The 57,671-nt window shown below is 48.5% G+C and carries 44 protein-coding genes and 2 riboswitches (2 of these 46 only partly in view); of the genes, 9 read left to right on the forward strand and 35 right to left on the reverse strand.

All coding sequences use genetic code 11. The annotated features are described in order from the left end of the window. A protein-coding gene (locus BHE18_RS17545) for a histidine kinase N-terminal domain-containing protein (RefSeq protein ID WP_071619809.1) crosses the window boundary here: on the reverse strand, positions 1-931 show its 5' portion. The gene continues 200 nt to the left of window position 1, outside the view; 931 of the gene's 1,131 nt are visible here — the first part of the coding sequence; the start codon lies at positions 929-931; the stop codon falls past the left edge of the window. A gap of 383 nt (positions 932-1,314) precedes the next feature. On the opposite strand from BHE18_RS17545, the gene BHE18_RS17550 reads away from it, so the two are divergent. After that, the gene (locus tag BHE18_RS17550; protein WP_071619810.1) at positions 1,315-2,979 is read left to right on the forward strand and encodes a M4 family metallopeptidase; all 1,665 of its coding nucleotides are present in this window, start codon (positions 1,315-1,317) and stop codon (positions 2,977-2,979) included. Between the two features lie 653 nt (positions 2,980-3,632). On the opposite strand, the gene BHE18_RS17555 is transcribed toward BHE18_RS17550, so the two are convergent. Further along, positions 3,633-4,184 carry a competence protein ComK gene (locus tag BHE18_RS17555; RefSeq protein WP_071619811.1) on the reverse strand — a complete coding sequence of 184 codons (552 nt, stop codon included), beginning with the start codon at positions 4,182-4,184 and terminating at the stop codon, positions 3,633-3,635. 320 nt (positions 4,185-4,504) lie between these two features. Between BHE18_RS17555 and BHE18_RS17560 the strand changes: the two genes are divergently transcribed. Then, on the forward strand, positions 4,505-4,987 hold the full coding sequence (locus BHE18_RS17560; RefSeq protein ID WP_071619812.1) for a sigma-70 family RNA polymerase sigma factor: 483 nt from the start codon (positions 4,505-4,507) through the stop codon (positions 4,985-4,987). Between the two features lie 68 nt (positions 4,988-5,055). After that, a riboswitch (cyclic di-GMP riboswitch) is annotated at positions 5,056-5,141 on the reverse strand. Between the two features lie 342 nt (positions 5,142-5,483). On the opposite strand, the gene BHE18_RS17565 is transcribed toward BHE18_RS17560, so the two are convergent. The 3 genes from BHE18_RS17565 to BHE18_RS17575 form a co-directional block, all read right to left on the reverse strand. Next, a complete protein-coding gene (locus tag BHE18_RS17565; RefSeq protein ID WP_171910739.1) occupies positions 5,484-5,924 on the reverse strand; it encodes a VanZ family protein in 441 nt (146 codons plus the stop codon). 152 nt (positions 5,925-6,076) lie between these two features. Beyond that, a complete protein-coding gene (locus BHE18_RS23330) occupies positions 6,077-6,235 on the reverse strand; it encodes a hypothetical protein (protein ID WP_171910740.1) in 159 nt (52 codons plus the stop codon). A gap of 39 nt (positions 6,236-6,274) precedes the next feature. Beyond that, positions 6,275-6,358: riboswitch (cyclic di-GMP riboswitch) on the reverse strand. Between the two features lie 561 nt (positions 6,359-6,919). Next, positions 6,920-7,735: an SGNH/GDSL hydrolase family protein gene (locus BHE18_RS17575; RefSeq protein WP_141771922.1), complete on the reverse strand. Its 816-nt coding sequence runs from the start codon at positions 7,733-7,735 to the stop codon at positions 6,920-6,922. A 525-nt stretch (positions 7,736-8,260) separates the two neighbouring features. On the opposite strand from BHE18_RS17575, the gene BHE18_RS23800 reads away from it, so the two are divergent. Then, complete coding sequence (locus BHE18_RS23800) at positions 8,261-8,392, forward strand: hypothetical protein (protein WP_268876374.1); 132 nt, start codon at positions 8,261-8,263, stop codon at positions 8,390-8,392. A 79-nt stretch (positions 8,393-8,471) separates the two neighbouring features. On the opposite strand, the gene BHE18_RS22750 is transcribed toward BHE18_RS23800, so the two are convergent. The 3 genes from BHE18_RS22750 to BHE18_RS17590 all read right to left on the reverse strand — a co-directional run bounded on the left by BHE18_RS22750 (position 8,472) and on the right by BHE18_RS17590 (position 16,095). Continuing rightward, positions 8,472-9,434 carry a uracil-DNA glycosylase gene (locus BHE18_RS22750; protein WP_083573860.1) on the reverse strand — a complete coding sequence of 321 codons (963 nt, stop codon included), beginning with the start codon at positions 9,432-9,434 and terminating at the stop codon, positions 8,472-8,474. Between the two features lie 134 nt (positions 9,435-9,568). After that, positions 9,569-10,117: a serine O-acetyltransferase gene (locus BHE18_RS17585; RefSeq protein WP_071619816.1), complete on the reverse strand. Its 549-nt coding sequence runs from the start codon at positions 10,115-10,117 to the stop codon at positions 9,569-9,571. Positions 10,118-10,515: 398 nt separating this feature from the next. Further along, positions 10,516-16,095 carry a pullulanase gene (locus BHE18_RS17590; RefSeq protein ID WP_071619817.1) on the reverse strand — a complete coding sequence of 1,860 codons (5,580 nt, stop codon included), beginning with the start codon at positions 16,093-16,095 and terminating at the stop codon, positions 10,516-10,518. Between the two features lie 387 nt (positions 16,096-16,482). Between BHE18_RS17590 and BHE18_RS17595 the strand changes: the two genes are divergently transcribed. Beyond that, entirely contained in the window at positions 16,483-16,962 is a 480-nt protein-coding gene (locus BHE18_RS17595) for a hypothetical protein (protein WP_071619818.1), read from the forward strand. A 208-nt stretch (positions 16,963-17,170) separates the two neighbouring features. Here BHE18_RS17595 and BHE18_RS17600 read toward each other — a convergent pair whose 3' ends face one another. From BHE18_RS17600 to BHE18_RS17655, 12 genes are all read right to left on the reverse strand, one after another. Then, complete coding sequence (locus tag BHE18_RS17600) at positions 17,171-20,236, reverse strand: FIMAH domain-containing protein (RefSeq protein WP_071619819.1); 3,066 nt, start codon at positions 20,234-20,236, stop codon at positions 17,171-17,173. 244 nt (positions 20,237-20,480) lie between these two features. Then, the gene (gene nagA, locus BHE18_RS17605; protein ID WP_171910741.1) at positions 20,481-21,620 is read right to left on the reverse strand and encodes an N-acetylglucosamine-6-phosphate deacetylase; all 1,140 of its coding nucleotides are present in this window, start codon (positions 21,618-21,620) and stop codon (positions 20,481-20,483) included. A gap of 80 nt (positions 21,621-21,700) precedes the next feature. Next, a complete protein-coding gene (locus BHE18_RS17610; protein WP_071619821.1) occupies positions 21,701-22,675 on the reverse strand; it encodes a Gfo/Idh/MocA family protein in 975 nt (324 codons plus the stop codon). Then, entirely contained in the window at positions 22,675-23,337 is a 663-nt protein-coding gene (locus BHE18_RS17615; protein ID WP_071619822.1) for a hypothetical protein, read from the reverse strand. Before BHE18_RS17615 ends, BHE18_RS17610 begins: the two co-directional genes overlap by 1 nt. Before the next feature lie 10 nt (positions 23,338-23,347). Next, entirely contained in the window at positions 23,348-24,187 is an 840-nt protein-coding gene (locus BHE18_RS17620) for a sugar phosphate isomerase/epimerase family protein (protein WP_071619823.1), read from the reverse strand. Further along, positions 24,184-25,176, reverse strand: coding sequence for an acetylxylan esterase (locus tag BHE18_RS17625; RefSeq protein ID WP_071619824.1), 993 nt, complete (start codon positions 25,174-25,176; stop codon positions 24,184-24,186). The genes BHE18_RS17620 and BHE18_RS17625 overlap by 4 nt, the downstream gene beginning before the upstream one ends. Before the next feature lie 23 nt (positions 25,177-25,199). Further along, positions 25,200-26,750 carry an FAD-dependent oxidoreductase gene (locus BHE18_RS17630; RefSeq protein WP_071619825.1) on the reverse strand — a complete coding sequence of 517 codons (1,551 nt, stop codon included), beginning with the start codon at positions 26,748-26,750 and terminating at the stop codon, positions 25,200-25,202. After that, entirely contained in the window at positions 26,747-27,799 is a 1,053-nt protein-coding gene (locus BHE18_RS17635; protein ID WP_071619826.1) for a Gfo/Idh/MocA family protein, read from the reverse strand. Before BHE18_RS17635 ends, BHE18_RS17630 begins: the two co-directional genes overlap by 4 nt. Further along, positions 27,793-28,872, reverse strand: coding sequence for a Gfo/Idh/MocA family protein (locus tag BHE18_RS17640; protein WP_083573863.1), 1,080 nt, complete (start codon positions 28,870-28,872; stop codon positions 27,793-27,795). Before BHE18_RS17640 ends, BHE18_RS17635 begins: the two co-directional genes overlap by 7 nt. Before the next feature lie 12 nt (positions 28,873-28,884). Further along, positions 28,885-29,889: a zinc-dependent alcohol dehydrogenase gene (locus tag BHE18_RS17645; protein ID WP_071619952.1), complete on the reverse strand. Its 1,005-nt coding sequence runs from the start codon at positions 29,887-29,889 to the stop codon at positions 28,885-28,887. Between the two features lie 32 nt (positions 29,890-29,921). Beyond that, the gene (locus BHE18_RS17650; protein WP_171910742.1) at positions 29,922-30,977 is read right to left on the reverse strand and encodes a dihydrodipicolinate synthase family protein; all 1,056 of its coding nucleotides are present in this window, start codon (positions 30,975-30,977) and stop codon (positions 29,922-29,924) included. Next, on the reverse strand, positions 30,978-31,994 hold the full coding sequence (locus tag BHE18_RS17655) for an NAD-dependent epimerase/dehydratase family protein (RefSeq protein ID WP_071619827.1): 1,017 nt from the start codon (positions 31,992-31,994) through the stop codon (positions 30,978-30,980). 208 nt (positions 31,995-32,202) lie between these two features. Between BHE18_RS17655 and BHE18_RS17660 the strand changes: the two genes are divergently transcribed. Continuing rightward, positions 32,203-33,564: a hypothetical protein gene (locus tag BHE18_RS17660; protein WP_071619828.1), complete on the forward strand. Its 1,362-nt coding sequence runs from the start codon at positions 32,203-32,205 to the stop codon at positions 33,562-33,564. A 122-nt stretch (positions 33,565-33,686) separates the two neighbouring features. Here the strand turns inward: BHE18_RS17660 and BHE18_RS17665 are convergent, their stop codons facing one another. From BHE18_RS17665 to BHE18_RS17680, 4 genes are all read right to left on the reverse strand, one after another. Continuing rightward, entirely contained in the window at positions 33,687-34,586 is a 900-nt protein-coding gene (locus BHE18_RS17665) for a Gfo/Idh/MocA family protein (protein ID WP_071619829.1), read from the reverse strand. 23 nt (positions 34,587-34,609) lie between these two features. After that, entirely contained in the window at positions 34,610-35,413 is an 804-nt protein-coding gene (locus BHE18_RS17670; RefSeq protein ID WP_071619830.1) for a carbohydrate ABC transporter permease, read from the reverse strand. A gap of 25 nt (positions 35,414-35,438) precedes the next feature. After that, positions 35,439-36,392 carry a carbohydrate ABC transporter permease gene (locus BHE18_RS17675; RefSeq protein WP_083573865.1) on the reverse strand — a complete coding sequence of 318 codons (954 nt, stop codon included), beginning with the start codon at positions 36,390-36,392 and terminating at the stop codon, positions 35,439-35,441. Between the two features lie 72 nt (positions 36,393-36,464). After that, on the reverse strand, positions 36,465-37,721 hold the full coding sequence (locus tag BHE18_RS17680) for a sugar ABC transporter substrate-binding protein (RefSeq protein WP_071619831.1): 1,257 nt from the start codon (positions 37,719-37,721) through the stop codon (positions 36,465-36,467). 522 nt (positions 37,722-38,243) lie between these two features. Between BHE18_RS17680 and BHE18_RS17685 the strand changes: the two genes are divergently transcribed. After that, on the forward strand, positions 38,244-38,876 hold the full coding sequence (locus BHE18_RS17685) for a YesL family protein (RefSeq protein ID WP_071619832.1): 633 nt from the start codon (positions 38,244-38,246) through the stop codon (positions 38,874-38,876). Positions 38,877-39,456: 580 nt separating this feature from the next. Next, on the forward strand, positions 39,457-41,682 hold the full coding sequence (locus BHE18_RS17695; RefSeq protein ID WP_071619834.1) for an FIMAH domain-containing protein: 2,226 nt from the start codon (positions 39,457-39,459) through the stop codon (positions 41,680-41,682). A gap of 364 nt (positions 41,683-42,046) precedes the next feature. Here BHE18_RS17695 and BHE18_RS17700 read toward each other — a convergent pair whose 3' ends face one another. Both BHE18_RS17700 and BHE18_RS17705 read right to left on the reverse strand, forming a co-directional pair. After that, a complete protein-coding gene (locus tag BHE18_RS17700; RefSeq protein ID WP_071619835.1) occupies positions 42,047-43,639 on the reverse strand; it encodes an FAD-dependent oxidoreductase in 1,593 nt (530 codons plus the stop codon). After that, entirely contained in the window at positions 43,629-45,251 is a 1,623-nt protein-coding gene (locus BHE18_RS17705; RefSeq protein WP_071619836.1) for an alpha-glucuronidase family glycosyl hydrolase, read from the reverse strand. The genes BHE18_RS17700 and BHE18_RS17705 overlap by 11 nt, the downstream gene beginning before the upstream one ends. A gap of 262 nt (positions 45,252-45,513) precedes the next feature. On the opposite strand from BHE18_RS17705, the gene BHE18_RS17710 reads away from it, so the two are divergent. Next, complete coding sequence (locus BHE18_RS17710) at positions 45,514-46,080, forward strand: DUF5317 domain-containing protein (protein ID WP_071619837.1); 567 nt, start codon at positions 45,514-45,516, stop codon at positions 46,078-46,080. Positions 46,081-46,276: 196 nt separating this feature from the next. After that, the gene (locus tag BHE18_RS17715) at positions 46,277-48,106 is read left to right on the forward strand and encodes a bifunctional diguanylate cyclase/phosphohydrolase (protein WP_071619838.1); all 1,830 of its coding nucleotides are present in this window, start codon (positions 46,277-46,279) and stop codon (positions 48,104-48,106) included. A gap of 62 nt (positions 48,107-48,168) precedes the next feature. On the opposite strand, the gene BHE18_RS17720 is transcribed toward BHE18_RS17715, so the two are convergent. The 9 genes from BHE18_RS17720 to BHE18_RS17760 all read right to left on the reverse strand — a co-directional run. Beyond that, the gene (locus tag BHE18_RS17720; RefSeq protein WP_071619839.1) at positions 48,169-49,041 is read right to left on the reverse strand and encodes an ROK family protein; all 873 of its coding nucleotides are present in this window, start codon (positions 49,039-49,041) and stop codon (positions 48,169-48,171) included. A gap of 86 nt (positions 49,042-49,127) precedes the next feature. Then, positions 49,128-49,970, reverse strand: coding sequence for a carbohydrate ABC transporter permease (locus tag BHE18_RS17725; protein WP_171910743.1), 843 nt, complete (start codon positions 49,968-49,970; stop codon positions 49,128-49,130). Continuing rightward, on the reverse strand, positions 49,957-50,847 hold the full coding sequence (locus tag BHE18_RS17730) for a carbohydrate ABC transporter permease (protein WP_071619955.1): 891 nt from the start codon (positions 50,845-50,847) through the stop codon (positions 49,957-49,959). Before BHE18_RS17730 ends, BHE18_RS17725 begins: the two co-directional genes overlap by 14 nt. Positions 50,848-51,030: 183 nt before the next feature. After that, the gene (locus BHE18_RS17735) at positions 51,031-52,392 is read right to left on the reverse strand and encodes an extracellular solute-binding protein (RefSeq protein WP_071619841.1); all 1,362 of its coding nucleotides are present in this window, start codon (positions 52,390-52,392) and stop codon (positions 51,031-51,033) included. 76 nt (positions 52,393-52,468) lie between these two features. After that, positions 52,469-53,326 (reverse strand): MurR/RpiR family transcriptional regulator, encoded by an 858-nt coding sequence (locus BHE18_RS17740; protein WP_071619842.1) that lies wholly within the window; start codon positions 53,324-53,326, stop codon positions 52,469-52,471. A 5-nt stretch (positions 53,327-53,331) separates the two neighbouring features. Next, positions 53,332-54,042 (reverse strand): N-acetylmannosamine-6-phosphate 2-epimerase, encoded by a 711-nt coding sequence (locus BHE18_RS17745; protein WP_071619843.1) that lies wholly within the window; start codon positions 54,040-54,042, stop codon positions 53,332-53,334. Between the two features lie 98 nt (positions 54,043-54,140). Continuing rightward, entirely contained in the window at positions 54,141-56,063 is a 1,923-nt protein-coding gene (locus BHE18_RS17750; RefSeq protein ID WP_071619844.1) for a hypothetical protein, read from the reverse strand. A gap of 222 nt (positions 56,064-56,285) precedes the next feature. After that, positions 56,286-57,209 (reverse strand): type II secretion system F family protein, encoded by a 924-nt coding sequence (locus tag BHE18_RS17755; protein ID WP_141771925.1) that lies wholly within the window; start codon positions 57,207-57,209, stop codon positions 56,286-56,288. A gap of 3 nt (positions 57,210-57,212) precedes the next feature. After that, positions 57,213-57,671, reverse strand: the 3' portion of a protein-coding gene (locus tag BHE18_RS17760; RefSeq protein ID WP_071619846.1) for a type II secretion system F family protein. It continues 510 nt past the right edge of the window; 459 of the gene's 969 nt are visible here — the last part of the coding sequence; its start codon lies beyond the right edge, outside the window — the gene reads right to left on this strand; the stop codon is at positions 57,213-57,215.

The following is a 57,671-nucleotide window of genomic DNA, read 5'->3' on the forward strand; positions in this document are numbered from 1 at the left end:
TGGGGCCGTTGTTCGTGATGGATAGATGCAGGGTTGATGCCTGCATTACAGAGCGGATACGGATTAAACGTTCTCCCTTCTCAATCTGCAGTGCATCGATCGAGTTCATGATCAGATTCAGAAAGACCTGCCTCAACTCATCCTTGTTTCCTGAGATAATCAGTGATTCATCCACTTCAAGAGTGGTAGAGACGTCCCCGGCCAGGAGACTCGGATACAGGAATTCCAGCAGCTCTTTGAACATATCAGAAAGATTGATCTCTTCCCTCTTGCTCTCAATGATTTCCTTCCTTGATACATGGAGAAATTGGGAGATCCGATAATTCAGCTGATCGAGTTCATGCTGCATGATATCAAGATACGGAAGATCCGGGTAATCATGCTGTAGCAGTTTTGTAAATCCGATGATGGAAGTCAGCGGATTCCGGAATTCATGGACAAAGCTCGAACTCATCTGCCCGAGGATCGTGAGCCTTTCCTTATGAGTTTGATCAATATAAAGCTCTTTTTCCTGCAGCTGTCTGTCCCGTATGTCCGTGTACTGCTTGACGGCCAGATAAGAGAAGCGGTCGAATAAAGCATTGATCCCTTCCAGATACGGCTGGAGCTCCGTCCACTCAATCCCCGAACGGCTCACCCATTTGATGACTTCACTCTTCCCGACGTTCACGTTATACACGAACTCGCTGATATTCACATTGGCTTCCACCCGCTCCTGGGCGGTCTTATAGGCAAGTGCCTGGATTTCCTCTTCGGTCAAGGGGTTTTTAATGGCACGTTTTATCAGGTGAAACATCCGAAGACCGTTCTGCAGCACTTCTTCCTTATACACATCCTGATCTGAAATAACGATATTCGATCTCCAATTATGTAAAAACTCCATCGAGTGTTCTTCCAAAAAAGCTATGAGTCTATCAGAAGTACTAATCATCCGCCGGCAGCCCCTTCGTCACTATTTTCAACGCTCACTCTTTCCTATTATCATAACAGAAATATGCGGACTCTGAGACATTTTCTAGAAATTTCAATCCTTTTAATTCCCATTCCGGGCCTATTCCGCTGTCTACTAAAGTACTAAAGCATTACAGACCGCATGTTTCGTTAGATTTCGACGATGGCTGGATCGTTCGGTTTATTTCGTGTGACGAAATTTATCGAATAATGATTTTCGTTACCCTAAATTCCCCACATTCACTTCTTAAGACAGTCTATTATCTCCAGTAAACTCCCCTGCCAAGTTCGTTCGATAGATTCATGTGTTTTACTAGATTGCTCACTATACTTAATATCATAATGACATAGGGAGGAAATAAATTGAAAAAAAGACTTATTGCACCAATCGCACTGTCTACTGCTCTGATCGCCGCCACTCTGCCGCAGGGGCAGCCACTGGCCGTCCAGCCTCAGGAAATTGCCGGGGTACAGACCAAATCAGTCAAGCAGTGGAATGAAAAAGCAAATGTCCCTCTATTCGTGAAAGAGAAGCAAGCCGTGAAACGCATGGCTGCTACATCCAATGATGCTCTCAATTACCTCCATGAGAAAAAGTCCACACTCAACATCAAGAATCCGAAAGCGAGCTTAAAAGCAAAGAAAGTCGAAAAAGATGACTTAGGCATGACACATGTCCGCTTCAACCAAACGAAAGACGGCATCCCGGTCGAGGGATCTGAAGTCATCGTTCACTATAATAAAAAGAATGAAATTACGTCTGTGAATGGATCTTATCATCCATCTGCTGAAAATGCCGGCTTAAACACGACACCAGCATTATCAAGCAGTAAAGCAGTCGATAAAGCGAAGTCAGCCGTGAAAGCACCGGACAAGCTGACCTACGCGCCGACTTCGGAACTCGTGATCTATCCGTTCGAAGGAAATGATCACCTGGCGTATAAAGTGAATGTCAATTTCCTCGGTGAAGCACCGGGCAACTGGTTTGTTTTCGTAGACGCAAAAACAGGGGAAGTCGTCGACCAGTACAATGCCATCATGCATGCAGAGGATATCAAAACCCAGACAGGAACCGGGATCGGGGTATTGGGCGGGCACCGTCTCCTTCACATCTCCCAGACAAAAGAGCCGAATCAGGGTACGATGTTCCAGCTGGCGGACTACAGTCATGAAGGTCTCGATGGCATCTTCACATATGACTACTCGAATAACCGGATCGAAATGTTCAAGGATAAAGATGCCGCCTTCACATCCGACTTTGACCGGCCGGCTGTGGATGCCCACTATAACTCCGAAAAGGTCTATGACTATTATTTGAACGAGCATGACCGCAACTCACTTGATGGTGAAGGCATGCCGATCCAGTCGGTCGTCCATTACGGGGAAAATTATAATAATGCTTTCTGGAACGGCACCTACATGGTATATGGGGACGGCGATGGTGAATTCATGATTCCGCTTGCTGCGGGACTTGATGTCGCTGCCCACGAAATGACTCACGGGGTAACGACGAACTCCGCCAACCTGCAGTACCGATTCCAATCCGGCGCGTTGAACGAAGCGTTCTCCGATATTTTCAGTGCCTTGATCGATGATAAAAACTGGGAGCTCGGCGAGGACATCATGGCCCCTGCAGCCAAGGAAAGCGGAAGGGAATCGCTCCGGAGCCTGAGTAACCCAAGTAAGTACCCTGTCAACGCAGCGTATGTTCCATATGGAAACGGTGACGGGATGTACCCTTCCCATATGGATGAGTACTATGATCTGCCGCGCAGCCTTGATAACGGCGGCGTTCATATCAACTCCTCCATCATCAATCATGCCGCTTACCTGACCGCTCAGGATATCGGCCGCGAGAAGCTCGGTAAAATCTACTACCGTGCGCTGACGACTTATCTGACAAGCCTGTCTGATTTCAGTGATGCGCGTCAGGCCATCATCCAATCAGCAGTGGATCTTTACGGTGAAGGAAGTGCCGAAGCAGCGGCAGCCGCCGGCGGATTTGATTCTGTCGGGATTACTGAATAACCATACGAAGAGGCTGTGACAAAACTAAAAATCTACCAAGAACAATATCAGTATATGTTCTTTATTCCGATAATTTTCCGTGCAAGACATCGCTTTCTGCGGGCATCCCGGTTCCAGCGGGGTCTCACATGTCAGCTGCAGAACGAAAATCAAAGTGCAGGATGAACTAATTATAAACCCGAACGAATTTGCCTCTTCACGTTCAAATTCATTCGGGTTTTTATTTGTCTCGTCACATCCTCATTTTTTATGGCAGGATAACCACCGGCTAGAGATTTCTCAAAAATAAGGGGAGGAATTTCTCTTATTAGCGATTAAGCACGAAATATGGAGTGAATAGAGGGAAACATTTCCCTTATTTACTCCGAAAGCATGAAAATGTAACCTTTTACCTTGCCTTAACGGAAAATACTTCCCTTATCCCCCCGAACCCAGCTCGATTCAGCAGGATTACGGAAAAACCTTCCCTTATTAAAACAAACAGAGGTTACACACATTGAAGGATAAAAAAATGTCTGCTCCAGTGTTCTCCTCGGCATTCTCGCGGCAGATTCTGTCCAGCTGCAGGGCCTTAGCTCAAACACTTTTGTCCCAGTCTCTTTTTTGCCCATAAAAAAGAAGCCTTTTCTAAAAAGCCTTCTTCTCTCAATCTATTATATTTGGATGGGAGGCGGATCCTCCGGATTGAAAGGCAGCATGCTGGAGTAAATCGCCGGTCCCGGCATTTCTTCTATTGAAGGGGGCAAGTCGGCATCATTTGAAGAAAAATACGTCAATGTTGCAGACGCCCTTTCCATCTGTGTTCGGAGAACTCTCACTGAACAGGAGACTTCCAGCATCGAGCCGTTTTTAAAATGAACAAATGTCTTTCCATTAGTGTGGGTGAAATTCTCGATGTGGGAACAAAATAGCCAGGTGCATTCATAATGTTGGGGCGACATGGTGGGAAAAGCAAGTATGTAAGGATCTTCACTGATGATGACAGGCGTTTTCCTGAAATAAGGCAGAACATGCTTCACAGCTTTTACCCGGCCGTCGTATGAAGCTCCATTTCGCATACACACATCGTCCAGCAGATCCTTGACCGACCTTTTACTGAAGACATGATCGCCAGTCTGATTCAGAATGACGGATTGATACCTTTCGTGATAAGCCGGGTAAATCGCCATTGTATTCATTGTGATCGGGTTTTCTCTTTCTCTCACTCACTACACCATCCTTTAAATGTTAGTAGAAACTTATTTTTCAGAAAAATCATAAAAATAAGTGACTTTATACCTATTATACCGAAACAGGATATCATTTCCAGTAATTTCTACAAATTTTTACATTTTTTCGTAAAATAAGTTTCGATTCTGACCAAACAATCACTTCCCATCCATAAACGCATTATTTTCTCCGGGCAAAAACGCGGAATCTCCAATAAAACAGAGAATTCCCCGTTTTGTCGTTTCCTCCCCCTCCCCTGTATGGTAAAGCTACCCGGGAATAACCGAAAGGCGCGCCATTCAGAAGGACCACCCACATGGAATCATTCCATGAAATTCAAAAGCAGTTTGAACCGATGATTCACAAGATCATCCTCTCCCTTCACATCTTCAGGGATCGGGAGGAATTCTATCAGACAGGACTGATCGCTCTTTGGGAGGCAGCCCAGAACTTCAATCCTGATAAAGGGGTATTTGCAGCGTTTGCGTATTCTTATATCAAAGGGAGGATGCTCACGGAATTAAAACAGAAAACAAAGCTGCATGACCGGCAGACCTATCCAAAGGAAGAGTTTTGGGAATTGGTGGAGGATGAATGGCAGGAGACTCCGCTTTCGCTGGAGACCTTGCTTGCATATTGTGAGGGACTTACTGCAGGACAGGCCAAGTGGGTCATGTATACATTCAGGGATATGTTGACGGTCAGGGAGATTGCGGAGAAGGAGGAGGTCTCGGTCGGGGCTGTGAAGAAGTGGCGGCATGGGGCTAAGGAGCGGTTAAAAGAAGAATATATAAAATAAGGCAAAATAAAAAAACCTTAAAGGTTTGTGAGTGGAAAGACTATTTTAAAAAAATTAAAAAGAAAAGACTCGGCAGCTGGCTGGCATTGTCACTTGAACAGAAGCCCCTATAGCTTTGCGTCACCACCTTTCAATGGCTTTGCCCTTTTCACATCAATTCAGGATTGATCCTTACCCAAAAATACGTTTACGGTGAGATTGAAGAACCTTTATGTATATACGATTCTCTTCACACCGGAAGAACTTGATCCCAAATAGCTTCAAAGGAGTCCATATTTCTTTCATATAATAAACCGGCATTCCAGAGCCCCCTTCTTAAAATACATTTAATCCCTTTTCTTGTACTATTATACAACATAAAAGTCTGAATTATCTATACAACTTAACAAAAATAAATAGACAAAAAAAGACAAATTGAGACAGGGCGTGGGACAAGGGGACAGGTACCTTGTCCCACCTTTATAAAAACTCGCTTCTACATATTGCCTGTTAGAGATTAAAGATTCGATGGCTTGTCTTCCGCTTTTTGAATTATTATTAATCCCTTTTTCCACAACCAGTACAATCCAACATACAAAACTACTCCTCCTGCATCAAATCCTACATCCAGCAAACACCCTGTCCTATAAAAGAATAATTGTGCGACCTCTGTAAATAAAGCATATCCGGCAGAGATAAGAATGGTCGTCCCCAATCGATTCACAACCATATAGACAATTGCGGCCAGTAAACAAAATGCAAGCGCATGGCCTGCTTTTTGATAAATGTAGGCTGGGCTCGTGAATGGATAAGAAGTGAAGTCGAAGAAAGCGGAATAATCCGGCTCTGGATTCCACCTGAACCGGGGAATTCCCTCAATATATAACCTGGTTAGCTTCTCCGTACAAGTAAAAATAAAAATAAGGACCAAATAGCTAATGGCAGTAACCCATCGCACTCCAATCACTCCCTCGTCATCATCCTTGCCATGACAGGGGGGCGGCATACTTCGGGACAGGGGGACAGGTACGTTGTCCCGCTCAGGGACAATGTACCTGTCCCCCTGTCCCACGACAAAATAAAAAAGGCCCGGTAAGAGCCTTCTAAAAATTAAATGTTTTTCAGTTTCATTTCATGATACAAGATTTTTTGATGGATTTTCTTTTTAAGCCGGCAATCTAAACAACTATCCAGCAATGCCTGATGATAGCGCACTCTTATCGAATGCCACCTGAACTTTAATAGAAACATCACTTTTTTCATCTTCATAATGTTCCTCCCTTTGTTTCATAAGTCGCAGGAGTCCGTTTCGGAAACTGGCTGGCTTTGTCAGTGACAGTAGCCCCTATAGTTTTGCGTCATCATTTTTCAATGATTTTGCCGTTATCGTACGAGTTATGAATGATTTTTATTTCTTATTACATTCAACTTCAATAGTTCAATACTACTACTTTTTTTGATAGTAACATAATTTCAAGGAAATAAAAGTCGATATTCTTAAAAGAATATTACAGCTTTGAATTCCTCCCAGTAAGTCCTTTGTAAACACCCTCGCACCTTAAAACCTGCCTCTTCTTATCGTCCCGTTCCAATAAGGGTGCTTAACTAAAAGTTAAGTATGGATCTTCATTTAAGTATACGATTTGGGAGGTTGATGCGTGTGTTCAAGTAATTTCATCTCATGATAATGAATGCTTTCCTGCAACTTTTGCTTTAGTTTCCAATCCAGGCAGCATTCAAGAAGTGCATAATGGTAGGTAAGCCTTAAGGAATGCCATTTAATCTTCAGGGTTAAAAAGTATCCACTCTTCTTCATATACCACTTCCCCCTCTTACAATGCCAACTTCAATTTTCACAAAATTCGCTCAAGCTGCATCTTTAATGGGGGTGGAAATTAAATACAGGTTGAATGTCCTGAAACTGGGACAATGAACCTGTCCCCTTGTCCCAGTTTAGATTTCCCTGACAAAATAATTAATGAGAAATTCAGCCCAGGCTTCGTTTCCTTTTTTGTTTGGCAGGCTTTCGTTTGTCAGATAATCTTTTATTTCTTTTTCATCGGAAGCAGGCCAGGCCTTCCAGTGATCTAAATAAATGTATTTATTATGTTCGGCGTACTTTTGAAGCTCCTTTTCATCCTCGAGGTAGTAATGGGCGCCGTATATAGGGTTTGCCGGCTGGATGATGATGGTCAAATCGGGGTTCCCCTTTTTAAAATCTTCAAGCACGGCTGTAAGATTATTCAACCGTTTCTTCATCCCGATTTCCTCGATGCCATAAAGCAGGAAAGGTTCAAGCAAAAGAATATCAGGATGTTGTTTCACCAGTTCTTTGTGGAGGTTTTCTTCAACTATTTCAGTTGATGTCTTATTGGCAATCTCGTTGACTGTGACGTTTAACAGAGTATTACCGTAAACATCCATCAGCCTGTTCTCTAACAAATCGGACCATGCACCCTTTTGTTCAGAAGTTGAGGAGGAACCGAGAATCATTAAATGCAGTGGTTTATCCTGGTTGATTTTCTCTCTGAATTTCTGCTGCAATTCTGGCGGCAGATAATTCAAGCGATCTAATTTAATCATTTTTTCTTTTTTGGCTGCTGCCTTTTCCGGATCCCCGTTCGCTTCCGATTTTACGGACTGATTCGGAGCCTTCACACTTACTGTCTCTGCTAAAACGGAATTGAGTTGGCCATCCCAGTACATCTTACCGCCTGCTAAAACAGCAAATGTAATGATAAACAGACAAACTAGTAAAAAATTCTTCACCCTCATCCCCCCATATAATCTATGAGGTAAATGATATAGCAGATAGATTACAGAATTTGTATATCTTTGTAGACGGCCGTTCTAAAAGTTACGACAAAAAATTTTTGCACAAAAAAATACAGCTACAAGAGCTGCATAAGTTTCTCACCATGATATTGGGATTTTTCACGATACTTGTTGAATTGAGGAGAATCTCTTGTCATCTCCAGCACATAATTAAAACTGAAATACCAAAACTTATGCCATTCTCTTCTAAAATTGCGTAACATAGAACCCCTCCACATTATCAATTTTAATTTCCCTACAACTGTAGATTAACAAAAGTATATTAAGCAAACGTAAATAATATGTTAAACCACGTAAAAATTTTGGGACAGGGGGACAGGTCCCCTGTCCCCCTACCAATATTGAGTGCCTTATAGCCTAGAGAGTATGTGATTTTCAACTGCTTTCATGCTTAGACTGATGGATGAATATGCTTTTTAGTGAGGCTTGATCGCTGGTTATCCAAAAAGGGGGCATAGCATGAAAGAAAAAAGTAAACTCTCAGAAGATATTAAAGCGAAGGATAAAAAATTCGATAAGGAAATGGAACAATATGATCTGGAAATTGAGGTGTTAAAAAAGTCTATCTCGAAGGATGAAGCAGAAAAATAAGCAGAAACTACTTTTATTGAATTAAAAACCGTGAACCCCAGCAAAGATTGCCTGGGTTCACGGTTTTTTTAGACTTGGTTCAGGAGTGGGACACTGAACCTGTCCCCCTGTCCCAATATAGGTGCTTTTTTAATTTTATGAAGTCCTGCATTTGTTGTTGTTTGGTTCGTTTTCGTCTGTTCATGACTACTGTGCTTGTATGGTAGAGCGGGAACACTTTGTAACTGTTCCATTGTTGAGGTTGGGCGACATGATCTTTCAGTACGATGGAGTGCTTCTTAATCGTATTGAGAGCCTTCAGGGCGTTGCTTCCTAAAGTGACAATCATCTTAGGCTGGACGAGTTCAATTTGTTCCAAAAGGTAATGACTGCAATTAGCGATCTCCTTGGTAGAAGGAACACGTACCTTTTCATCTTTATCCGTTGGACAGCAGAGTACTGCATGAGTAATATATACCTCATTCCTCGTCATGCCGATATGATTCAGTAGTTCTTCAAAGTTTTCACCTGAAGAGTCCCCTGACATTGGAACGCGCGTTAATTCAGCTCCGGAAGGACCGGGAGCCTCTGCAATAAACATAAGGTCCGCCTCTATATTTCCGTTCAGCCTGCTGATCACCGCTTTCTTCTCCATCATTTTGGGACAAGTTGTGCAGGCAGCCGCTTTGGTAACCAGATCATTAAATATCGTCCCCTTTCCCCGATTATCCTGAGGGTATCTTCCAAACAGAGAAAGGGTAAAAACTCCTTTTGGCATACTAAAGGAAGCTTCAATTTCCTTTTGATCCGGATCCGTGGAGTAAGCTTTCTCTATTAACCCAATGATTCCCAGGGATGTTAGTTTAATCTCCACCTGTTTTCCGTCTGAAACCATGATCGTAAAATCCTGATCATGTTCGTAGCGGGTGACCTCTATATTCAAATCACTTCCCATCAGCATGATGATATCTTTCAGCTGGTGGTGATCTTCTGTTTTAATCGTTATGCGAGTTGGGTTAAAATTCCGGCATATCTTAAGAAACTGATTTATTTTACCACTCATTTTTTCAACTTCCTAAACTTAATAGTTTTAAAGTTGATTTTACCATACAAAATACATTATTTTACATAAAATGTAATAGTAATATAATCCTATTTATGTAAAAAAGAGCCCACCTTTTGATGGACTCGTTAAAATCAGCTGATTCTATTCATACTTCTCAACGAATGGGGAACTGTCACTTCCCCTACTTTCTTAGCGGGAAGACCTGCCACAATCAGGTTTGCAGGTATGTCCTTTGTCACCACCGAATTGGCACCCACTGAAACATTGTCCCCTATCCGCACAGGACCAAGGACGGCAGCGCCGGTAAAGATTGTAACATTATCACCGATAGACGGCTTCAAGATGCCGTTGCGTTCTCTGTCACGCCCCCCGATGGTGACATTCTGAAAAACTTCCAGGTTCGCCCCTGCCTTTACTTTAGGACCAATCACGACCCCAACGGAATGGGCAATCCGAAACCCAGGGCCAATCTCGGCACCATACGAGATTTCAGCTCCATAAAACAAGATCCCCATTGACCGGATCAGCCGGGGCAAAACAGGAATATTCTTTTTATACAGCGCATGAGATACCCGGTAAGAAACCACCAGCCAAAACGTAGAAAAGTTAAATAGACTCACAATCAACCCTTTAAGACTGAAACCGTAAGCATCGTAATCCGACTTAATCAATCCAAACATACAATCACCTCTGCAAATGAGTAATCCAAACCGCTCTCCCAACATTATAAAAACCAAACATTAAAAACCCAATTCACCAAAGTAAGAGTTTTGTAAAGTTTGGGACAAGGGGACAGGTTCACTGTCCCACGTCGGTTTACCCTTCCTATATCCTTTAAACATCTGTTTATCTCCTTGGGGCCCTTGATGACAGGCTTCATTATTGTTAATCAAACGTTTGTTTAAACTTATATAGAAGATTTGCGGCGCTTCATCACTCGGATTATGCTTTGGCAGGCATAAAAACAGGTGCTTCCTGCAATAAAAGCTGGAAACACCTATTTTTATAGTACTGGTTATTTAATTGGAATGAGAACTGCACTAACCTTCAGTGATGAGTGGGACAAGGGACCTGTCCCCTAGTCCCTTTTCTTCTTTCCCTTCTGATCCACTTTAATTACTACTGTAGTCAGCGGATCAATCGTCAAGTTGTCTTTTTTCAGTTTGAACCCTGATCTGTCCTCAACCGGTTTGACGCCAGCTTCGTCGTCATCGACCAGCACTTTTGCACCTCTGAGGTCGTAGTCCCCGATGGACAGTGTGCGTTTTTTTTCGTCGGCGTTGACGAATACGTAGTAGGTGCCCGTCTTATCCGTGGAAACATTTTTGTATGCAAGCATCAAATCCTGCTCCTGAATTTCCGGGATGTCCATCAGTGTGACGTTTTGATCGACAAGTTCTTTTTCACCGAGGCGGAATGCATTTGTCGACTTTCTCAGTTTGATCAAGCCTTCAGTGTATTTCCTCGTTGTTGAGTTCACGGCGAATCCCTTCTTGTTCGTCGCCTTTTCCCAATCAAACTTATTGATGGCATCCGAAGAATCATAGGAATCATGGATGAAGTATCCGAACGGATTGCCGTCCTCATCCTTTAACTCATGATATTTCTGTTCGGGCACCCCTTCACCGAACCACTGCTTCGTGCGGCCGTATTCCTGGCCGGCATGAAGGAAAGCCGTTCCCTGTGACGTCAGGATCATGGAGTTCCCGAGACGGACCCGTTTGTGAATTTCCAGGTTGTTCTCCGGGATGGCCGGATCTTTCTTGATCGACTGCGCTATGACATCATACAGCGGCAGGTTGTCATGCGCCGCGATGTATTGGACCATGTCGCCCGGATCGTCATCGGCCGTGTTGCCCGGCTGCCCTTTGATGTTGTTGAAAATCGTGTTGATATCCCGCGCGCCGCCTGTGATGAAGCGCGGCTCTCCTTCCGAACCGAATCCGGATTTCAATTCGTTCCGGATTTCATCAGAGAATACGCCGACATCATCGGTTTTATCCATCCAGTCCTGATCTGCGCCCATTCCTTTAAGTTCAGGGTCTGCTAGGTGGCCGGCAAACGTTCTCCAGCCTTCCCCGATAAAGAGTGCGTCAGGGTTGACGGATGCAGCTGCGTCATATGCATTCTGCACCGCAGGGTACGTAGCGTCCCCCATCATGTCGAAGCGCATGCCGTCGATCTTGTATTCTTCGAACCAGTATTTCACCGAATCCACCATCAGCTTTTCAGCCATCTTGTGGTTGGTTGCCAGGTTGTTCCCGAAGCCTCCGAGGAAGTTCCCTTTTTCGTCCTGGAACGCGTAGTAATTCGGAACGATGTCGTTCAGTGTGCTTGTCTGCGCCATATGCGTGTACACGACATCCAGCACGACGCCCATTCCGGCGTCATGGATGGCATCAATCAGCTGTTTGAGCTCTTTTACCCGCAGTTCAGGGTCTTTCGGATTTTCCGAGTAAGCCCCGTCCGGTGAAAAATAGCTGTGCGGATCGTAGCCCCAGTTGTATTCGTTGCCGCCGGCTGAATACTCGAGCTCCCTTTCACCCATCTTCGTTTCGTCACCGTAGTACCAGGCCATTACCGGAAGCAGCTGGACGTGGGTGACACCGAGTGATTTGATGTAATCGAGCTTGTCGATGAACGCTTTGTAGGATCCCCATCTTGCGTCAAGGTCCCCTTCGATCGACGGATCGGATGTGAAGTCGCGGACGTGGACTTCATATATTACCGCGTCCTCGCGTTTTTCATAGTCGTCGATATCGGCGTGCGAGAAACCTTTCGGGTTAGTTCCCTTTAAATCAACGATGGCAGCTTTTCCGACCGTATCGCCGTCAGGGCCTGCTTCACCTTTTGTGTTCACCGTGAAAGCGGCCATTGATTTCGCGTAAGGGTCCAGCACTTTTTTCGTTACACCGTCATTTGTGACTTCATATTGATAGTAATAGCCTTTGAGGTCTTTCACTTTTAAATCTTTTGCCTTTATATCAGCTGACCAGACGCCTTCTTCGCCTTTCGTCATATCGACACTGCCAATCTTGGATGAAGCATCTTTTTTATCATAAAAATTTGCCGTTACCTTGCTGGCTTTCGGCGCCCACAATTTTAGCGTGGCATTGCCTTTTTTATAGGCTGCGCCGAGGTCATCCCCGTCATATCCGTACATTTCATCAAGCATCCTCCAGCCGGTCGAGGCTGAGACGGTCCTGCCTGAGTAGGTGATGGATAATGGAAGTTTATCAAGGCTGAAGGAAGCTTTTACTTCAACTGTTTTGTCACCGGTGATCTCAGCACTTTCCACGGCCACTTCAGCACCAGCACTGTCTTTGATGGCCAGTTTTTCCTTCAGGGTTTCTGGTGTCAGCCCTTCTGTCATCGTAAAGCCCAGACGGATCGTGTCTTCTGAAACGACTTCAGCAGATGTGATCCCCGATGCCACTTCCCAATGAGGGGAAACATATACCGTGTCATCGCCTTGCTTTACCCAGAGGCGATTGTATTTATCCAGAAGGTTGAACGATTTATCCCCGCCATCCTTGCCGGCATCTCCTTTGGATTCATCCATGACGATGAAGCCGATCTGCTTCGCATTTTCGTTTAATGGAATATCAACATATGCTCCATACTGATCTCTTCCGGTTAAATCAGCTGCACCCGCTGGCCAGCCATCTGAAGGAGCCGCAACGTCTCCCCAGTTCCACACCCCGAAATTTTCGTAGTTTGCATCATCACGAACGTAGTGAATGCGGACCGTGTTCTCCGGTAAATCAACAGGCTCATAGGTTGAGACTTTATCGGAACCCTGTTCGATCCAGATCTCATTCATGTCTTCAGAAGTAATGGTGAATCCTTTGTCGCCGCCGTCTTTACCACTGTCCCCCTTGGTCACATCCATGACCAGGAAGCCGATGTTCTTCGCTCCTTCAGCAAGAGGTACATCGATATAGGCACCGTAGCTGTCGGTCTTTTCGAACATGGTTGCGCCAGTCGGCCAGTTGGCTGAAGGGTCTCTCACGTCGTTCCACAGCCACGCACCATAGTTTTCATAGTTACCGTCGTCACGCTTGTAGTGGATGCGGATATTGTTATCAGGGACCGGCTCCACTTCAGGCTCGCCGCCATCAGCTGAACCAGCTTCTGCACCCGTGATCGCACCGCCGTCGACTGTCAGCAGTGCGGTACCTCCATCTGCTTTTGCCGGAAGCGTCACGGTCACTTCTTCAGCCCCGGATACAGGATATTCTTTCCCGGAATAATGGTCGGTGATGACCGCATCGGGAGAGTCGACTGAAACCGTTACTTCTTTCGCTTCGTCCCCGACATTCAGTCCTACATACACCGAGTCATCCCCGTACGTCCGCGAGAACATCAGGAACTTGTCGCTGTCCATTCCGCCGATAAAGCTTCTTTCCCCTTTGGCAAAAACTTTTGAATGGTCTCCGCGGAAGTTGAGAATCTTTTTATAGTGCTCAAGGATATCGTTGTTTTCAACTTTATCCCATGCAAGATCATAACGGTTGTCATATTGCGGGTAGTTGTTCGCGCCGCTTTGGCCGAGCTCCTCACCGTAATAGATGACCGGCTGACCCTTAGATGTCGCCTGCAGGGAAGCAGCCAGTTTCAGCTTGCCTTCATCCCCTCCAAGCGAATAAAGGAATCCGTCTTCATCATGGCTTCCGAGGAACTGTCCAAATGTTGCTGTGTTATCAATTTTTTCATTGCGTGCAGCCAATTTATCATTCGCCGCTTTTACGTTTCCGTTCACAAATTCTTTAGCAATGTCTTTGAACCCGAAATCAAGCAGGGAATCCATCATGCCGGACTCTAAGAGGCCCTGATCATTATCAGCACTCGCTCCCCACGCTTCCCCGATCATCTTGTGCTCGGGCATTTTTTCCGTGATCGCGTTCTTGAATGCCATCCACGTCGGTTTGTCGACGTGTTTTACGGTATCCACACGGAAGTAGTCGATCGTGTTGCCATTCTCGGTTGTCGCTTTGTCAATCCAGTCTGTCTGCCAGTCGATGATCTGCTGGCGGACCTCAGGGTTTTCCGTGATGATATCAGGAAGTCCTGCCAGTTCCCCCACCACTTCGTCCTCGCCAACCTCTGAACCCTGTCGGACAATATCACTGAATCGTGCGCGGTCTTCATCGGTAGGATAGCCGGCTGGACGCCCCTCTTCAGGAAGGTCCCCGTCGATGTCTTTAAGCCCGTAACCCGTGTGGTTCAGCACCACATCCACCATGATCTTGATCCCGCGCGCATGGGCTTCGTCGATCAGCGTATGGAATTCTTCCATCGAACCGAAGTGAGGATTCAGCTCGCTGAAATTGTCAGCCCAATAACCGTGGTAGCCAAAGTATGGCTCGCCGCCTTCGCCTTTGCGGACATCATAATTAACATTGTCCACAATCGGACTGATCCAGACGGTGTTCACGCCAAGCTCATCCAGGTAGTCAAGCTTGTCTGTGATCCCTTCAAAGTCGCCGCCCTGATAGGAGCCGCGTTTCGACTTGTCATAGTTCAAGCCGTAAGGATCATCATTCGTTTTGTCCCCGTTAAAAAAGCGGTCCGTCAGCATGAAATAGATGATGGACTCATCCCAGTCGAAGTCATTCCCTCCGACAGCCTGTCGGGTTTTCACTTCAACTTCGGCGGTTCCTTCATACGGGTTTCCGTAGCTGTCGACAACTTTAATCGGAATCTTTTTCGTGCCGGCCGTCACATCGTCATCGACCGCTATCGTCACTTCTTTTAATGAGGGATCGACTGCCACGTCTTTCGATCCGCCGAGCTCTGAAAGATCTGCCTTGATTTTGGATACTGACAGTCCTTCTGTCAATCCTTCAATATCTACATTCAGAACAGCATTTTCGTTGTAATCAATCGCTCCAGGTTCTACAGTCCCGGTTACCGTCAAATCCCCTTTTTGAAAATCAAGATAGGACTTGCCGTCAACCGTATTGTACGGATCGCTCACTTCTGTGGTCTCACCGTTTTTTGTTACCAGGAAAGAGTACGGAGTCTTCCCATTCGGGATATCCTCATAGGAAACCGTGAATCTCTCATTTTCCGGCTCATACGTCATTTCCTTCGTTTCGCCATTAAACTTCAATTCTACTTTATCAATCGTGTCCATGGCATCGTCCGCGAACAACGCTTTGTCACGATAGTAAAAAACCGCATCGCCCCCATCAATCACAGGAGCCGATCCATCGGGAACGATTCGGATCTCCTCGACACCGCTTGTTATGTAAGCCTTCGTAAGCGAGTCGTTTTTATTGACCTTGATAAATCGGTCACCGAATTCTTTTTGGGCAGTCTCCCAGTCTTCTGTACTGCGCAGCACAAATCCAAACTGCTCAGTCTCTGGCCCAACTGCGATATCCGCTGTCGCAACCCCGTTTTCATAAGAGTCAAAGTTTAGTTGATCGTCCTGGACACCGGTGTTCCAGGCCCAGATGTTCCAGCCGTCATACTGCTTGTCACCGCGGATGTACGTGAAGCGTACGGTGCGGTCGGTGCCCGCTGCCGTGTCCACTGCTTCCCCGCCGGCTGATGCCGCCGCTGTCTGTGCAGGTACATATGGCAGCCACAGGCTCAACACCATCAATACTGTCATGAGTATCGAGAAACGCCGCTTTGTTCCTTTCTTCATGGTTATTTTTCCTCCCCTTTGTTATTCATTGTTCTGGTTGTGAAAACGTTTGCGCAAATGTGGAAAAGAGATGAGCATCCTCCTAACCTTTCCCCCAAGGCAGAAGATGTCTCTTAGCCGCTTCATATGCAAACGCTTGCAATTGTCTGTATTTTTAAATTTTACATGATTTTTACAAGGGGAACAATATGACTAAAGGCTCAGAACCAAGGGGGCAGGAACAGTGGTTTTTTAGTCTCCTTCACGTGCCATCTTTTATTAAAAAATCTGTCATCATGCATAAACACGAGCTATTCAGGAGTAATGACCCAGGCTCCTCTCATCATACATTTCAATGGTAAACGGTCTTCTCCGCTATAAGGTAAACCAATTTAAGGAGGATGATGAATGAAAATCAAAGTGATGATTCTTGGAATGATGATGCTGTTATTGTTATCAGGCTGCAGTGACCCCGTGCAAGATGATTTAATGAACTACATCAACGAAGACCTGAAAGACCTTACAGCACTAGAGGAAGAAGCGTTGGCCGAATACGAAAGTGTAACAGGCGATAACTATGAGGACGATTACACAACCTACGTTCATATTAAAGACGTGGTCTTGCCAACCTACAGAGATTTTCTCGACCAGCTTGAAGAAGTGAAGCCTGCCACTTCAGAAGTCCAGGAAATACACGAACTCTACATCGACGCCGTTAACATGCAAAACAATGCCTTCATTAAAATCCTTGCCGCATTAGAGCAGCAGGATTACGAAATGGTAGCGGATGCCAACGAAATGCTGGCCGATGGGAGAGCAGGGATCAGAAAATACACAAATGAACTGGAAAAGCTAGCCGATGAGCATAATGTGGAATTGACGGAGTAGTTGGGACAAGGGGACAGGGACGGTGTCCCACCAAACGATAATAGTCTTTTCCCCTCCCCCGCCACTTTATAAGCCTGGAGAGTCCCTACTTCCCCAGGCTTTATTGTAGAAATATTTCTAAATCTGACAGGTACGTTGTCCCCCTGTCCCTGAACCTGAAAAAGCCTGGAGACTCCAACGTCTCCAGGCTTTTTATGAAACATGCAAACTATTGGGACAACGTACCTGTCCCCGCGTCCCAGCCATCTCTGATGGATTGGACATTACGTTCGAGCAGTGCTTTGATATTCTCTTCGGCATTGCTTCTGTCCAGATGTTTGGAGAAGTCTGCCAAGTGCTTGAGGGCCTGCTCTGTTCTTCCCTTATCATTGTGGTGCTGGGCCTGTTTCAACTTATTAACAAGCTTTTTCGCTGTGGCATGGTCCAGGTCACCGTTTTCTTTCATGGCTTGAATTTGTTCTGCCAGTGTTGCGGTGCTGACATCAACGGTGATGATCAGCGCGTCGGTGGTTACGGTTTGACCATTGTACGTGACCGTCGCCTTTATTTCGGCTGTGCCTGCATTCAATGCAGTCACTTCTCCTTCACCGAGCTCGACTGCTTCAGGATTACTGTTCTCCCACTTGATCTTCGCACCGGCAAGGTCCGTTTCCTGACCGTTTGCCAATGTGACCTTCAGATCCAGTTCCGACGTCTCTCCCTGCATAAGGCTGCTGTCCTCTGCAGTCAGCTCTGCACTTTCCAAAGGAACAGGCAGCTTCATCAAGTCGGCTCCCGCGGCGTAATAAATATTCCCTTCCTTATCAATGTCCATCAGATTGACCGTGTCCCCGATCAGCTGTTTGCTCATCATTGTTTCAGGATCGATGACCGTCAATTTTCGTGCAGCGGTGGTATAAAGCATGCCCTCTTCATCCCATCTCATGAAGAACGGACGCCATTGACTGCCTCGGTGCACACCTGTATAAAACTCTTTTTGCTTGATGATTTCTTTCGAGTCGGGATCCATTGCGAAGATGACGCTGTTCGCTTTCCCTTCCGCATTCACTCCATAGGCTGCGCCCCACAGATTCCCATCCGGGCCAAATGAAAGTTCCCCAATCATTTCTGGAGTCTCGATTCCTTCCACTTCCAAGTCGAATAACTCATAATCCCCTGTAGCTGCATCGTATTCAAACATCCTTGCCCTTTCTTCGGTCGGATCTATGCCCAGTCCGCCTGCCGTGGTGGATCCCCCGTATAACGTTCCGTCCTTATAGGCAAGGCCGATGATGCTCTGATTTTCAATGATATTCCTGATGGTATTCCATTCACCTGTTTTTTCATCATAAATGGTGAGCGCCCCGCCGAGTTTTCCATAATCGGCGATCGTGCCGGTAAATAACTTGTCGTCACCTGATGCAAAGGTGAACGGCCTGCTCTGGTCATCCCCGATATCATGGACCATCTCGGGGTTGTCCCCGCTTTTGCCGTCTTCATATTTAAAAGGAAGCTCAGGGTTATATTTGTAAATCAACGCTCCGCCGTAAATACCCATATACACGTTTCCGTTCATAAAACCGATGCCCTCGATCTGGTGGGGGTTCCGCTCCCTAAGCAGGTACGATTCAGTGGATGTATCAAACACCCCGAACGAACCTTGATATCCACCCATATACACGTTTTCATCCGGGCCGATTTCAAGACTTTGAATGGATAGCCCCTGAAGTTCAACATCAGGATAAATGACATTCGCTTCATTCGTCTCCGGATCATAGGTGGAGTATTCGATCTGGTGGTGAAGGACTGACAGGACCTGCTTTCCTTCTTTATTCGTTGTCCATTCAAATGCTTTCACCGGGGAAGCTGGCAGCGTAACCCTAGGTTCTACCGGCTGTGTTTCATCCGTATCCATATCATAGGTCCACAGCTCGCTGGTCCGCTTGTCCTTGAAATAAATCAGGCTTTCATCATACGGGGAAGGAGGTGAAATCAATCCATCATAGGCAGCTTCATCCTGCCAATTCATTTCATGGACCACTTCTCCTGTTTCCACATCGAGGACCAGCATACTTGTCCCATATGCGACAAACAGCCGGTCTCCGTATTCCCACACATTCGATACCGACGTACTCGTACCCGTGATCGGCAGGTCGATTTCCTCCCGTTCCCCGGTTTCACGGTTCATTTTCATCAAGTAGGCCGTCGTGCCGATCCCTACATATAAGTTTTCACCCGTTACACCCAGTCCCCTTGCATAGTTCTGTTCTTCATGGAAGCGCCCGAGATCCGTGAGGGTGTCAGCCTCAATGTCATATTCGAACACTTTGGCATTCGGATAGGTTGCGCCGTAAATCTTCCCATCCTCCGTTGCATCCAGCTGCCAAATCCAGTTGTCGGAAGGACTCTTCCCGACTTCCTCCAGTTTCTTTTCGTCCACCAGGTATCTGTACAGAATGCCGTTGTATGTGCCGGCAAAATACACATTCCCGTCCGACCCGATGGTCATCCCCCATACGACATCACTGCCAGGCAGTTCATGGGAGAAGATCTTTTCCCCTGTTTCTGCATCATTGGCATAAAAAGTGGCCGGTGACCCGTTTGTGGCATAATAGACTTCACCGTCGCCTATGGCCGCTCCCTGGGTTTTGGCCGCTAATGCAGAGGGGCCGAGGTTGATCGGGTCACCGTATTCAAATGGCAGTTCCAACTGTTCATTCGATTTTTCAAAGACATGAATGTTATCATAGTAACCCTTGGTCACAGTGCTTGTGGTCTGGTAGAGGAATACTTTTACCCCTGCAGCACGTGCAGGAGCATCTGCTTCAACCGCAACTTCCTGCCACTGCCCTTCTTTTAGCCCCTCGAAATATTTTGGCGTATTCCCTAAGCTCTTTCCATCTGCATCATACCAGCGCAGCCAGATCCCGGGATTGCCTGCCACAAGTTCATCTACGTATAGTTGAGCCGTCATTTTATAGGAATTCCCTTCCTTCACATCAATCAGCTGACTGAAAAGACCGAAAGAACCAGAGTTATCAACCCTGAGGCTCCTCTCCCCTTCAAACGCCTTTTCGTCAGACAAGTTCATGCCCGTCTTTTGACCTCCGCTCCAGATCACCCATGATGGAATATCCTTCTCAGAGCCTGGAACCGCTTCAAACCCGCCATTCTCCACCTGCAGCTCCTTCCAACCTGCCTCGGCAGACACAACCGGCTGAAGTGCCGGAACCAGTGAAATCAACAATAATAAAGAAAGCACGAAAGAAACCGTACGCATTACTTTTTTACTCATTCTTTTTCTCCCTTCCACATTTCGTATGATTATGACAGAAACGGCCCTCCTTCCTCGAAAATTGTTTACATTTAATGACTTCTTTCCCCTTCTTCCGTAATCCTCTGAACGGTCATTTCTACTCTCTTAAGAGACACGAAAGGGGTCGTAGTACCCACAAAGGGACAGGTTCATCGTCCCACCGGGGTGGGACGATGAACCTGTCCCCCTGTCCCGCCATAAAAAAAGAGCAAGCACCCTATGCTCACTCATTCTTATAAACGATTTCCCCGCCGGCGATTGTCATTTCCACCGTCAATTCTTCATCGAGCACAACCAGATCGGCATCGTATCCTTCTTTTATACTTCCCTTCACTGCATCTTTCCCTATTGCTTTAAGCGGACTTTTTCCCGCCATGCAGACAGCGTCTTCCAGCGGAATCCCGCAGTGCTCCACGGCATATTTCACACCTTTATCCAGCGTGATGGCACTGCCTGCAAGCGGCCCGTCCTTGAGTCTTAGACTATTCCCTTCTTTGACAAGGTGTTTACCCCGTAATAAATACTCTCCATCCTCGAGGTTGTTATATCCTGTACAATCCGAGATAAGCATCATCTTTTCCCTGCCCTTTACCTTATACAGAAAGCCGATCATATCCCTATGAACGTGGAGTCCGTCCGGGATTATTTCGCACATCAATTCTTCGAATATCAGGGCAGCGGCTGCCGTCCCGGGGTTCCGGTGATGAACGGGACTCATGGCGTTGAAGGTATGCGTGATCTGACGGAGCCCATGCTTGATAGCCAGCCTCACATCCTCAGCCGAAGCGTTCGTGTGTCCTGCCGAAAGCCGGATGCCGTGTGAACATATTTGATGGAGAACCGCGGGGTCCTCAACTTCTTCCGGGGCAATCGTGATGATGGAGATAATGTCGGCATGGGGAAGGATGATACGATGTGCATCCTCTGCCGTGAGGCGCCGGATCAAGGATGACTTCTGGGCCCCGGGGTAGACAGGGCTGATCCAGGGGCCTTCGACATGAACACCGAGAAGACTGGCGTAGGAAGGCTGCCGCTCAAATCTTTCTGCGTGCACCAGAAATTCTTCAAGATCGGACAGGTCTGCCGTTCTTGAAGTTGCGAGGAAGGAAGTCACACCGTAACGCGGCAGCCGTTCAGCAATCTTGTCAAAAGCTGCCGCAGAGTCCATGAAATCATCCCCGCTCACGCCATGAAGATGGATATCCACGAAACCCGGACAGATCACTCCTTTTGTAATATACAGGTTCCTGACGTCGATCGGTTCATCCTCCCCGACATAGAAGATCTTCCCGTTGGAAATCCCGATCGTTTTATTCGCAAAACGCTGCCCGTCAGTGATGATGTCGCCTTTAAGATAGTACAAGTACAATCCTCCTCTTTGGGACGGGGGGACAGGTTCGTTGTCCCACCGGGTGGGACAATGAACCTGTCCCCCTGTCCCTTTTATAGATGAACGGTTGATTTCGTATCGCTTGATTTGTATGCTGCAAGGGCGGCTTCGAGCGCTTTAAGACCGTCGCAGCCTGTTATAGAAGGTTTCCTTTTCTTTTCAACGCAGTCGACAAAGTCTTTTATGAGTCCGTAATCCATGTCATTCCCGTAGAAGACATGTTCCAGCGATTTATCACCGCTTTTATAAAGCCTGAAGTGTTCTTTGAATGCGTCGGCCCTCACTGAACGCTTCGTCCCGATCACCTCGATCGACGCATCACCCCACACCGGATATTCCGAAAACCTCGACCAGCTTGCGTCGTGGGAGGCAATCACCCCATTCTCGAATTCAAGCGTGAGGATGCCCGCATCATCGATTTCGATGTCATGGAAGAAGGAATCGACGATCGCATGGACGGATGTGATTTCCAGTCCTGAATACCAGCGCATGATGTCCACCATATGAACGGTGTGATCCAATACGGCCCCTCCGCCGGATAACTCCTTGTCGATGAACCAGCCGCCGGGTGCCTGACCGCGGTTGGTCGTACGGAATGCCACGATTTCACCAAGCTCCCCTTCATCGATCATGTTCTTCAAATGCATGATCGGGTCGCTGAATCTGACCGGAAACGCGATCTCCAGGATCACACCCTGCTCGTCACAGACGCGAATCATTTCTTCTGCATCTTCTACGTTCGTCGCGATCGGTTTTTCACAAAGGATGTGCTTTTTTGCTTTAGCCGCGTTCACGACCATTTCTTTATGGCGGCTGTTTTCACTGCAGATGATGACCGCGTCCATATCCGCTGCCAGGAAATCAGCCTGATCATGATAATATTTCGTCCCATAGCTTCCGGCTGCTTCTTTCCCGCGCTTTTCATCGTCATCATAGATCCCGGCGATTTCTACATCTGCGAGTTTCATCAGACTGTCTGCATAGCTGAAAGCATGCATATGGGCAAAGCTCATCATTCCGATTTTCATCAAGCGCCTCCTCCTTTCACAAGCGTCTTATAGGTGTCCAGCTTTTCGTAAAATGCCTCATCGGCAATGCGGGACTTCTCCAGAATATCCTCCACACTGTATTGAAGCGGCAGGCGGGTGGATCCGTTAGATTTGACCGGAGTCATTTCCTCACTGTCGAATTCCGCGATCGTTCTGATCCCGCTCCATTCCAGCTCGATCCGTTCGTCCGTCCCGCCGAATGTATACTCCAGATGGGCCATCTTCCCCTCCGCGAAACTCAGCGTAAGGATGACATGCCGGGGAATCTTGCCGCGATTTGCGGCTGTTACATGAATGCGTCCCGCTTCACCCGCAATGCCTGAAAGTACGAAAAGGTCCCCGCAGATGTCAGTATCACCGCCGCTTTCCGGGAGGGTCCTCCTCAGCCTCAGGACTCCTCTGTGGTCCCCGTTCCCCCCTATTACTTCCTTCATCCGCTGAAAAAAAGGATACAACTCCAAATCAAAGTATACCTTCGCATTTTTCCCTTTGTATTCTTCCGCCAGTTCCACCGGTATGAATACATGATCCGCTTCCTCCGCGGCTTTCCCTTTACCTTCACTCATTGAAAGCAGCACTGTCCTGCCGGAGACGGAGCCGCTTTTGATTTTTTCCTTTCTCCCGATTACTGAATTTCTCATGGGAAACCTCCTATTCCAACAGTTTTTTCAGGCGTCTGACGGCTTCTTCATTCGATTCCTTTGCATCATCATGACCCTCGTATTCAATGGAAAGGAAGCCCTGGTAGTTTGCGGCCTTCAACCCTTTCACAATGGACGCAAGGTCCACCTGTCCATCACCGGGAACGGTCCCGATCAGTTCTACACCCTGTGTGGACTTGAATCCCTTCAATGATTCAGATGCCTCTTTTTTCCTGAAATCCTTAAAGTGGACATGAACGATTTCTTCCTTCAATCTGTTAAACGCGTGAAGCGGTTCTTCATGCACAAGCAAAAAGTTCCCTGTATCAAAGGTCGAACCCACATAAGGGCTGTTCACCTTCCCGATTATTTCTTTCACCTGTTCACTTTTTCCGGCAAGCAGGCCGTGATTTTCAATGGCAAGATAGACTCCTTCTTCCTCCGCTTTTCCTGCGCACTGTTTCAGTCCTTCCACAATCCAGCTCTGACCGTCTGCGTACGTCAAATCGCCGTGAAGATCGCCGCAGAAAACACGGACGATATTCGTCCCCAGTTTCTTCGCAGTCCCGATGCCTTCCAATACCTTTTCAGTCTCCATCCTGCGGTCTTCTGCAGATTCTTTCACAAAATTATTCGAGACATCATAAGCGGAAACAACAAGACCCTTTTCCTTCAATGCCTGATTGACCCGCTGGATTTCGTTGTCCCTGCCGCCGTCACTCCAGTAAAAATCAAGGAGCTCGACACCATCAAGGGAAATCTCTGCCGCATAGTCGATGAAATCAAATATGGACCAGTTTTCCTTTTTGATCGCTGATGCGAGACTGTACATGCTGACACTGATTTTCATGTGAGGTCCCTCCCTGTTTTATTCAATTGTTTTGCTGTAAAAGCAAGCCTTTTTTCTTCGTGAAATCCGTTCATTTCATGGGTGAACTGGGGATACACTTCGATTTCTTTTTCAACTGAACCCAGATGGTTAAAGGCGGCAAAGACGGTCGAAGGAGGCGTTACATTGTCTTCAAGACCAACGGCCATCAGAGCAGGGCAAGTGATAGAGTCACAGAAATGAAGACTGTCGATATAGCTTAATGTCTTTTTGACCTCATCGGCGGCCGCGCCCTGCGGATCGTTCCATTTAAAGTAATTGACCACTTCCATATAAGGGCCTTGAAGCGCAATGTCCAGTGCCCGCTCGAAGTGGATCATGAACGGCCAGTCTGAAAGCATATAGTCCACCCCATCCCCGAGACCCGCGGCGGCAAGCGCCAGCCCGCCGCCCTGCGAGGAGCCCATCACACCGAACGATGAAGGGGTGACAAGCGCCTCTTGGGACCGTGTCCACTGAAGCTGCAGGATCGCGTCCCGGTACGCATTGGTATAATAGTAGTTTTCGTGATCAAGGATGCCGTTCAGCATCCATCCCGTGATCCGGCTTCCATTCCGGTATCTGGCATAGTCCGGGGAAGACCCCTGGCCCCGGACATCAAATGAATAGACAGCCGCACCGAGCGCTGTCCATTTCAAATAATCCGCCGCCAGTCCGCAGCTTCCCGTGTAACCGTGGAAACAGACGATGACCGGACACTCCTCCACTCCAGCCGGTTTGACGAAGATGCCGTTCAATGGCGTCCCGTCCCAGCTTTCAAACAGGAGATCGCTCACCTCTACTGAAGGAACCGGATACTCGCGCCTCCGAGCCTTAACGTTTGCACGCAAAGACTTCATCTTATCTTTCTCTCCGGCCCAGAATGCTTGGAAATCCGCCGGCCGGCCAGTGAGCTCCGGTTTATATTCACGCAATTGTTCAAGAGGAAAATCCCCGACATTCCTTCCCATATGGCTTCACCCCTCTTCCATGATTAAAACGGCCAGTCAAGTTCAAAACCATCCTCCCTCAATTGCTGCTGAAACTCCTCCAGTAACTCCTGATCTTCACGGACTGCTTTCGGCTCTGAATCCCGCTCGATACAGAAGGCAGCAAGTGCACCGCATGCCTCCCCGATATTCCATTCGACCGGATGCAGCCTGAAGCAGCCGTTTGTAATATGGGTGGTGCCGATGTTTTTGCATCCGGCGAGCAGATTGCCGGCATCTTTAGGGATGAGCGCGCCCATCGGGATATAAAAAGGCTGCGCCTTGATATCAAGATAATTCCTCCCGGCCATGCTCGGGTGGAGATCGATGCTGTAAGACCCGATCCCGACCCGGTCGCTGAACTTCCTGCCGGCCGGTCCTTCATGGAAGTCGGGTGACACATCCTGCTCGACGACCGTATATTCCGCCTTGATCCGCCGGGACTCCCTTATATAAGGAGCCTTTGCCAGCCCGTCTTCCGTCTCGAATAAATCTTTCCGCAGTTTCAGGCCCGGGTACCCTTTTCCGCCGTCCGGCCTCGGGGCTTCGGTCTGAAGCCAATACAGCAGGGAGAGGCTGAGCTGTTTTCCCTGATAGAGATTCTTTTCCTTATCATCCTCCGGCACGTCGTACACATTCCCTAGAAAAAAGTCATTCTGCGGCCAGTTCATCAGTGTGACGTCCCCGCCTGCCGCGTGCAGATCAAACTGACTTCCGTCAAAAATCCTCCTGTACTCCCAGAGCGGGAATCCTTCTTCTTCCCGGAACAGTGTATATTTCCTTTTTTCCTTCGTGATCGGGTGCGGCGCGAAGAAGCTGAGCAGTTTATCCGGCCAGATATCGGGATGAAAGTCCTTCCAGAACGAATACATCGCAGGTTCAGGAATTGTATGGTCCTCACCTTCCCGGTATTCCATCCCGAGGACGTATGTGAACGCCTGGATGTCCGTAGGATCTGCCGTATCCACAGCATGCGGTTCACCGGTCTCTTCCTTTGCCTCCGCGCCGGTCACGTACTCCATTCCGGCAAGAGGGAGGATGTCGCCGGCTTCCGTCGCATCGACAAAGTACCGTGCTTCCACTTCTTTCTCTGTCCCGGATGCTTCATTCACCAGCGTCATTTTCTGCAGTTTGTTCCCTTCCTTCGCCACCGAGACCACCCTCGTATTGCGCAGGATCTGCAGCCGGCCGGTCAGCTGATGAGGGAGGAGCATTTCATTCAAAACATGCAGGGTGACCCTGGGATCGTGGCATATATTGCTCACCAGACCGTTCCCCGGATTCAACTGCTCCTTCTGTTCTTTAAGCTTCAAATTCCTGCGGTACGTATCCCTCACCCGGTTCCGGTAGTCCCGGTACCTTGTCGTACATCCGAATTCCTCGATCCAGCGATGCTCATCCGGCGGTACCCCCTGCGCGGTCACCTGGCCTCCGATCCAATCCGTCTCTTCGGTCATGATCACCTTCAGGCCCCTTGAGCATGCTGCCATTGCCGCTGCGCATCCTCCAAGCCCTCCCCCGGCGATGAGGAGATCCACCTTTTCATGCTCACTCATAGATACACTTCCTTGCCGGTCCGGGCCGATTCGTATACCGCATTGAGCATTTTCATGACCTGAACGCCGTCAGACACAGGGGCGATCGTTTCTTTTCCTTCCAGGCAGCATGAAACAAAATGATCGATTTCGTTATAAAACGCTTTTTCAAAATCGAATTTCAGGTTATCAATCTGCGGGGTGATGTTCAGGATCGTGTCATGCTTCTCCGTCACAATCACCAGTTCCGGCTCGATTTCCGCGCCTCCCTTGTCCCCGAACAGCTTGACGTACAATTCATCCTTTTTCGCCTGCAGCGTGAAGCTCACGTCGACCAGGAGGGATGCTCCGTTTTCAAACCGGATCAGGGCATTCGAAAGATCTTCCACATCGTTATGGGCAGGATCATAATCCGCCGCCTGATAGAATGAAAGATTCTTGATATGGCTTCTGTTGCCAAGCTTCCTGTAGGCATTTCCGCTCACCGATACAGGCTTCGGCTTCCCCATGAAGTACCAGCAGATATCGATCATATGGACGCCGAGATCGATCAGCGGGCCGCCTCCAGATCTCGACAGATCGCTGAACCAGCCGCCTGGATTTCCGAGCCGGCGCAGGCAGGACGTTTTCGCATAGTAGATCTCCCCAAGTTCGCCGTGATCCACGAATTTCTTCAACAGCTTGGCATTGTCCCCGTGACGCCTGACGAACCCGACCTGCAGGACCTTCCCGGATGATTCGACCGCAGCTTCCACCTTCAGCGCTTCTTCGACCGTCATGCACAATGGCTTTTCAACCAGGACATGCTTCCCCGCTTCAAGTGCGGCGATGGCGATTTCTGCGTGCGAATTATTCCAGGTACAGATGCTGACTGCATCGATGTCATCCTGCCCGAGAAGTTCCCTGTAATCACTGTACAATCGTGTGACCCCGTATAATCTTCCTTTTTCTGCAAGACGATCACCGTTCAGGTCACAGAGGGCGGCAAGCTCCGCCTCCCCGCTCGCAAGATACGGCTTTATATGAAATTCTGAAATCGATCCCGTCCCGATAACGCCCACTTTCAACATGTATCCTTTCTCCCTTCGTTGCACTGAATTTCTTTTCCCAATCTCGAAGATTCATAGATTCCCGCCAACAGTTTCAGCACTTCAACTCCATCTTCCCCCTCAACCAGCGGCGCCGCCCCTGTCCGGATGCACTTGATAAAATGTTCGATCTCATCCTTGAATGGGTCATTTTTTTCAAATACAGGCTGGGTCTTACAGAGAAGCCCGTCTTCTTCTGTAAAAATGGAAAGCGGCATCAATGAAGCGCCGCCCTTGTCTCCGAAGATGTCGATCCCGATCCCCTCATCCTGCTCCCCGTTAAGCGCCCAGGAGGTTTCCAGCGAAAGGGCCGCTCCGTTCTCGAAGCGGATCCATGCAGCCCCGAAATCATCCACATCAAAAATCCGGCCGCTGTTCAATTGCTTGTTGCTGGATTCCCAGCTTGATACATAGTCTGTTTCATAGTTTCCGAGTCCAGTGATCGTTTTACCTGTGATGCTCCGGGCTTCCGGTCTGCCGATCAGCCACCACGCCAGGTCCAGCACATGCACCCCGATATCCATCAGGGCCCCGCCGCCTGAGAGCGCCTTGTTAGTGAACCATCCCTTCGGTGTCCCGCGCCGCCTGAAAAGCCTGGCTTTGACATAGTACACATTCCCGAAGGTCCCTTTGGAAGCATGTTTTTTTAAAATCTGCGCATCACGACGAAAACGATGGGGCATTCCGACCATCGTCATCACATTCTTTTCTTTTGCGAACCGTAAATAGTTTTCCACTTCTTTTACGTCCGTCCCGATCGGCTTTTCCATGAATACGTGGATCCCTTTTTCGGCAGCCTTCATCGCAATCGGGATATGGGTCGCATTCGGCGTACAGATCATCACCGCATCGAGCTGAGTCTTCCCGAACATCTCTTCTGCCGTTTTGAAAAATCGGGGGATCCCGTATGTCTGACAGATGTCCCTCGCCCGGACGAGGTCCACATCGGCGACTGCAGCGAGTTTCACGCCCTCTGCAGCCTTCAGATTCGGGATATGGCTGGATTCCGCAATCGAGCCGATCCCGATCAATCCTATATTCATTTCATTCTTCATCTTCATCCCTCCTCAGCTGGAGAAGTTGATTATTTTCGTCAACGCGGCAGACGGCTTATTCATGAGCTCTTCATAGGCTGCCTCCGCTTCCCCTACACTTATTTCCTGCTGAATGAACGGCCTCACATCGATCTGCCCTTCGCTTACAAGCCGGATATACTCACCAAGATTCCTTCCTTCCGTCCAGCGGACAAATCCATAGGGATAGTCGATGGCTTCCGCCTCATAGACTTTATCGTAACGGCCCGGCCCGCCGGCACGCGAAATCAGCAGCTGCGCTTCTTTACTGAACATCAGATTCCTCGGAAAGTCCGGCTCGATATCACCGACGATGACCACCTTCCCTTTGTTCCTGATCCATTCGAGGCTCTGACCGGTAAGCGGCGACTTCTTCCCGCCCGCACATAACAGAACAGCATCCGCTCCCTGCCCGGCCGTGCACCGGTCCAGTTCCGCCTTCATTTCTTCTGCCGTAGTGAATGCTTTGATCCCCCGGTCTTTTTTAATCATTTCCACACGCTCTTCGTGAAGATCATATGTAATCACCCTATACGAAGCAGCGTTCGCAATCTTGGCGATCATCTGTCCGAGGAGCCCCATGCCGACGATGACAACCGTCTCCCCAAACTGCAGCCCCGCCGTCCTTAGTGCGTGGATGGCGATCGCCCCGATCCCGCCGAGCGCCGCTTCCTTCGGCTCTACATTTTCAGGTACCTTTGAGTAAAGCGTCCCCGGCACGAGAAGGGCATCGGCATGCTGGACGTATGGGGCTCCGTAGACCGCGACAAGATCCCCTTTTTTCACATCCGTTATGCCGTCTCCCGCCTCTTCCACCACTCCCATTGCGCTGTATCCGAGCGTAATCGGCGTGTCCTTGCTGTTTTGAAGAATCGTCAACTCTGTGCCGGGTGAGATTGCAGAATACAAGGTTTTGACCAAAATGTAAGAAGGTTTTACCCCCGGCCTCTCCTCCTGTACGATTTCCACCCTTTTATTGCAAACTGTGATTTTCCTCATCTTCATGTTCCTCCCGTTTTCTGTGAACAACATCAGCTGCCCAGCCATTTTGCGAGATTTTCTTCAACAAAATCATCATCATGCAAATGAGGGTAAGCCCTGCGTACGCGGTCGATTTCATCCAGCTGGCCGGGGCTGAGCTCTTCCTTATCGGCCAGACACCACCGCCCCTTCATCAATCCCTGGGCGGCGAGGACCTGGTTGATCCCGGCAATGCTTCCCTTGAAGCCATTCTTTGCATCAAAGAAAGCGCCGTTCGCATCGGTGATTTCCTGAGCGAGGGTAAGCATCGAAGGGGGGACGCAATCGTCCGGCTCCAGCTGTTTGATTTCATGGAATAATTCAACCGCCCGCTTCGTCCACACAGACCAGTGTCCGAGAAGTCCCCCGGCGATCCCCTTCTCCTTCACTTCGCCATTCACATTGAATTTATAGTTCGTCAATAGATCGTTGACGATATTGTCGTCGTTACCGGTGTAGAGGGCGATCTCTTCCTCACGTCCCGAGCGGCAGACCGCCCTGACGACCTCGGCGGTCAGATACCGGTCAAAAGGTGCCAGCTTGATGGCGTGGACATTCGGGATACGTGCGAATGCTTCCCAGAATTCATAGGATAAAATCCTGCCGCCGACTGCAGGCTGCAGATAAAAGCCGAACACCGGGATGATGTCAGCCACCCTTTTCGTCCGATCCAGCAGCTGTTCCTCTGTATGATCCTGCAATCCGCCCATACTGAGCAGCCCCAGATCATACCCGGCATCTCTCGAGAATTCTGCTTCTTCAGCCGCCTGATCAGCCGGTCCGCAGATCCCTGCCACTTTGATGAACGAATCAGGGACACCCGCCCCTTTCATCTCTTCGACGGCAAGCTTCAATACCCTCTGATAAAGATTGAAGCGGGGATCGCGGATTTCAAATTGCGTCGTATGGACCCCGACGGCAAGGCCGCCGACGCCAGAATCGATATAATACCTGGTCAATGCCCGCTGGCTCTTCTCATCCAGCTCCTTATCCCCGGTGATCGCGAGGGGGTGGGCCGGGATGAAGGCACCTTCATGCAATGACTTCTTAACCGATGGATTCAGCATTTAAAATGCCCCTTGCCTTTCTTGGAAATGGGTCGGTTTATTGTACGTATAGCCGTCCCTCTCCACCCAATCCGCTGTCATCTCGATCATCTGCTGCATCGTCACTTTAGGATAGCCGAATAATTTATGGGCCTGTGAAGCATCATTCAGCAGGGCTGTCGGCTGTTCTTCATTGACGAACACCGCCTGTTTTTTGAAGCGTTTGGCAAAGGCTTCTGCAAGCCAGCGGACAGAAATCGTCTCGGGACCCGTCACATTGAGGATTTTTGGCGGGGACTCCGTGTGCAGCAGAGATCTGAGCGCATATTCATTCGCATCCCCCTGCCAGATGACATTGACATTCCCCATCGTCAAATCGATCGGCTGCCCATTGTATACCTGCCTCGCCACTTCAAGCAGGACACCGTACCGCAGGTCGATGGCGTAGTTCAATCTGAAAAACAGCATCGGCGTATCATTTTTATGGGAAAAATAAGTGAGGACGCGTTCACGCCCGAGGCACGACTGTGCATACTCCCCGATCGGGTTGACGGGCTGATCTTCCCCGCAGTGGCTTTTGATCACATCCGTAAGCGGATACACATTGCCCGTTGAAAATGACACGATGCGCGAATCGGGGAACTTCTCAGCGAACCGTCCCGGCAGATAAGCGTTCATGGCCCAGGTGAAATGCTCATTGCCGACCGTCCCGAACTTATTCCCAGCCATGAAGATGATGTTTTTCACCTGCGGCAGCGCCTGGAGATCTTCTTCCTTCAACAAGTCCGCCGAGACCGTATGGATTCCGAATGCATTCAGCTCATTCCTTAAGTCAGGCGTTGAAAATCTTGAAATGCCATACACCTTTTTGCTCACTCCGGCCTTGTCGATCGCCCTTTTTGCCATCTTGGCCAGGGTCGGGCCCATCTTTCCGCCGACGCCGACGATCATGAGATCACCGTCCAGCTTCCTGATATCCTCGACCAGCGCCTGTGAAGGTTCTGTCATAAAAACTTCTAATTCTTGAATCGTTTTCATCAAACCACTCTCCTGAAATGTAAGATTGAACTTTCTGATAATTTCTTATCAACATCTTATGAAGCCGCTTATTAAAAGACAAGTCTTTAAATGGTCTTTAAAGTGGGCGGGCAGAAATATTTTACTTAACTGAATTTTGACAATTCAGACTATTATCTTTATCATTAAATAAAAAGACATGTCTATAAAAGCATGTAATGGGGGGAGCATGTTGAGAAGCAAAAAATCCATTCACGATAACTCTGAAATCAATATCGGAATCATCGGGCCCGAAGAGCTCGTCGCCCAAACGAAAGAGACATTGAAGTCATTCCCTAATTTCAAACCGCATTTCTCAGTCATCAAACCCGGGAGCATCATTGCCGAGGCCGCTAAAGACCTGATGTATGACGTTGACGTACTCATGTTCACCGAGTACCATCTGTACAATCTCGCAAAGCAGTTCCTCGATTTCCCGATCCCGGTCCATCATGTCCCGCTGATGGGGACGGGGTTGTACCGATCCCTCTTCCTGATCAAAAACAGGCACGGACTGAAGAATCTTTCAATTGATACGATCGAAAAGAAATATGTCGAGAAAATACTGGCCGAGCTCGGGGAGGAAAACAGCGAACTATCCGTCTTCCAGAAGCAGTCCAACCCTCCGCTGATCAGTGACATCGTGGGGTTCCACATCGACAATCATGAAAGGCACGGTGCCATCGCCCTGACCGGGATCCAGGAAGTATCCAAACGCCTTGTTGAGCTGAACATCCCTTATGAATGGGTGACCCCGACCCAGCAGGACATGATCGTCTCGCTGGAGAGGGCCCTCCTCGCCACCGAAACGCGGAGGAACAAGGAGTCCCAAATCGTGTTCGGCTTGATCAATGTCGATGACTTTAAAAAAATCACAGAGAAATACCATTCGGAGCACGATGTCCAGCTGCTGAAATTAAACATCCAGCAGATGCTGCTTGATTACATAAAACAACTGGACGGGCATCTCATCAACCTCGGCGGTGAGGAATACTCCTTCATCACGACCCGGGGCATCTTTGAACGGGAAACGCGAGGCTACAAATTCATCCCGCTGCTGCAGGAAACCAACCATGCGATGGGGATCACCCTGAGCATCGGGGTCGGCTTCGGATCGACGGCGGCCGAAGCCGGCAGCCATGCACGGCTCGCTCTCAGGCAGGCCAAGGATTCCGGCGGGGATGTATGCTACATCGTCCGCGAGAACAGAAGCGTCCTCGGTCCCGTCGATATCACGACAAACACCCAGTACGAGCGGTATGATCTCGCCATAACCGATGCAGAACTCCTCGACAGGGCCGAAAAAGCGGGAATGTCCGCCTCCTACATGACCAAATTGATGGCAAGGGTCGAACGATACGGAATTGTCGACTACACGGCACAGGAACTTGCTTCAACCCTCAACATCACGGTCCGGAGCGCCCACCGGATCCTGCTGAAATGGATGGACGCCGAACTTGTCGACATCGTCGGTGAGGAAAAGCTTACCCACAAAGGCCGGCCGCGCCGCATCTACCGCTTGAGTTTTACGATGGATGAAAAGGTTCAGTAAAGCAGAAAGGCTGAGACGGTTGATTCTGAAGCAGCCAGTTTGAGGCTCCAGCCTACGGATCCGGGCAATTGAAAAATAGAATTCGGGAAGCGTCCTGAATTCTATTTTATTTGCCGTGAATCCTATTCAATGTCCACCCTCTCCCCTGAAACCCGGCTTACGCCCGCCGATTCGATGAAACGGATGATTTCAAGTGTTTCACTCAACTTGACCCCCGGGCTGCCGCCTTGGAAAAAACGGATGATTTCTTCCAGAAGACTCGCGTAGAAAGGCTTGGCATCAGCAGCCACATTTACATACTCCGTCCCTTTTTCAAAGTGGACGAGGGCCCCGAACTGCTGGCAGCCGGAGCGGTTCCCTCTGACCGTCCCAATTCTTCCGTCCCTCCACCTTCCGACGATGAGGTCATGGTCATCATTGCAATTTACGGTAACAGCTTCTGTCCCTTCCCCCAGAATCGCGAAGAGCATTTCGACCGCATGGATCCCGTACCAGAAGTAACCCTGACCGGCGATCATATCCATCGGTCCGAAACAGTCAGCACCGATGATCGCACCTTTATCCTTTCTCGACAAAACATCTCTCAATCCCTCTGAAAAACGAAGCGCTGACGTGCTGACGATTGGTGTTGAATAGGTACTTGCCAGTGCAGCCATTTCCTCTGCTTCCGAGGACGAGAGACTGAAGGGCTTATCGATGAAAATCGGCTTTCTGTAAACAATCAGTCTCCTCAGCTGCTCCAAATGAGTACTGCCGTCCACCGATTCAAGCAGGACGGCGTCGGTCCCTTCCGCCGTTTCCTCCAGAGTATCCACGATTTCAACTCCGTGCCTGCGTACTTCCTCAGTGATCCGCCCGATCCTGCTGACACTCAGTTCAAAGTCCGGTGAGCCTCCAGGGAAGGCTTTAATGACCTTCCCTCCGGGTACATGATGCTCCCCGCCTGAATCATTTAATAATCTGGTGAAAACAGAGGCATGGGAGGTATCCAGACCGACCATGCCGATGTTGAGATCTTTCATCTGCCCGACCGCCTTTCCGTGAACTACTTAAGTCCCGACATCTGGATTCCTTCCGTGAAGTAGCGCTGGAAGAATAAGAAAATCAGGAATGTCGGAATGAATGACAGCGTCGAACCGGCCATTTCAATCCCGAAGTTCCCTTCTTTACCGAGAATAGACGCCAGCCCTACCGTCACCGGGAACATTTCTTCCCTCGTCATATAGATCAGCGGCTGGAAAAGATCGTTCCAGTTGGAAATAAACGAGAACGTTCCGACTGTCGCGACAACCGGGATCGACAGCGGCAGAATCACCTTGAAGAAGACTTTGATATCATTCGCCCCGTCGATGCGGGCCGCTTCTTCCAAATCATTCGGGATGCTCTGCAGGAACTGACGGACGAGGAAAACGCCCATGATCCCCCAAAGCTCAGGTATGATCAATGCCCAATACGTATTGATCCAGCCGAAATCCGCGAACATGATATATTTCGGGATGATGAGAAGCTGCTGAGGGATCATGATGACCGCCATGAATATCCAGAAGATGGCCTCGCGCCCCGGGAATTGTTTTTTTGCAAAAATATAACCCAGGATCGCACAGAAGATCATCTGGCTGAAAACAGGGATGATCGTGATGACGACCGAGTTGAAGATCCAGCGGACGAAGAGTCCATTTCCTATCAAATATTTATAGTTGCCAAACGTCGGATCCTCGGGGATCCAGAAGAGCGGATCAAGCAGTGCGTATTGCATTTCTTTAAACGAACCAAGCGCCATGATGACAAACGGCAAGAGAAAACAGAGTGCCAATACCGCCAGCGCTAAATATTTTATGACTTTTCCCATTGTTCACCCTCCTTTACCCTGGGGATTAATAATATTTCGTTTCCTGACCCATGTATTTCCTCTGGATGAGCGAGATGATCAGGATGATAAAGAACAACACGTAGGAGAGAACCGCTGCGTAGCTCAAGTTAAGCCCTCCAAACCCTTGCTGGTACAGATAAAACACGATCGTCGTTGTAGCATAGTTCGGCCCGCCGCCCGTAAGGAGGAAGGTGGAGTCGAAGATCTGGAACGAACCGATCGTGGTGATGATTGCCACATAAAAGTGGATCGGTTTCAACAGCGGGAACGTGATCGACCAGAAAATCCTGAACGGCGTCGCCCCGTCTATCCTGGCTGATTCATACAGCTGCTTATCGATTGACTGCAGTCCGGCAAAATAGTAAATCATCGTGCTTCCGGCCACTTTGAAAATACTGAGGCCCGCAAGGACGATCAGTGCCTGGCCCGAATCGGAAAGAAACAGCTGTGTATCAACACCGAACAGGCTGAGGAGATAGTTCACCATACCTGATTCAGTCCCCCTGAACAGCCATCCCCAGATCCCGGCGATGATGACGAAGGAAGTGACGACAGGCAGGAAGAAAATACCCTTGAAGAATCCTTTCAGCCACACACCTGAATTGATGATCAGGGCAAGGATCAACCCCAGTGCCATCGTAGGGACGATATAGTAAATGGAGAATAAGACCGTATTCCAAATCGCTTTCCAAGCGAGTTTATCCTCGAGGAACCTCATCCAGTGCTTAAGCCCGACAAATTCCGGATCACCGATGACCTTCCAATCCAGAAATGTCAGGACAAAACTGAACGCAAACGGGAAGATCTGAAATATCAGGAAGTGAATCAATGTGGGTATGAGAAAGATGTAGACAATCGCATTCCGGTCCCATTCACGCTTGATCCGGGTTTTCAGAGGCAATTTTTTATTTTTCACTTTCAGTTCACGTTTGACCGTCTCTGTGTTAATCAGTTTCATCACCTTCTTTTATGTAAGTTAGGAAACAGAGAGCACCAATCCGGGAAGGATCAGTACTCTCTGCCTAAAACACTATTGTTTGGCGAGTTCCGCTTTGATTGCTTCTGCAGCTGCATCGGCTGCTTCCTCAGGTGTCTTCTCACCTGCCATCATCGTCTGCACTTCGGCCTGGATACCAGGCATGATGGAGCGTCCGATCGGGTGGATGACACCCGGCTGTGCATATTGTGTATACTCGGAAAGCTGGCTTAGATATTTCTGGTCGTCAAAGATATCCTTCGCTGATTCACGAGCCGGGATATACTGTGTCAGCGTGTTGAATTTACGCTGGTTTTCAGCATTGGTCACGACTTTGATGAACTCTGCTGCCGCATCCGGGTTGTCACTGTTCGATGGAACCACGAACATTCCCGTAGTACCGTATGTGGCCTGTTCCTTGTTTTTAAGCGGCGGAGCGATGACGAAGTCAAGTCCGCTCTTTTGAAGATTTGTCAGTGAAATACCTGATCCTTGAACAGCGAGCATTTTCCCGCCGTTCCATAAGGCATCATGTTCCATCGCCGTAACGGAATCTTCAGGAATCCAGCCTTTTTTATACATATTATTGATGAACTCAAACGCTTCGACGCCTGCTTCGTTGTTGATCTTCACTTCATCATCCTGCGTGATGACTTCCCCGCCTGCCTGCCACAGGAACGGATACAATGTTCCGTTCATAGAACCGCCGCCCTGATAGCTGAGTGCGTAGAACCCTTTGTCTTTAGCCTTTTTAGCCCAGTCAGAGAACTCATCCCAAGTAGCGGGAAGTTTTTCAGGATCTTCACCGATTGCTTTGATGACTTCTTTATTGTAGAAAAGCGTGTACGCTTCCTGAAGAATTGGAAGTCCGTACGTTTTATCCTTCCATTTTGTTGAAAGCAGCGCTGTATCAACAAAATCATCCATATCGTTATCTTTCAAGTAAGGATCCAGCTCTAGAAGCATCCCTTCGTCTGCATATTGAGGCATCTGGTCAGGGATGGCATAAAAGACATCCGGACCGTTGTTGGCAGCGAGTGCCGTCAATACCTTTTGATCCCGGTTTGCCCAAGGAATCGTCTCGATCTTTACATCCACATCAAATTTCTCCTTGTAAGAAGCAACAATTTCATCCCACATCTTTTTCTCTGCATCCGCGTCACCTGTATAAGGATGGACCCAAACCGTGATTTCACCGGAAACTTCCCCGTCCCCTGCTTTTCCTCCTGCCTTTTCATCCTTCGAACTGCAGGCAGCCATCAGGAAAAGTCCCATGACTAATACTAAGAGAAACGTCAATTTCTTTTGCATGAATGATCCCCTCTTCTTATTTATTTTTTGAAACTGTGAACCCCTTTGTTATGACTCTTAAAGATGCTTGCCTTCCGTTAGACACCCCCCTGGTATTCTGAACAGCATTATAGACCGCTGTCATGTCTGCAGCAGCAGTCAATTCCCACTCGTCAAATCTGAATTGTAAAAATATTCATAACCTTTCTTCAAGTCTAATTCGTTTTTTTAAAAGAGACAAGTCTCTTAATTGTCTTTAATAAAAGGTTGTTTTCTAAAAGATTGTTGCTTTTCGTAAATTGTCCAGCAGCCTGTATGTTTCTTTGTGGACGTGCTCTTTTCGAATTCAAGTTTAAACCACAGGTAGAAGGACATCAGAAAACCCTAAGTTCCGGCATTTTCTTGTGTGTAAAGCAACAAAGTATGCGAAAAGAGCTTAATAAAAACAGCCCTTCCCTTTTTAAAAGGATTTTGAATAATGGGAAAAATCGTTGCAATCCTTTCTATCCGTGACGTATAGTAGTTCACAAAAGGGGTGGAAATATGGGAGGATGGGAACGGTTTAATACGATTGTGTACGGGATGCTTAAGCTTGCATACCTCAACCTGCTGTGGGTGTTGTTTACTTTTGCGGGCCTTGTGGCATTCGGTTTTTTCCCTGCCACCGCCGCGCTGTTCACTGTGGTGAGAAAATGGCAGCTCCGTGACGGGACCGGCCCGGTGTTCACGTCGTTTTGGCATACATATAAGAAGGAATTTTTTAAATCGAACGGCTGCGGCCTTATTTTTACAGTGATCGGTTATATCCTTTATTACGACTTCACTTTCATCGGAATGAACAGCGGGAAGCTGACCTTCCTCGTCCCGGTGATCGTGTTGATCCTGATCTGGTATATGATCACCCTCTTCTTTTTCTTTCCGGTTTACGTCCACTTTGACCTGCCGTTCTGGAAGGTCCTGAAGCAGTCATTGCTGATTGCATTGACCTCACCGCTCGAACTGATCCAAATGGCGGCTGCATGCGGCCTTTTATACGGGAGTGTGTCCCTTCTGCCCGGTATCATTCCCCTGTTTAGTGGAAGCGTCCTTGCCTATGCGGTGATGTGGATCGGGCTGCGGGCTTTTGAAAAAGTGGAGAGGAAGAAATTGAACAGTGCAGAAAATAAGACAGCTTGATGATGAGATGGACCGCTTCCGGTTTGGGAGCGGTTTTTTTTTGAGGGGGAAATTATCAAACTGCTCTTTTGAGATTATCGCAACCCCAGCGGTTGATTGGAGTGCAAGACGAAGACTCCTGCGGGAGAAGTTGCCAATCGGAAAAGCGGAAGGGCTTTGAAGAGAGGCGGGTGGCATAAGACGAATTGGCCGGGAAGGCGTTCTTTGCCTTCTTGGTCGATTTGACTTATGACATGTGCCTCTAAGTCCTGCAGCTGGACATGTGAGACCCCGCAGGCAAAGCCGAGGAGGCTCACGGGTCACCCGCGGAAAGCGAAGTCTTGCACGGAAATCAAAAAGCGGTATTGCAACTACTGGCTAAAAGAACGATGGCAGGTCTATTTTCCCATCTAACATTACGACTATTTAAAGACTTGTTTCAGGGGTTCTAAATCTATAAAAATAGGAATAACAGCATGCGGAAGTTTCACAAATGACTAACATACATCACCGAAGAAAGCGCTGACATACATGAGTAAGAAAGGCGGTGTAAAAAGGACCAGGCAATAAAAAGAATACTATTTTCAGAGGAGATGGGAGAATGAAGAATAAAGGAAAATCGTTCTGGATCATCGCTTTGGCATTGATCATGCTGGCCGGCTCCATGTATGTCCCGGCAGGTTCCCCCACAGCCGCGGCAGACAGTAATTTTGCAGACCCGGTCAATCTTGGCCACCATATTGAAAGCGTTGCGGTCTATGATTCTGCTTATGGTGAGGAGGACGGACACGACGTCATGTACACGACCGTTTCAGGAAGCCCGGCCATTTTCCAGGTAATTGACCTGGAATCGAAGGAAGTGCTGAGATCCTATCCGCTTGAAGGGACGGGTGCCGTGTGGACACATATCACCGTTCCGAATGGCAATGTGTACATCGGAGGAAACGGACATCTGTACGAGTACTCCCCCGGGACACAGGAAGTGAAAGACCTTGGCGGGATCGGGGAAAGCGTGGTGTACGGCTTATCCTATGATGAAGATGGCCGCGTTTACTTCGGATCTTTCCCGAACGCGAAAGCCGGGATGTATGACCCGAGTACAGGCGAAATGAGGGATTACGGAACAGTCGCACCCGGTCAAAGTTACACGCGCTCAACCGCTTACCACGATGGATTCCTTTATCTTGGTGTCGGTGTCGACAACCGTATGGTGAAACTTGATGTGGAAACAGGCGAATATGAGTCGATCCCTGTTCCGGACCACGTCATCCAGGGATCAAGCGTATGGCAGATGGATGCGTTCGGCGACTATATTGTAGCAGGAGTCGGCGGCGGTGATAATTCGCTTCTCTTCTATAATACAATTACGAATGAATGGGAAGATACTTACTATGAAAATAATAAAGGGCTCCGGCTTATCCAGGGGCTTCCTGGAAGCAATAAGGCTTACTTCCTGCAGAACGGGCGAATCATGGAAATCGACCACGAAACCCTTGCCGCAAGTGATACAGGTGTCAGGTTCGGCACATTCATCCGCAACACTGGCTGGGTGGAACTGGAAGGTGACCCGGATTTCCCGGGATACTCACTCGTGACTGTCCAATTTGCCGGACAAGTCACATACATGAATCTTGAGACGAAAAAAGTAAAAACCATTCAACTTCCGGTGGTCGGAAATCCGATTCCGATCCAGACCCTTGAAAACGGACCGGACGGGAATTTATATATGAGCGGCTACCCGGGCGGAAAGGGTGCGGTTTACCGTCCTGATTCCGGTACTTCTGAAATGTTCACGCTCGGACAGGCGGAAGGAATGGCGGCAATCGGGGATAAGATGTATTTCGGGGTTTACCCCGGAGCGATCATCTACGAACTTGATACCACCAAGGAAGTACTGGACAGACAGCAAATCTATGATATCCCCCATCAGGACAGACCGTTCGAAATGGAGCCTGTGAATGATAAGCTCTATATCGGCACGATCCCTGATTACGGAAAACTTGGCGGGTCATTGACGATCCTTGATCCCGCTGATCCTGACAATGCCCAGGTTTTCGAAAACGTCATCCACAACCAGGCGATTGTCGCACTTGCTGAAAAAGGAGACAAGTTGTACGGTTCGACCACGATAGCAGGCGGTCTTGGAATTGACCCGACAGAAGAAGCTGCAAAAGTCTTTGTGTGGGACCTTGAAAGCAATGAGAAGATCACTGAATTCGTCCCTGACATCCCCGGTCTCGATTACGATCCGCGAATGATCAGCGGAATGAGTGAAGGTCCGGACGGCCTGTTATGGTCGGCAGCCGACGGAACGATCTTCGCCATGGATCCCGAGACGCTGGAAGTAGTAAAAAGCAGGACCATCTATGAAGATGTGAAACATTACGGCAGATGGCGCCCGATCCACATCCGCTGGGATGACAACGATATGATGTACACGACGCTTGCCGGAAAACTGACGGCCATCGATCCGGATACACTGCATTATAAAACGCTTGGTTCGACAGAGCTTATGACTGTCGGCATCGACGGCGACATTTATTATGCGGATGGAACGGACTTGATGAAGATCGAGGTGCTGGAAAATACGTTGGAATCCGCAATGGACTTGATTTCTGAAGAAGCGGCGGACGGAAATATCAGCCACCCTGTCCATAAACAGCTGATCAACTCACTGAAGCAGGCGGCCCATCATCGCGATAAGGGTGATTTGGATCAGGCACGGAAATTCGTTGATAAAGCATTGGGACACTTGAAGAAAGCAAAGGGTGAAGATGTGGCGAATGATTTGGAGGTTAAACTGGCTCTTAAGACGATAGAGTTGTAGTTTTGAAAAAACCCGGTTCGGTGCGGGGCACCGAACCGGGTTTTTGATGGTATGGGATTGAGGCGGCGGGGATTTGGTAGTCCTCCAACCATTTTCAAGTTTTTTTCAGGAGAAGGGATATATCACCAAGAATATGAAGGTTTTCTACGGGGATGGGGGCGATACCAACAATTCCTAAGCGTTTGCCAACAAAAATAGGGATTTACCAACAAATTCTGAGCGTTTGCCAACAATTTTTCAGATTTACCAACAAAAAAAGGTAGGATACCGACAATTCGACAAAAATCGACGACCCTTCTGCGCTCCAGCAGCCAAACACCAACCCTGCAGCCGCCCCTATACCCAGAAAAGCAACTCACAATCCTCACCCCCGCCCAAACGTACTCCTCATCCGCTCTTCCGGATCATCCTCCACACTCTCATCCCATTCCAGGACCTGACCCGCTTTCAGCAATACATCTCTCAACTCCCCGTATCCCACATCCTGAACCGATGACCCTTTTTCAAAAGCAAGGCTCACCGCAGCCCCCGCAGACTGCCCGATGATCATGAACACCGGTTCCATCCGGATGGATCCAAAGGCAATATGAGAACTCGATAAACAGACAGGCACCAGCAGATTTGTGCATTCTTCCGCTTTCGGACGGATCGAGCGCAAAGAAATCGGATAAGGCGAAATCGGGATTTCGACGTCCCCTTCATTGACGCAGGCGCCGTCGATGACGACCCGCCTGCAGTGATGGGAATCCATCTGATAGGATGCGAGACCGATTGACTCCCCTGCGGTTGTCTGACCCAGACAATTCCGGTCGGTCATCACATAGTCCGAGATCATCCTCCTGCCTTCCCGGATATACAATTGATGCGGCCAGTGGCCGGTTTCCATGAATTCATCCGCCGGGAGCCCCCATTCGGACACTTCGTTACGGATCGCATCAGGTACCCTTACATCGTGACTCAAGAAATACAGCATGCCGAGATTATAATTGAAGTGCTCCTGGAAGATTTCTTCCCTCTTTTCAAAACTTCCATCCGGCCAGTCGTAATTCCCACCGATAAAATCAGTGGAGACCGCCCCGTAATTATTGAGGTCCGTTTTTCCATTTGGCAGCATGGTGTGGAGATTCAGCGCGTCCCATACACCCGCTTGTATGTAACGGAGCAGCAAGGCATAACGGTCCCCTTCATAAAAAGGTGGCTTCGGGAACGGAATGCGGTTTTCAGGCTCTTTTGTCAAACAGATGCGGAAGTTATACGCCTGTATCCGGTGATCGCCTTCACCCTGGACCTCAGACCCGGCAGCAACCTCCTCCACGCCAGGCAAAAGACCGCTCCCCCTGTCGCCTGCCGTCACATAGGGATCGACACGCAGCTCAAATTTATGATGAGGTTCCCCGAACCGGATCCCGTTATAGGTCTCGCCGTACTCAGTATTCGGCTCGCGGCCCACCGCATAGGAAACCCCCGCCTTGGCCATAAGGTCCCCTTCATAGCCCGCGTCCACGAAAAAGCTTCCTTCAAAGATACAGCCATTTTCCATGATGATCCTCTTAATCTTCTTATCTTCCTTCTCTACTTTTGCAGGGTGCTGATTGCAGTAGACTGGAATATGATAGTCAGCAAGCCACTTTTTAAAAACCGCAGCCGCTGCTTTAGGCTCAAAGGTCCACTGCTCTTCTTGTCCGTAATAGTCTCCGATTCTCTTATAAAACTCCCTGGACAAGCCTTCGATCGCTTCTTTGGCTCCGAAATCCGTCGCACCCAGTCCGCTTGCCGTAATCCCGCCGATATGACGGCTGAATTCGGAGATGGCGACTGACAGTCCCATCTTCTTTGCCTGGATGGCGCATGTGATGCCTGCAGGGGTTGCGCCGTAAACAATTAAATCTTCCTTTACTGTAAAAGGCTGAGCCATTTTTTCAGCAGGTTCATAGTATTTCAGTTTATTATAGTCCATCAGCGGCTCCTTCCAGCCAGCCGCACTTAGAAGCAGCGGCAGATTTTTTCAGGAAATCAAAGTAGATCAACAGCATTTCCTCAGTGGAAAAAGAACCGAAGTTGTCCTTGGTTTGAATGGCGAGCAGCCGGTCATCGACGGCAGGCGTTTGGTTTTCAAGAAAATCAATGACTTCATCCAGGAAGCGCATGATTTCCCGGCCATCTTCACGGCTTTTCACTTTTTCCGGATCCACGACCCGCGCCGGGAACAACGGGACATTCCAAACGGTGTGCCTGGCGATGATTTTTTCCAATTTCAATAAAGTTGAAAAATGTTCCTCTCCAAGGAAAGAACGATAGTCGCCGGCCAGCGCGCTGTACTCCTTGCCCCAGCTCAAGCCCGCAAACATGTAATTGTTCAGCTGGTGAATCCATTTCCAAGGATAATCAGCCAGCCGTTCAGACTTCAGGTGGCAGGGTACGATCAAATTCAGGATTCCGTCCACCTGGAGTTTCTTATAGTCGTCCATATCTTCCTTCATCCTGTTCAGGAGCGGAGGAAAAAGTTCACTCAGCATGAAATGGTCACTGTAGTATTCAAGCACGGTAAAGGATCTGCCGTTTTTCATGGTCTCCGCCCTCCAATCCTTGAGGCTGGCTGCTGCCCGCGCCTGCCCGCCGCCCCGATGATGGAGGGAGCGGGAATAATCCCTGCCCCAATATGCGTACAACACATCCGCTTCCCCGGAGGCTTCGGTCCCCCCGGAGCGTTCAAGCATATTCCATTCCAGACCCGCGTTATACACGATGTGTTCCACTTGAACGTTCAATTTCCCCAATGCTTCCTTCAGCTTCTCCGTGAAGGCTATGTAAGCCGGCATAAAAGCAGCGTTCTCTTCTTTCCCGATCCCCACGTCTTCCGGCCACAATGAGACCCTGGTAACGACCGGCGATTCCCGGCAGATATCCTTAATCCGCTTTATAACCCGATCCTGCAGACCGATGTCTTTAAGGAAATGAAGGGCCTGGTGTCCTTTTTCTTCTATTAAGAAAGAAAGGCTGTGGCCGCCGAGCGTGACATTCATACTGCGTTTGGCCAGTTCCCCTTCGACATATTTTTTTATTTTATCCCAAAGGAAAAAGGTGAAGAAAAATTCATTCAGCCCGTTTTTGACTCCCCAGTCGATCAGGCGGTTTATGTATATGGGATCATTGACCGTTTCAATGACATTGCCGCGTCTTTTAAATAAGGGTTCTTCCTGACAAGCGGTATTTTTTGCAGATGGATGCTGTCTTTTTTCTGACAGATGAACCCAGCTATATCCGAGTTTTTTCGCGCAAAAATCATACACGCCGTATAACAATGAACGTTCTTCTTTTCCGATGATCGACACATGCTTTTCGTCTTCGATAACCGCGAACCCGTCATTTTTCAAGGACAACTGATCGGCACACCATCCGGATGTGTTGTAGTCTTTTTCGAGCATTAAATTTATGACTTCCAGTTCTGGACCCGGAGGACCGTTCCTCTTTATAGCGGCCTCAATTCCCGCACCCCTGAACAGCCTCCTTAGCTCCTCCACCGCAAAAAGAGTGGTGACGTGGTCATTAAAATATACGATTTCCTTCATCACAGCATACTCCCCTCCATCCTATACCTACCTCTAACCATATCCCTTACCTCACGTCCATAAAATGACTTTAAAGGGACAGGGGGACAGGTTCATTGTCCCAGCGTGCTGGGACAATGAACCTGTCCCCCTGTCCCAAAAAAATTTCAAAAAAAGTAAACATTTCCATTTAATTTCCGTTATAATGGAAGTAGATTGTGTCAGTTTTTATAATATTTTGTCACTTCACATTCATATTTACAGCTAAATCGGAGGATATCTCATGGTCTTTGACGGAATTTTGATTGCCATCATCATTGGTTTCATTCGCGGGGGAAGCCTGAAAGGGTTTGCCGATCTCACTTTTAAGAAGGGGTGGGTCTTCCCTCTATTGCTCTTATTCCAAATCGTCATTTTTTATTTTCAAAATAAGATAGAGTGGGTCGGGCAGATTAGTAATCTCTCATTTATGGCGGTGTATGTCGTCGGACTCTACTTTTTATTGGCGAATCGCCATCACCCTCAGTTCATCACGATTTTCATCGGGGTGCTGCTGAACTTTATTGTCATGGCCGTAAATGGAGGAAGAATGCCGGTATCCCTCGAAGCAGCGTCTGTCATTGATCCTTATTATCTGGAAGCAACGAAGAATGCCCTCTACGCGAAACACACGTTGGTAACCGAATCTACCAATCTGGCTTTTCTCGGTGATATCATCCCTCTGTCCGCCCCTTATCCAAGGGAGCAGGCCATCAGCATCGGGGATGTCGTCATGAACATAGGGGCCTATCTTTTCATCCAATCTGTGATGGTCCGAAAGAAGGATAAACTTCTATCAACCACTACTTAATTTAAAGGAGGTGAGTTATAATGAAAAATAAAGCTAAAGCGGCCGTTATTAACCTTATTATCGTTGGTTCTGCAATCGTAGCCCTGACTTCAGGATGGAAGTTCTGGGAATTTTAAAAAATAACATTAAGGCCGTCCCATTGATACATAACATTCATGATGGGCCGGCCCTTATTCTTTTCGAGAGAGTGATAAAGATGTCTTTGAAACCACAAAACGTTTACATTGCGTTCATTTGTCTATTTGGAACGGGATTGTTTGCCTATCATCTTCCCCCGAGTCTGGGAACGGAGGATCTATCAAACTGGGTGATCATCTACACATTAGTAGGTTCCATCCTGCTGTTAAACCACTTCAACATCATCATCCCCTTATCCGGCAATACATTGTCCATGGATTCCTCTATCTACTTAGCAGGTCTTTTTTTGTTTGGATTGAAAATCCCCCTGCTCACACTCGCACTCAGCGGGCTTGTTTTTCTTTTTATCCAATTCAAGCTTGCCTGGTGGAAACATCTCTTTAACTTTGCCAATTATTCTCTCATGCTGATTTCCACTTACTACGTTTTCATTTTAACGGGAGGAACCGTGGGAGCAACTGATTTCTCGAATATCCTCCCTTATATGGCTTCATTGACCGTGTACTTTTTCTTTAACGTCGTCATCATGTGGTTTTATTTTTATCTGGCCAGGAGACCTTCGCTGAAGACGATCCTGAGGGAAGCCACGCAAAAACAGATACTCTCTGAAGTATTCGCAAGTTACGTAAGCACCCTTGTTCTGTCACTCGTGCTGACCATCTTGCTCAGCCAGGAGCCTATTTTCGGCATCTTTCTATTCATCATCCTGGCCGTCATGCTTTCGTTTGCATTCAGGAATTTTTTCAACTTATACAAAGAAGAAGAAGCGAAGGCAAAAATGGATTTCCTTACGGGGTTATATAATCATGGCTACTTCAAGCTGCGTTTGGATGAACTTTTATCCGAGAATAGAGGCAGATCATTTTGTGTGGCCCTGCTGGACCTTGACGATTTCAAAAAATTCAATGATGCGAACGGTCACGTGAAAGGAGACGAACTGCTGAAATTCTTCGGTAAGTTCATGAACGAAAAGACCAGGGATCTCCCTTGTATCGCTGCCCGATATGGAGGAGAGGAGTTTGGCATCATCCTGCCCGATACTTCAAAGAGGGAAGCACTCTCCTTTTTGAATAAGGTACGGAAAGAACTGAATAATACCTATTTTCCAGGAACCGAAGTCTCCCCTCTCGGCTGCATCTCCTTCTCTGGGGGGATCGTCGAATTTGAAAAAGGAACATACAGCTCTGCTGAACTACTGTCAAAAGCGGACAAGGCCCTGTATTTTGCAAAAGCACAGGGGAAGAACAATATACAAGTTTATAAGGAAGATCATCATTATCAGCAGGAATTTCAGTACGCTGAAGAAATCGATGCGCTGGAACAACAGCTGCAGATTTTTCTATCCAAAGATATTTACACGTATCAGCACAGTAAACGGGTTTACTCGTATGCCGTTGAAATGAGTGAGCGGCTGAATCTCAGCAGTGAAGAAAAGCGGACGCTGATTCTCGGAGCGTTGATCCATGATATCGGCAAGCTGGAAATACCGCGGGATGTCATCAATAAGAAGGGGAAACTTGATGCACACGAGTGGGAAATGATGAAGAAACACGTGATTTATGGAAAAGAAATCATCGCCTCGATCAAGAAGTATGATGAACTGCTGCCGTTGATCGAGCTTCACCACGAACGGTATGACGGCAAGGGGTACCCTTACGGCCTAAAAGAAAACAACATTCCGAAACTGGCCCGGATCCTCTGTGTCATCGATTCGTTCGATGCGATGACAACAGAAAGGCCGTATCAGAAAACAAAATCATTCTCAGAAGCCATCAAGGAACTTCGCGAATGCGCCGGTAAACAATTCGACGCCCAATACGTGGAACCCTTCATCCACATGATCGAGGAAAACTACCAGGACAAACTTGATATCGAAAGAGCCGTGTAGAAGGGCGGGACAGGGGGACAGGTTCATTGTCCCAGCAGACGCTGGGACAACGAACCTGTCCCCTAGTCCCTCTGCATAAAATGATAAACGGCCCCGATCATTCCCGAATGGTTCTGGTGGCTTGCGAGTACAAGTTCGGTTCGGTTATAGAAATCTTCATTTGTATACTTTTTCACCTCTTCTTTGATCTCTTTGAGGAACAATTCACCCCTCAACACAATCCCTCCCCCGATTACTACTTTTTCAGGGTCGAATATGCAGATGAGGTTGGATATTCCGACGGCTAGATGTTTATAGAACTTAGCGACGGCTTTTTTGATCTCGGGATCTCCCTGGTCATATGCGTCAAAAATCCCCTTTCCAGTCCACTCCCGTTCACCCTTGTATTCCTTGGCCATCCTTATGAGGCCCGGGAAGGAAGCGACTTTCTCAAACTGCTCCCCTTCAATTCTCATATACCCCCACTCCCCCGCGCTGAAAGAGTGGCCGGTGTGAAGCTCACCATTTATGATGATCCCCCCGCCTATTCCAGTCCCGACTGTCAGCATGATGAAGCTTGAGGCCCCGTGGTTGCCGAGCCAGTGCTCGCATAGAGCCGCGCAGTCCGCGTCATTTCTCGCTTCGACGGGAAGGTTCAATTCTTCGGAGATCAGCTTCTTCAATTCCATTCCCTTATACCCAGGGATATTGTTGCTTGCCCCAAGGATGATTCCTTTATCCGCATCCACCCTGCCGGCAGTGCTGATGGCCACCCCTTTAACCCTGTACTCCTTAAGCAATTCCCGGCTGAGGCGGATCAGCTTCTGGACGATCGCAGTACCGCCCAATTGCGCCTCCGTATCTGTAAGGAAACTGGCTGCCACACTCCCGTCCTCCCTCACAATCCCATACTTAATATGAGTACCTCCGATATCAAAGGCAATATACTGCTTCATAGAATTCCTCCTTTGCGGGACGGTGGGACAGGTACCTTGTCCCACCCCTTATTTGGTTTTGGGACAAGGTACCTGTCCCCCTGTCCCTATTCCTTCACGGCTCCGGCGGTGGTGTTGGAGGCGAGTTGTTTTTGGAAGATCAGGTAGATGATGATGACGGGGATGATGGACATGATGAGTCCGGCGTACAGGGCGCCCCAGTCGGTTTTGTACTGCATGACGAGCATGAGGTTCGCGACGGATACAGGCAGGGTCTTCAGTTCCGGCGACTGAATCAGGATCAGGGCGAGTACATATTCATTCCAGATGCCGACGACGTTGAAGATGGCTGCCGAGATGAGCCCTGGTTTCGCGAGGGGCAGCATGACGGAGAAGAATGTCCGGTACGGTCCGGCCCCGTCCATGAGCGCCGCTTCTTCCAGCGATTTCGGCAGGCTCCTGAAAAACGCGAACAGGATGAAAATCGTAAAAGGCAGGGAATATGCCGTATACACGAGCAGCAATCCAAAATGATTGTCCAGCAGATTCAATTTTGTCATCAGCAGGAACAGCGGTACCATCGCCACGAATGTAGGGAACATCAAGCCGCTGATGAAAAAATAATAGACGAACTTCCTGCCCGTGAACACCTTTCTGGCCAGTATATACGCAGGCATCGCCGAAAATAAGACGATGAAGAAAACGGATAGAATCGTAAGATAAATACTATTGAGGAACCCGCGTCCCAGGCCTGCATCCTCCCAAGCATTCTGATAGTTTTCGACATGAGGAGGAACGGGAAGGGCGTAGGGATCGGTCAAAATACTGCCGGAAGTCTTCAATGAATTCATGACCACCCAAAGAGTCGGAAGGATGATGAGCGCCGTCCAGAACATAAGTATCAAGTGCTTCGGCCAATCCATCTTTTTTAACCGATCAATGTTCTTCATTGGCATCCCCTCCCATCGTTTTAATCGTGAAAATGCTGAATATGAAGGTCAGGATGAAAAATACCACCCCGATTGCAGAGGCATATCCGAAATTGAAATTGGAAAACGCCTGTTCATACATATACAGCGAAATCGGTTCAGTGGAACGGTCCGGACCGCCGGCGGTCATAAGCTGCGGTTCCTCGAACATCTTAAGGCTGTTCAAGATCAAGAATATGACGACCACTTTCACGACCGGACTCAGCATCGGGATGATGACCCGCATGCTTTTCTGAACACGTGAAGCTCCGTCTATATCTGCCGCCTCGAGTACTTCCTTCGGGATATTCGATATTCCCGCTATGAACAATAGGGTGTAAAATCCAATCGATGCCCATGTCTTCACCCATACTATCGCCCAGAAAGCGGTATCCGGATCACCCAGCCACTCATGCGCCAAGCTATCGAGCCCCACCGTCCGCAGTACGATATTAAACAGCCCGTTGATCGGATTGAAAATCGTCGCCCACAATAAAGCAATTGCCACCCCGGGCAGGACAAACGGCATGAAGATATTCGAACGATAGAAATTCGCCCATTTAGCACTTTTCGTCCCTGTGATCAAAAGAGCGAATAATAACGCCAGGAACAGGATGATCGGCACCTGGACGAGCGTATATTTAAAAGTGTTCACCAAAGAATTGATGAAATTTTCATCCGTCAGCAGCTTCTGATAGTTATCGAACCCGATCCATGTCTTTGCACCCGTCCCTCTCCACTGGAAAAAACTCGTCGTCAAACCGGAGAGAATCGGATAGATAACAAAGATCCCGTAAATCAGCATGGCCGGAAGCAAAAAGGACAGAATGAACACTCGATTTTGCATTTTTAAATTCATGACCACTTGTCTCTCTTTCTGTATAGATGAAGAGGACGGCCGCGAATAAACCATCACGGATCATTCGGGCAATCCTCCTATCTACTTTTATTTAGATCATTTTATTAACGGGTGAAACCTGTTTTTTAAAAAGCCTCAGCAGGGATCAACGTTCTTTACGAACTTCGCTATGAAATTTGCCCCTTAATTGCTTCCCCAATCAAACTTCACCTTATCGATACTGTCATCCTTGCGAACCTCACCGGCTTTTTCCTCTGCGTACTTCACGAATTCTTCCGGTGATACATCCCAATTCAGGAGTCCCTGGATTTTATTCACAAGATTATTGGCGAGCTCAGGATACGAATCATTGATGCTTGTAGGGAGATAGGTTTTGTTATTGGATTTGCTAATTACGTCAAGGGAACTTGAAAGCGGCTCTGAAGTAATTTTGTCTTCAGTCCCTTTCACCGTACTTGCAAGCCCGCGCTCCATCATTTTATAAACCGACTCTTTAGAAGACAGGTACTTCAGGAAGTCCACCGCCAGCTCCTTGTTTTTGGCTTTGCTCGGGATATAGAAGGCCCCGCCCCAGCCCGATGTGATCGGGGCTGCATTGTTTTCAAGATCGGACTGCCCTTCCCAGCCAGGCTGGTTCATTGCGCGGAGTTTGAAATCTTCAGGAATGACGTCCTGCATTTCCCCTTCCAGCCATGTACCCGCTGTCACAAAGAGAGCTTTTCTTTGAAAAAATTGAGTCTGGGCATCTGTATGGGAAAGCGATAGAGTCCCATCAAGCAGATAATCTTCAGGATTCAACTTCGCTGTTTCTTCCGCAGCTTTTAAGAAGGCCTCCGATTTCCATGACCCTTCCTTCAGGTTGAAAGCATCCTCCACTGCTTTCACTCCTCCTATTTTCTGGACCAGCGGCAGGTAGAATCCATAGAAATAGTACCCTGGATGCATACCTTGAAGCGCGAATAGGGAAATATCCTTCTTTGCTGCCTCGGCTTTCAGTTTCTCCAGATCGTCCCATGTCTTCGGCAGTTCCCATCCGTTATCATCAAAGAGTTTTTGATCATACCACCACAGATACCCGGCACCGAATACCGTCGGGATTCCGTATGTTTTTCCATCCTTCTGAAGCTTGAACTGCTCGGGGATGAAGCTGTCCCTCCAAGTGACATTTTCATCATCGTAGGATGGCTTTTCCAGCTGCTCGTCAAGCTCCATGATTTCGCCCTGGCTGATGAGCCCCTGGATATCCACCTTCGCCCCCGGGTTCATGATATCCGGTACATCACCTGAGATGAAGCGTGTCTGAAGCTGGGTATGGATATCCGGCGATGCCGTGACGTTAATCTTCACGCCAGGGTTCATCTCCTCATATTCCTTCGCACTCCTCTTCACCCAATCAGAACCGAATCCACCCTCAAACATCATCAAATTGATTTCGCCCCCGTCTTTACCGGAGTCGCTTCCACTCTCACCGCCGCCTGCAGAATTACTGCTGCAAGCCGCCAGCATCAAAACCAATACAAGAAATACAGACAACCTCTTCAACATAAACCCCTCCTAAGTGGGACGCGGGGACAGGTCCCGTGTCCCAATTTATTGGGACAGCGGACCTGTCCCCGCGTCCCTAATACATTTTGTCGAGTACTGCTTCTGCTGTTTTTTTGATGGAGCCGTATGTTGGCTCTCTGCGCTGCATTTCGATGGCTTTTGTCAAGATATCGAGAAGATGGAGCTGAGCGATCTTGGATGAGAATGCGCCTCCCTGCAGCGGTGACTCTTTCGAAGCCGCAAGCAGGATGACATCTGCGTACTTTGTGATCGGCGACCTGCCGTGGTTCGTAATACACATCACCTTCGCTCCGTTTTCCTTGGCGATCCGCATCGTATCCACCACGTCCTTCGTACTTCCCGAAGTCGAAATCCCGACGACGACATCCCCTTCCCTGGCCAGTGCCGCTTTCATGGCCATGACGTGGGAATCGGTCGAGCAGTTCACTAGAAACCCCATCCTCATGAACCGGTGCTCCGCATCCTGGGCAGTCAATCCCGAGGATCCGATTCCAAAGAAGCTGATCTGCCGGGCTTTCGACAGCAGGTCTATCGCCCGTTGAAGTCCGGCGCTCTGAAACAGTTCAAGCGTGTCAGCGAGAGTCTTCGTATTCTGCCGGGTGATTTTCGCTGCGACGACATCCAGTGAATCGGTGTCGGCAACCTCGCCTCCCGCCTTTTCCGCCGGCCCGACCCGGCTTTGTGCGACCGCCAGCTTAAAATCCTGATATCCCTTGTAATTCAGTTTCCTGCAGAACCGGAGCACGGTGGTCTCACCCACCCCCACTTTTTCAGCAAGGTCCGTCACCGTCAGATAAACGGCTTCTTCTGTTTGATTCATGACGTAGTCCGCCACCTTTTGTTCGGACTTGGTCATCGATTTATAATGGCTTGAGATCAAGACCATCGGACTGGATTTACTGGCTGTGATCATCGGCTTCACCTCCCCTGCATTTTCTGCGAGCCGAAGCTCTCTTTTATTTTTGCAGCAAATCGGCTGGTGATAGCTTCCGGCCGTGTGATTGCTGTACCTACCACTACAGCATGGGCTCCATAGTTGAAAGCTTCCGCCGCCTGTTCGGGTGTTTGAATCTTCCCTTCGGCTATGACGGTGAATTCTTCTGCCAGCTCGTTAACAAGGTCGAAATCGACTTCCGGTGACTGACGGCTGTATGGGGTATACCCCGACAGCGTCGTCGAGATGAAATCACAGCCGGCTTCCATCGCAGCTTTCCCTTCTGCTGCCGTTGAAATATCGCCCATGATCAGGCAGCCACTGCGGTTCCTTATATAATCCGTGAGTTCCTTCAGCGTAACTCCTCCGGGCCGCTCCCGCTGGGTGGCATCAAGGGCAATGACATCGACCCCTGTGGCGAGCAGCTCATCGACCTCTTTCACAGTCGGGGTGATATAAACGGAGCTGTCATCGTAATCCCGCTTGACGATCCCGATGACAGGCAGACCCACGGCTTTTTTAATGGCGATGATATCTTCCCTCCCGTTTGCCCTGATCGCAGCGGCACCGCCTTCCTTTGCTGCCGCGCTCATTCTTTCCATCATGTCCGCCCCGAACAATGGGTCACCGGGGTAAGCCTGGCACGAAACGATTAATTTGTGTTTGATATGGTCCAGGAATTCTTCTCTTTTCATACTGACTCCCTGCTTTTAGACTTGTAGATTTGTAGTGAATTCTTTTTTCTTTTTCTATAAAAATAACGGAGAAATCCTCCCTCAGCCGGCATACCAGATCATCCTCCTTTATGAAAAGAAGCAAGCCGCTCTTCCACGAGCCCCATATACAATCCGGACGTCACCTCGGCAACCGTCCACCCAGATTCGACCGCCCACGGCCCCCACCCGCTGTCGGCCGGCGAGCCGAATACTTCCTTCCGGGTGACATCATAGGCCCTTGCCCATGCTCCATTTATCAGTCTATTACCGCTTCTGATCTGGGCATTGGCAAAGAACCGGGCTGACTCTTCCCATAACTCCTTGAACGCTTCATCACCTGTGATCCACCAGGCCTGGATGAACGCCATCGGCAGCCAGTTATTCGAATACAGGAGGTCGATGACCGGATCGCCGTTTTTCGTGAGGAGGGAACTTTCCCCTTCCCCCATCGCATGGCGCATGCTTGCTTTATAACCGGTATCCCATTCCAGGAAGCCGCCTCCCTGGTGCATTCTTTCCATCAAGTCGTCCCTCACCCTGTATAACCAGGCTTTATGCTCTTCCTCTTTTGTCACCCAGTAAAGCCAGGAGAGCGGAAGGATCAAACGGCAGTATTCCTGTGTCTCGCTCTGTTCCCTGGTCGTATCCGGATACACATTCATAATCGTCGTCAATCCGGTGACCGCCGTAGTTTTGAATTCTTCGATATTTGTTAACTTGTAAGCCAGCAGCAGGGCGGCGTGGTAGTAAGCATTGTAATGGGCACTCGGGAGATCGCCGGGACTTTCTTTCAGTTCATTGATTTTTTCAGGTGTAAGGTCGAGATTGTCCGTCCGGAAGACCCGGGTCCCATCGGTGCCGGTCGTGGCTGTTAAAAATTTCAGCGCATTGATGCATTGAGCGAGGTGATCATCACTTTTTAGATACAGGCATTTCAGCAGCTGCGGGATGACGGCCCTTGCGACGTCATCCTGATAGCATACTCCCCACGCTTCATGCGTCCAGCGCATCATGCCGGATAGATGGTCCCCGGACTGGCATAAATAATTTTCGAAAATAAAATCGGTCAGGTTATCCGAGATTTGGAGACTTTCCCGATTGCCGTTGTGCATATAATCCAGCAAGTAGGATAACGAGATTTCACCGATGCAGTCAGCCCTTAGAGTCGTACTGATCCGCTGGGTCCCGTCTGGATGGATCTCGGTTCCGAGCCCTTCTATGGCTCCTCCTTTCCCATCTTTAACGAGTATAGAAGCGTTTTCGAACCAGCTCATCGCCTGCTGTGTGGTTTCCTTGATTTGATTTTCAAATGACGAATGCTGAGAAGATAATTGAGTTTCATAGGATGGTGGATAATCTTGAAGGGATACTGGTTTATCGACAAGCCACCCGGTGATGAATTCGATGACGTTCTTGATATCGGGCCATGGGGCGTAACGGGCTTTTTTGAAGTTTGATAACCTGAAAGAACAGATGAGCAGGTTTTCCGGGTCATCAAGCCAGAGGGCCCTGTCTGAGATAATGGAGACTGTCGATTTTGAAACTTCTATGAAGTCGTGGGTGTCGATTCTGCAGAATTGCAAGATGGGTGTGTTTTTCGTACATGAAATTTCGTGAGGTTTAATCCGCATCCCGCACTGGTCATCGAGGACTGTGCCTGTTTCGAGTGTTTGGATGTCTGTGGACGTGTATACCAGCCGTTCATACCGTGTGCTTTCAGGCTTGCTGAAGTATACGTTTCCGATGCTTGCCGTGTATTCGACAAAAACCTTTTTGCCTTTTTTGATTTGTGCTTCAAGTGGGTTTCTGTCCCTTGGGTCCAAAAGCAGCGGCAGGTCTTGTGTACCGCCAAGTATGGCGAAGGAGTCGAATTGATCCAGCTGTCCCCGTCTGAGATCGGTCGGTTTCAGGATGGTGGTGTCTGCTTCTGAGTTGAGGAGGACCAGTATAAGGTCGGTCTCTGGAACCGAAGTGATGATGGCAAGTTTGATTCTATTCATTTGTACCCCCTTGGAATCATTTTATGGAGAATTTTTTCTTTTATTCTTTTTGTTTTGGAGGAAATATCCTATATATTTATAGAATCATATTGGGGAATGGATGTAAATGGAAGTTGAATTAAAGACACAAATGAGACAGGGGAAATGAGACAGGGGAAATGAGACAGGGGGACAGGTTCCTTGTCCCATCCTGAGACAAGGAACCTGTCCCCCTGTACCTCTTTACATCAATCCTTCGGTGAGGATTTTGACGATGAGCGGGCCGAGTGAGACGATGAAGATGGCCGGGAAGATGAAGAAGACCATGGGGAAGAGCATTTTGACCGGGGCTTTCATGGCTTGTTCCCTTGCTGATTCCCTTCTTTGTTCCCGGAGCCTGATGGTGAGATTGCGGATGACTTTTGACATCCCAACCCCCAGGTAGTCTGCCTGGATCATGGTGGTCAGTGCCCTCTGAAGTCCATCGGAGGGAACGCGCATCCTGAGTTCATAGAAGGCTTCCCTCCTCGATTTTCCTCTTTTCATTTCGGTTAGCGCGATCATGAATTCATCTGAAAGCGGACTGTCTTTCTTATGGCAGACTGTCAGCAGCGCTGCATCCAGCCCTAAGCCGGCTTCAATCAGCAGATTGACAGTATCGAAGAAATCCGGCATTTCCCGATTGATTTCGGCGATTCTCCGCGTCCTTTTTTTACTGAGGAAAAATGTACAGTACTGAAAAGCAAGAAATGAAACAGCGGCTGAGAGCAGCAGCGTGACAGCAGGCTGGCCGGCCGCCGCTGCGATCAAAAAGAAAACGAGCGCACCGCTTCCGCCGCTGATCAACAGCTGAAGGAGCCGGAATTCCACCGCCGTCATTTTACCCGAATAGCCTGCATCGCGAAGAAGATGCTCAAGTTTCTTTTGCTTGCCCTTCGAAGTCCTTTTCCCCACCGTCTTCACCCCTCTCGCCCAAAGGCTGACGAAAGGTTTTCCGGACTTCTTTTGACTCAACGGGTCCATATCGGATGCACCTTTCTCCTTGAGGGGAAAAGTCCGCGAGATCCTCCCCTCAAGCAGCAGACTTTTACGATTGAGAGAGAATAGCAGTGCCGCTGACAGACAGGTAAATGAACAAATCGCTGGAATCAGAAATATTAGATTCAATTCTTACACCTCGATTCGAAGGATCTTTTGAATGGTGTACCAGCCGATCACGATGAATACAGCGGCCGTCACCAGCATGAAGATGCCCAAAGGCTGGGAGATCAGCGGATTGAAGTAATCCGGATCAATCACATAGAGATAAATCCCGAGCCCGATTGGAAGACAAGTAATGATGATGGACGACATCTTCCCCTGGGAGGTCAATGTATTCAATTCCCCGAGGATGCTCACCCTGCCCCGGATGGTGTCCTCCATCGTTTCAAGCAGTTCAGTCAGATTGCCTCCGCTTTTTCTCTGGGCAATGATCGCATCGAGGGCAACCTCGAGTTCTTTGCTCGGCAGTCTCTCCAGCATATCTTTAAATACCGTTTCCAATGGTACTCCCATGCCTGATTCACGAACCGCTTTTTCAAACTCGGGTCCGATCGGAGCAGGCATTTCTTTTCCAACCAGTTGCATGAC

It is taken from the genome of Rossellomorea aquimaris, assembly GCF_001877785.1.
In the GTDB taxonomy this organism is placed as follows: Bacteria; Bacillota; Bacilli; order Bacillales; family Bacillaceae_B; genus Rossellomorea; species Rossellomorea aquimaris_A.

Coding starts and splice junctions, on each gene's coding strand:
- BHE18_RS17560 (WP_071619812.1), top strand. CDS start 4,505: ATGGAATCATTCCATGAAATTCAAAAGCAGTTTGAACCGATGATTCAC.
- BHE18_RS23330 (WP_171910740.1), bottom strand. CDS start 6,235: ATGAAGATGAAAAAAGTGATGTTTCTATTAAAGTTCAGGTGGCATTCG.
- BHE18_RS23800 (WP_268876374.1), top strand. CDS start 8,261: ATGAAAGAAAAAAGTAAACTCTCAGAAGATATTAAAGCGAAGGATAAA.
- BHE18_RS22750 (WP_083573860.1), bottom strand. CDS start 9,434: ATGAGTGGTAAAATAAATCAGTTTCTTAAGATATGCCGGAATTTTAAC.
- BHE18_RS17585 (WP_071619816.1), bottom strand. CDS start 10,117: ATGTTTGGATTGATTAAGTCGGATTACGATGCTTACGGTTTCAGTCTT.
- BHE18_RS17590 (WP_071619817.1), bottom strand. CDS start 16,095: ATGAAGAAAGGAACAAAGCGGCGTTTCTCGATACTCATGACAGTATTG.
- BHE18_RS17595 (WP_071619818.1), top strand. CDS start 16,483: ATGAAAATCAAAGTGATGATTCTTGGAATGATGATGCTGTTATTGTTA.
- BHE18_RS17600 (WP_071619819.1), bottom strand. CDS start 20,236: ATGAGTAAAAAAGTAATGCGTACGGTTTCTTTCGTGCTTTCTTTATTA.
- BHE18_RS17610 (WP_071619821.1), bottom strand. CDS start 22,675: ATGAAAATCGGAATGATGAGCTTTGCCCATATGCATGCTTTCAGCTAT.
- BHE18_RS17615 (WP_071619822.1), bottom strand. CDS start 23,337: ATGAGAAATTCAGTAATCGGGAGAAAGGAAAAAATCAAAAGCGGCTCC.
- BHE18_RS17620 (WP_071619823.1), bottom strand. CDS start 24,187: ATGAAAATCAGTGTCAGCATGTACAGTCTCGCATCAGCGATCAAAAAG.
- BHE18_RS17625 (WP_071619824.1), bottom strand. CDS start 25,176: ATGGGAAGGAATGTCGGGGATTTTCCTCTTGAACAATTGCGTGAATAT.
- BHE18_RS17630 (WP_071619825.1), bottom strand. CDS start 26,750: ATGAGTGAGCATGAAAAGGTGGATCTCCTCATCGCCGGGGGAGGGCTT.
- BHE18_RS17635 (WP_071619826.1), bottom strand. CDS start 27,799: ATGTTGAAAGTGGGCGTTATCGGGACGGGATCGATTTCAGAATTTCAT.
- BHE18_RS17640 (WP_083573863.1), bottom strand. CDS start 28,872: ATGAAGAATGAAATGAATATAGGATTGATCGGGATCGGCTCGATTGCG.
- BHE18_RS17645 (WP_071619952.1), bottom strand. CDS start 29,889: ATGAGGAAAATCACAGTTTGCAATAAAAGGGTGGAAATCGTACAGGAG.
- BHE18_RS17650 (WP_171910742.1), bottom strand. CDS start 30,977: ATGCTGAATCCATCGGTTAAGAAGTCATTGCATGAAGGTGCCTTCATC.
- BHE18_RS17655 (WP_071619827.1), bottom strand. CDS start 31,994: ATGAAAACGATTCAAGAATTAGAAGTTTTTATGACAGAACCTTCACAG.
- BHE18_RS17660 (WP_071619828.1), top strand. CDS start 32,203: ATGTTGAGAAGCAAAAAATCCATTCACGATAACTCTGAAATCAATATC.
- BHE18_RS17665 (WP_071619829.1), bottom strand. CDS start 34,586: ATGAAAGATCTCAACATCGGCATGGTCGGTCTGGATACCTCCCATGCC.
- BHE18_RS17670 (WP_071619830.1), bottom strand. CDS start 35,413: ATGGGAAAAGTCATAAAATATTTAGCGCTGGCGGTATTGGCACTCTGT.
- BHE18_RS17675 (WP_083573865.1), bottom strand. CDS start 36,392: ATGAAACTGATTAACACAGAGACGGTCAAACGTGAACTGAAAGTGAAA.
- BHE18_RS17680 (WP_071619831.1), bottom strand. CDS start 37,721: ATGCAAAAGAAATTGACGTTTCTCTTAGTATTAGTCATGGGACTTTTC.
- BHE18_RS17685 (WP_071619832.1), top strand. CDS start 38,244: ATGGGAGGATGGGAACGGTTTAATACGATTGTGTACGGGATGCTTAAG.
- BHE18_RS17695 (WP_071619834.1), top strand. CDS start 39,457: ATGAAGAATAAAGGAAAATCGTTCTGGATCATCGCTTTGGCATTGATC.
- BHE18_RS17700 (WP_071619835.1), bottom strand. CDS start 43,639: ATGGACTATAATAAACTGAAATACTATGAACCTGCTGAAAAAATGGCT.
- BHE18_RS17705 (WP_071619836.1), bottom strand. CDS start 45,251: ATGAAGGAAATCGTATATTTTAATGACCACGTCACCACTCTTTTTGCG.
- BHE18_RS17710 (WP_071619837.1), top strand. CDS start 45,514: ATGGTCTTTGACGGAATTTTGATTGCCATCATCATTGGTTTCATTCGC.
- BHE18_RS17715 (WP_071619838.1), top strand. CDS start 46,277: ATGTCTTTGAAACCACAAAACGTTTACATTGCGTTCATTTGTCTATTT.
- BHE18_RS17720 (WP_071619839.1), bottom strand. CDS start 49,041: ATGAAGCAGTATATTGCCTTTGATATCGGAGGTACTCATATTAAGTAT.
- BHE18_RS17725 (WP_171910743.1), bottom strand. CDS start 49,970: ATGAAGAACATTGATCGGTTAAAAAAGATGGATTGGCCGAAGCACTTG.
- BHE18_RS17730 (WP_071619955.1), bottom strand. CDS start 50,847: ATGAATTTAAAAATGCAAAATCGAGTGTTCATTCTGTCCTTTTTGCTT.
- BHE18_RS17735 (WP_071619841.1), bottom strand. CDS start 52,392: ATGTTGAAGAGGTTGTCTGTATTTCTTGTATTGGTTTTGATGCTGGCG.
- BHE18_RS17740 (WP_071619842.1), bottom strand. CDS start 53,326: ATGATCACAGCCAGTAAATCCAGTCCGATGGTCTTGATCTCAAGCCAT.
- BHE18_RS17745 (WP_071619843.1), bottom strand. CDS start 54,042: ATGAAAAGAGAAGAATTCCTGGACCATATCAAACACAAATTAATCGTT.
- BHE18_RS17750 (WP_071619844.1), bottom strand. CDS start 56,063: ATGAATAGAATCAAACTTGCCATCATCACTTCGGTTCCAGAGACCGAC.